Source organism: Sphaerisporangium rhizosphaerae (genome assembly GCF_042665155.1).
GTDB classification, from domain to species: Bacteria; Actinomycetota; Actinomycetes; order Streptosporangiales; family Streptosporangiaceae; genus Sphaerisporangium; species Sphaerisporangium rhizosphaerae.
Genome location: NZ_JBHTCG010000035.1, coordinates 42,717 through 89,182, shown reverse-complemented (window position 1 = coordinate 89,182; position 46,466 = coordinate 42,717). Strand labels below are relative to the sequence as shown.

At 72.7% G+C, this 46,466-nt stretch carries 37 protein-coding genes, 4 tRNA genes and 1 pseudogene; 20 read left to right on the top strand and 22 right to left on the bottom strand.

Annotated features, from left to right (window positions below; genetic code table 11):
* Window positions 1–536, top strand: a pseudogene (locus ACFQSB_RS33980) (hypothetical protein); the annotation flags it as partial.
* Between the two features lie 6 nt (window positions 537–542).
* The gene (locus tag ACFQSB_RS33975) at window positions 543–1,694 is read left to right on the top strand and encodes a polyprenyl synthetase family protein (RefSeq protein WP_380830913.1); all 1,152 of its coding nucleotides are present in this window, start codon (window positions 543–545) and stop codon (window positions 1,692–1,694) included.
* A 157-nt stretch (window positions 1,695–1,851) separates the two neighbouring features.
* Here the strand turns inward: ACFQSB_RS33975 and ACFQSB_RS33970 are convergent, their stop codons facing one another.
* The 3 genes from ACFQSB_RS33970 to ACFQSB_RS33960 all read right to left on the bottom strand — a co-directional run bounded on the left by ACFQSB_RS33970 (window position 1,852) and on the right by ACFQSB_RS33960 (window position 4,989).
* On the bottom strand, window positions 1,852–2,520 hold the full coding sequence (locus tag ACFQSB_RS33970) for a response regulator (RefSeq protein ID WP_380830912.1): 669 nt from the start codon (window positions 2,518–2,520) through the stop codon (window positions 1,852–1,854).
* Window positions 2,517–3,779: a sensor histidine kinase gene (locus tag ACFQSB_RS33965; RefSeq protein ID WP_380830911.1), complete on the bottom strand. Its 1,263-nt coding sequence runs from the start codon at window positions 3,777–3,779 to the stop codon at window positions 2,517–2,519. The genes ACFQSB_RS33970 and ACFQSB_RS33965 overlap by 4 nt, the downstream gene beginning before the upstream one ends.
* A 169-nt stretch (window positions 3,780–3,948) precedes the next feature.
* Window positions 3,949–4,989, bottom strand: a complete 1,041-nt coding sequence (locus ACFQSB_RS33960; RefSeq protein ID WP_380830910.1) for a LacI family DNA-binding transcriptional regulator — start codon at window positions 4,987–4,989, stop codon at window positions 3,949–3,951.
* Window positions 4,990–5,158: 169 nt separating this feature from the next.
* On the opposite strand from ACFQSB_RS33960, the gene ACFQSB_RS33955 reads away from it, so the two are divergent.
* From ACFQSB_RS33955 to ACFQSB_RS33945, 3 genes are all read left to right on the top strand, one after another.
* Window positions 5,159–7,462, top strand: coding sequence for a glycoside hydrolase family 9 protein (locus tag ACFQSB_RS33955; RefSeq protein WP_380830909.1), 2,304 nt, complete (start codon window positions 5,159–5,161; stop codon window positions 7,460–7,462).
* A gap of 124 nt (window positions 7,463–7,586) precedes the next feature.
* Complete coding sequence (locus ACFQSB_RS33950) at window positions 7,587–8,291, top strand: ThuA domain-containing protein (protein ID WP_380830908.1); 705 nt, start codon at window positions 7,587–7,589, stop codon at window positions 8,289–8,291.
* The gene (locus ACFQSB_RS33945; RefSeq protein WP_380830907.1) at window positions 8,276–9,364 is read left to right on the top strand and encodes a Gfo/Idh/MocA family protein; all 1,089 of its coding nucleotides are present in this window, start codon (window positions 8,276–8,278) and stop codon (window positions 9,362–9,364) included. The genes ACFQSB_RS33950 and ACFQSB_RS33945 overlap by 16 nt, the downstream gene beginning before the upstream one ends.
* 155 nt (window positions 9,365–9,519) lie before the next feature.
* Here ACFQSB_RS33945 and ACFQSB_RS33940 read toward each other — a convergent pair whose 3' ends face one another.
* From ACFQSB_RS33940 to ACFQSB_RS33930, 3 genes are all read right to left on the bottom strand, one after another.
* Entirely contained in the window at window positions 9,520–10,476 is a 957-nt protein-coding gene (locus ACFQSB_RS33940; RefSeq protein WP_380830906.1) for a pirin family protein, read from the bottom strand.
* A gap of 178 nt (window positions 10,477–10,654) precedes the next feature.
* A complete protein-coding gene (glmS, locus tag ACFQSB_RS33935; RefSeq protein WP_380830905.1) occupies window positions 10,655–12,475 on the bottom strand; it encodes a glutamine--fructose-6-phosphate transaminase (isomerizing) in 1,821 nt (606 codons plus the stop codon).
* A 16-nt stretch (window positions 12,476–12,491) separates the two neighbouring features.
* Window positions 12,492–12,770: a hypothetical protein gene (locus ACFQSB_RS33930; RefSeq protein ID WP_354849060.1), complete on the bottom strand. Its 279-nt coding sequence runs from the start codon at window positions 12,768–12,770 to the stop codon at window positions 12,492–12,494.
* Between the two features lie 234 nt (window positions 12,771–13,004).
* Between ACFQSB_RS33930 and ACFQSB_RS33925 the strand changes: the two genes are divergently transcribed.
* The 4 genes from ACFQSB_RS33925 (at window position 13,005) to ACFQSB_RS33910 (ending at window position 13,396) form a co-directional block, all read left to right on the top strand.
* A tRNA-Gly gene (locus ACFQSB_RS33925) sits at window positions 13,005–13,077 on the top strand.
* 12 nt (window positions 13,078–13,089) lie between these two features.
* Window positions 13,090–13,160: transfer RNA gene (locus ACFQSB_RS33920), tRNA-Cys, on the top strand.
* Between the two features lie 74 nt (window positions 13,161–13,234).
* Window positions 13,235–13,307: transfer RNA gene (locus ACFQSB_RS33915), tRNA-Gly, on the top strand.
* Window positions 13,308–13,321: 14 nt separating this feature from the next.
* Window positions 13,322–13,396, top strand: a tRNA-Val gene (locus ACFQSB_RS33910).
* A gap of 97 nt (window positions 13,397–13,493) precedes the next feature.
* On the opposite strand, the gene ACFQSB_RS33905 is transcribed toward ACFQSB_RS33910, so the two are convergent.
* Genes ACFQSB_RS33905 through ACFQSB_RS33895 form a run of 3 tightly spaced genes read right to left on the bottom strand, consistent with a single transcriptional unit; the run spans window position 13,494 to window position 16,921 of the window.
* Entirely contained in the window at window positions 13,494–14,570 is a 1,077-nt protein-coding gene (locus ACFQSB_RS33905; RefSeq protein ID WP_354921222.1) for a lysylphosphatidylglycerol synthase domain-containing protein, read from the bottom strand.
* Window positions 14,567–15,649, bottom strand: coding sequence for a glycosyltransferase family 2 protein (locus ACFQSB_RS33900; protein WP_380830904.1), 1,083 nt, complete (start codon window positions 15,647–15,649; stop codon window positions 14,567–14,569). The genes ACFQSB_RS33905 and ACFQSB_RS33900 overlap by 4 nt, the downstream gene beginning before the upstream one ends.
* A 48-nt stretch (window positions 15,650–15,697) precedes the next feature.
* Window positions 15,698–16,921: an endonuclease/exonuclease/phosphatase family protein gene (locus tag ACFQSB_RS33895; RefSeq protein WP_380830903.1), complete on the bottom strand. Its 1,224-nt coding sequence runs from the start codon at window positions 16,919–16,921 to the stop codon at window positions 15,698–15,700.
* 238 nt (window positions 16,922–17,159) lie between these two features.
* Here ACFQSB_RS33895 and ACFQSB_RS33890 point away from each other — a divergent pair, with 238 nt between their 5' ends.
* The 5 genes from ACFQSB_RS33890 (at window position 17,160) to ACFQSB_RS33870 (ending at window position 22,338) form a co-directional block, all read left to right on the top strand.
* Window positions 17,160–18,167, top strand: a complete 1,008-nt coding sequence (locus tag ACFQSB_RS33890) for a glycosyltransferase family A protein (RefSeq protein WP_354849072.1) — start codon at window positions 17,160–17,162, stop codon at window positions 18,165–18,167.
* A gap of 5 nt (window positions 18,168–18,172) precedes the next feature.
* Window positions 18,173–18,865 carry a sulfotransferase family protein gene (locus ACFQSB_RS33885; RefSeq protein WP_380830902.1) on the top strand — a complete coding sequence of 231 codons (693 nt, stop codon included), beginning with the start codon at window positions 18,173–18,175 and terminating at the stop codon, window positions 18,863–18,865.
* 143 nt (window positions 18,866–19,008) lie between these two features.
* Window positions 19,009–20,037: a glycosyltransferase family 2 protein gene (locus tag ACFQSB_RS33880; protein WP_380830901.1), complete on the top strand. Its 1,029-nt coding sequence runs from the start codon at window positions 19,009–19,011 to the stop codon at window positions 20,035–20,037.
* Window positions 20,038–20,039: 2 nt separating this feature from the next.
* Window positions 20,040–21,083 (top strand): glycosyltransferase family 2 protein, encoded by a 1,044-nt coding sequence (locus ACFQSB_RS33875; RefSeq protein WP_380830900.1) that lies wholly within the window; start codon window positions 20,040–20,042, stop codon window positions 21,081–21,083.
* Window positions 21,084–21,225: 142 nt separating this feature from the next.
* Window positions 21,226–22,338, top strand: coding sequence for an endonuclease/exonuclease/phosphatase family protein (locus ACFQSB_RS33870; protein WP_380830899.1), 1,113 nt, complete (start codon window positions 21,226–21,228; stop codon window positions 22,336–22,338).
* On the opposite strand, the gene ACFQSB_RS33865 is transcribed toward ACFQSB_RS33870, so the two are convergent.
* The 5 genes from ACFQSB_RS33865 to ACFQSB_RS33845 all read right to left on the bottom strand — a co-directional run bounded on the left by ACFQSB_RS33865 (window position 22,319) and on the right by ACFQSB_RS33845 (window position 28,737).
* Window positions 22,319–23,128, bottom strand: coding sequence for an AfsR/SARP family transcriptional regulator (locus ACFQSB_RS33865; RefSeq protein WP_380830898.1), 810 nt, complete (start codon window positions 23,126–23,128; stop codon window positions 22,319–22,321). The two genes, ACFQSB_RS33870 and ACFQSB_RS33865, sit on opposite strands and share 20 nt — an antisense overlap.
* A 22-nt stretch (window positions 23,129–23,150) precedes the next feature.
* Window positions 23,151–24,134, bottom strand: a complete 984-nt coding sequence (locus ACFQSB_RS33860) for a UbiA prenyltransferase family protein (RefSeq protein ID WP_380830897.1) — start codon at window positions 24,132–24,134, stop codon at window positions 23,151–23,153.
* 16 nt (window positions 24,135–24,150) lie between these two features.
* Window positions 24,151–25,200 (bottom strand): NAD-dependent epimerase/dehydratase family protein, encoded by a 1,050-nt coding sequence (locus ACFQSB_RS33855; protein ID WP_380830896.1) that lies wholly within the window; start codon window positions 25,198–25,200, stop codon window positions 24,151–24,153.
* A complete protein-coding gene (locus ACFQSB_RS33850; protein ID WP_380830895.1) occupies window positions 25,182–26,615 on the bottom strand; it encodes an aspartate aminotransferase family protein in 1,434 nt (477 codons plus the stop codon). Before ACFQSB_RS33850 ends, ACFQSB_RS33855 begins: the two co-directional genes overlap by 19 nt.
* Before the next feature lie 256 nt (window positions 26,616–26,871).
* Window positions 26,872–28,737: an AfsR/SARP family transcriptional regulator gene (locus tag ACFQSB_RS33845; protein WP_354921252.1), complete on the bottom strand. Its 1,866-nt coding sequence runs from the start codon at window positions 28,735–28,737 to the stop codon at window positions 26,872–26,874.
* Between the two features lie 616 nt (window positions 28,738–29,353).
* Here ACFQSB_RS33845 and ACFQSB_RS33840 point away from each other — a divergent pair.
* From ACFQSB_RS33840 to ACFQSB_RS33825, 4 genes are all read left to right on the top strand, one after another.
* Entirely contained in the window at window positions 29,354–30,586 is a 1,233-nt protein-coding gene (locus ACFQSB_RS33840) for a PucR family transcriptional regulator (RefSeq protein WP_380830894.1), read from the top strand.
* 245 nt (window positions 30,587–30,831) lie between these two features.
* Window positions 30,832–32,187 (top strand): extracellular solute-binding protein, encoded by a 1,356-nt coding sequence (locus tag ACFQSB_RS33835; protein ID WP_380830893.1) that lies wholly within the window; start codon window positions 30,832–30,834, stop codon window positions 32,185–32,187.
* Window positions 32,184–33,107 (top strand): carbohydrate ABC transporter permease, encoded by a 924-nt coding sequence (locus ACFQSB_RS33830; RefSeq protein ID WP_380830892.1) that lies wholly within the window; start codon window positions 32,184–32,186, stop codon window positions 33,105–33,107. The genes ACFQSB_RS33835 and ACFQSB_RS33830 overlap by 4 nt, the downstream gene beginning before the upstream one ends.
* 1 nt (window position 33,108) lies before the next feature.
* Window positions 33,109–33,999, top strand: coding sequence for a carbohydrate ABC transporter permease (locus ACFQSB_RS33825; protein ID WP_354849108.1), 891 nt, complete (start codon window positions 33,109–33,111; stop codon window positions 33,997–33,999).
* Window positions 34,000–34,106: 107 nt separating this feature from the next.
* Here the strand turns inward: ACFQSB_RS33825 and hutI are convergent, their stop codons facing one another.
* The 8 genes from hutI to ACFQSB_RS33785 form a co-directional block, all read right to left on the bottom strand.
* Entirely contained in the window at window positions 34,107–35,291 is a 1,185-nt protein-coding gene (hutI, locus tag ACFQSB_RS33820; protein WP_380830891.1) for an imidazolonepropionase, read from the bottom strand.
* 102 nt (window positions 35,292–35,393) lie between these two features.
* Entirely contained in the window at window positions 35,394–36,569 is a 1,176-nt protein-coding gene (locus tag ACFQSB_RS33815) for a TolB-like translocation protein (protein WP_380830890.1), read from the bottom strand.
* Window positions 36,566–37,096, bottom strand: a complete 531-nt coding sequence (locus ACFQSB_RS33810; protein WP_380830889.1) for an RNA polymerase sigma factor — start codon at window positions 37,094–37,096, stop codon at window positions 36,566–36,568. The genes ACFQSB_RS33815 and ACFQSB_RS33810 overlap by 4 nt, the downstream gene beginning before the upstream one ends.
* Before the next feature lie 122 nt (window positions 37,097–37,218).
* Window positions 37,219–38,550: a formimidoylglutamate deiminase gene (locus ACFQSB_RS33805; RefSeq protein WP_380830915.1), complete on the bottom strand. Its 1,332-nt coding sequence runs from the start codon at window positions 38,548–38,550 to the stop codon at window positions 37,219–37,221.
* Window positions 38,547–39,728: an allantoate amidohydrolase gene (locus ACFQSB_RS33800; protein WP_380830914.1), complete on the bottom strand. Its 1,182-nt coding sequence runs from the start codon at window positions 39,726–39,728 to the stop codon at window positions 38,547–38,549. Before ACFQSB_RS33800 ends, ACFQSB_RS33805 begins: the two co-directional genes overlap by 4 nt.
* Window positions 39,729–39,769: 41 nt before the next feature.
* Window positions 39,770–41,440 carry a urocanate hydratase gene (gene hutU / locus ACFQSB_RS33795; protein ID WP_354849123.1) on the bottom strand — a complete coding sequence of 557 codons (1,671 nt, stop codon included), beginning with the start codon at window positions 41,438–41,440 and terminating at the stop codon, window positions 39,770–39,772.
* A 328-nt stretch (window positions 41,441–41,768) separates the two neighbouring features.
* Window positions 41,769–42,749, bottom strand: a complete 981-nt coding sequence (locus tag ACFQSB_RS33790; RefSeq protein ID WP_380830888.1) for a MurR/RpiR family transcriptional regulator — start codon at window positions 42,747–42,749, stop codon at window positions 41,769–41,771.
* 364 nt (window positions 42,750–43,113) lie between these two features.
* Window positions 43,114–43,446, bottom strand: a complete 333-nt coding sequence (locus ACFQSB_RS33785; protein WP_380830887.1) for a hypothetical protein — start codon at window positions 43,444–43,446, stop codon at window positions 43,114–43,116.
* A 233-nt stretch (window positions 43,447–43,679) separates the two neighbouring features.
* Here ACFQSB_RS33785 and ACFQSB_RS33780 point away from each other — a divergent pair, with 233 nt between their 5' ends.
* Both ACFQSB_RS33780 and ACFQSB_RS33775 read left to right on the top strand, forming a co-directional pair.
* The gene (locus ACFQSB_RS33780) at window positions 43,680–45,314 is read left to right on the top strand and encodes an aromatic amino acid ammonia-lyase (protein WP_380830886.1); all 1,635 of its coding nucleotides are present in this window, start codon (window positions 43,680–43,682) and stop codon (window positions 45,312–45,314) included.
* Between the two features lie 157 nt (window positions 45,315–45,471).
* Window positions 45,472–46,236, top strand: a complete 765-nt coding sequence (locus ACFQSB_RS33775) for a DUF72 domain-containing protein (RefSeq protein WP_380830885.1) — start codon at window positions 45,472–45,474, stop codon at window positions 46,234–46,236.
* Window positions 46,237–46,466: the final 230 nt, after the last annotated feature.

Here is a 46,466-nt window from a genome sequence, read left to right as displayed (position 1 = left end):
GGTGCGGCCGCGACGGCGACGTGCCCGCCGCCGCCACGGCGCGCATCGCCGCCTGGGCGCGCCGCGCCGCCGCCGCCGCCGTCGTGATCCCGCTGCTCTACTCGGTCAGCCGCTTCGCCTGGCTGGCGGGCATCCCTCTCGGCATCGACCGGGCGATGCTGCGCGGCCTGCACGAGAGCGGCGGCGTGTGGGCGGGCGCGGGCCTGGCGACCTTCGCGGTCGTCGGGGCGGTGCTCACCCTCGGGCTCGTCCAGCGCTGGGGCGAGGTCTTCCCGCGTTGGATGCCCGGGATCGCCGGGCGCCGCGTCCCGGTCCTGCTCGCCGTGATACCGGCGGCCTACGTCTCCCCCGTGGTGTTCGCGGCGGGGCTGGGCATCGTCACCTCGCCCGCGATGTGGCACATCACCGGCTACAGCGTGGTCCTGGTGATGACGCACGCGCTGTGGCCGTTGTGGGGCGTCGCACTGGCGGTCGCCACCTATGGCTACTATCTGCGGCGGCGGACGGCGTGCCGCTCCTGCGGGCGTAAGGGCTGAGCGGCCGTGCCGGTCATCTCCGACGACGCGCTCGCCGCGTGGACCCGCCGGTCGCTCGCCGGCGTCGACGAGCTGCTGCGCTCCACGCTGCGCGACCCGCGCGATCCCTTCCTCACCACCGTGGCCACGCACCTGCTGAACGCCGGCGGCAAGCGCCTGCGCCCGACCGTCGTCCTGCTGGCCGCGCGGTTCGGCGACCCCGGCCACCCCCACGTGGTGCGCGCCGCGGCGGCGGTGGAACTCATGCACGTGGCCTCGCTGTACCACGACGACGTCATGGACGAGGCTCCGGTCCGCCGCGGCGCGCCCAGCGTCAACGCGCGGTGGGGCAACCGCGTGGCCATCCTGGCCGGTGACTACCTGGTGGCCAAGGCGGGCGAACTCGCCGCGCCGCTCGGCGCCGCCGCCCTGGAGACGCAGGCCCGCATGCTGACCCGGCTGGTCACCGGCCAGCTCCGCGAGACGCTCGGGGCCGGTCGCGGCGACGACCCGGAGCGGTACTACATGAGCGTGATCGCCGACAAGACGGCCGCCCTGTTCGCGCTCGCGGCAGGACTCGGGGCGCGCGCGTCCGGAGCGACCGACCAGGCGGCCGGCGCACTGGAAGCCTACGGGGAGGCGCTGGGCATCGCGTTCCAGCTCTCCGACGACCTGCTGGACCTGTCCGAGCCGACGGCGCGGGCCGGCAAGCCGTCGAACGCCGACCTGCGCCAGGGCGTGGCCACCCTGCCCCTCCTGCGCGCCCTCGCCTCCCGCCGCTCCCGCGGGCGGGACCGCGCCCCGGAGACGCGGGGAACCGGCAGGCGCACCTCCGGCATGCCGGAAACCGGCGGGCACACCGCCGGAACACCGGAAACACGCGAGAAAGCCGACTCGGCGCTGCTGCGGCGTCAGCGGCGAGACTCGGCGCGGTTGCGGAGCATGTTCGCCTCGGGCCGGATCACCGGCGGCCGGGACGTCGCGCGGGCCGCCGAGCTGCTGCGGCGCTCGCCCGGTTTCGCGCAGGCGCACGCGGAGGCCCGGCGCCACGCCGACGACGCCCGCCGGGCGCTGGAGCCGCTGCCGCCCGGCCCCGCCCGCGACGCCCTGCGCGACCTCTGCGACCACGTCGTCTCCCGCGCCACTCCCCTGGCCCCGCCTCCTGACACCGGCCCCTGACCCGGTCTCCCGGCGCCCGCCTCCGGATGCCGGTACGCCCGGCCGGCGTCATGGCCCCCATCGGGCATGCCGGCGAGGTCACCGTCCGGCCGGATCCCTCACCGGCCCTTCCGGCATGCCGGGCACCGTCCACCACGGGCCCGGCACACCGGCGTCCTCACGGGGCCGGCGGGGCGACGAAGCCGGACTCGTAGGCGGCGATGACCGCCTGCGTGCGGTCGCGGGCCCCGAGCTTGGCCAGCACGTTGCCGACATGGGTCTTGACCGTCTCGGCCCCGACCACCAGCCGGGCGGCGATCTCGGCGTTGGACAGGCCGGTGGCCATCAGCCGCAGCACCTCCTCCTCCCGTTCGGTGAGCCGGGCCCGCCGGAGCCGGTCGGCGGCCAGCCCGCCCGGGGCGCCGCGGCCGTGCGCGCCGGCCAGGCGGCGGATCGCGGCCGGGAACACCAGCGACTCCCCCCGCGCGACCAGCCGGACGGCCTCCACGACCTCGGCCGGGCGGGTGCGCTTGAGGACGAACCCGCTGGCCCCGGCCCGCAGGGCGTCGTACACGTGGTCGTCGTTCTCGAAGGTGGTGATGACCAGGACGCGCGGCGGGGTGCCGGACGCGGCGAGCAGCCGGCGCGTGGCCTCGATGCCGTCGATGGCGGGCATGCGCACGTCCATGAGGAGCACGTCCGGCCGGGTGCGGGCGACCATCGCCATCACCTCGGCCCCGTCGGCGGCCTCGCCCACCACCTCCAGGTCGGGCTGCGCCCCGATGATCACCCGCAGGCCGACCCGGACGAGCTCCTCGTCGTCGACGATGCCCACCCGGATGGTCACGCGCCCTCCCCCTCCTCCACCGCGCCGGCCGTCCCCTCGCCGGGACGCCTCGGCCCCCCGTCCACCGGTCGTCGTACCGCCTTGCGGCCCCGCTCCGCCGGGAGCCGGACCGAGACGTGCCAGCGGCCGGACTCCTCGCCCGCCGTCATGGCGCCGCCGAGCAGGGTGACGCGCTCGCGGATGCCCGCGAGCCCTCTGCCCCCCGCCTCCCGCGCGCGCCGCCCGGTGACCGGATTGGACACCTCGATCGCCAGCGTGCGGCCGTCGGCGGCGACGCGCAGCGTCACGGGGACCGGGCCCGCGTGCCGAAGCGCGTTGGTCAGGCATTCCTGGACGATGCGGTACCCCTCCCGCGACACCGGCTCGGGCAGGCCGGCCAGCGAGCCCTCGACCCGCGTGCTGACCGCCGCGCCGGTGCCCCGCGAATGGGCGAGCAGGCCGTCGAGGTCCGCCATCCCCGGCCACGACGGCGGCTCGGGCTCGCGCAGCATGCCGAGGACGCGGTCGAGGTCCTCGGTGGCGGCGCGCCCGGTCTCCTCGATCGCGATCAGGGCCTGCCGCGCGAAGGCCGGATCGGTGTCCAGCAGGTGGAGCGCGGCACTGGCCTGCAGCATCGTCACGGTCAGCGCGTGCCCGATGGAGTCGTGCAACTCGCGGGCCAGCCGGTTGCGCTCGGCGAGCCTCGCCGCGCGCTCCTCCAGCGCGGCGATGCGCTCGGCCGCCGACGGCCCGAGCAGAACGGGCGCCATGACCGCCGCCAGCGCCCCGAGCCCGGCCACGGCGTACACGACGCCCACCAGCAGGGCGACGCCGACCGGCAGGAGCAGGCCGCCGCCCTGCTCCTCCAGCGGCCCGAGCCACGGCGGGTCCACCGTGCCGCCGGCCGCGCCCGCCCACCGCACGACGAGGATCACCCCCGTCACCAGGGGAACCAGGATCAACGCCCCGACGAGCCCGCCCACGGCGAGGTGGACGGCGAACCACAGCGCCGCCCGCGACCGGGTCTCCCAGGCCGCTCGCCCCCGCTCGGCCGTCTCGGGCGGATCGGGCAGATCGACGCCCAGCAGCGAACGCGCGGCGACGATCTCGAGCGCCCTGGTGCCGCGCAGGAACGGCGGCACCACGCCGATCGCGACCGTCAGCGCGAGCACGAGCGCCAGCACCCCGCGCGGCACCTGGCCGACAGCGAAGGTCTGCGCGAGCATGCCCGCGACCAGCAGGTACGGCAGCAGCAGCACACCGCCGAGCAGCAGATGCACCGCCCGCCGATAGGTCCCCCCACTGACCAGCGGCCTCACCGCCGCCCGCACCCGCACCCCGTCATTCTGCCCGCCCCGCCCCGGCGTCCAGGGCACGGGGAGACCCCGCGGTGCGGCATGGCCGCCGTGCGCGGTGGCGGCCTCCGGCGCCCGTCTCACCGGGCGCCGTTCAGAGCGGTGAGGTGGTGCTGCCGCGGACGACCAGGTGGGTGGCGAGTTCGACGCGGTGATGCTCCGGAGGGTCACCGGCGGCCAAGGCCATGACGAGCTCCGCGGCGGCGGCGCCCATCTTGGCCAGCGGCTGGTGCACGGTGGTCATCGGCGGGTCGGCCCACTGAGCGAGCGGCAGGTCGTCGAACCCGACGACGCTGAGGTCGCCGGGCACCCGCAGCCCCGCGCGCAGGGCCGCCTGGTACACCCCCAGGGCCTGGAGGTCGTTGCCCGCGAAGACGGCGGTGGGACGGTCCGGCAGGGCGAGCAGCGCCTCCGCCTCGGTGCGGCCGGCCTCCACGTAGAGCGGGCAGGTCCGCAGAAACCGGGGATCGACGGGGACGCCCGCGGTGTCCATGGCGGCGCGGTAGCCGTCGAACCGGGCGCGGCAGCACATCACGGTCAGCGGCCCACTGATCACCGCGATCCTGCGGTGCCCGAGCTCCAGCAGGTGCCGGGTGGCCGACAGGCCGCCGTTCCAGTTCGTCGCGCCGACCGAGGGGACCCGGTGACCCGGCTCGCCGTACGGGTCGAGCGCGACGAGCGGGATGGACCTGCTGGCGAGCTGCGCGTGCTTGTGGTCGCTCAGCTCGGCCGAGACGGCGATCACACCGGCGGGACGCCGGGCCAGGACCTCCTCGATCCATTCGCCGTGGGGAGAGTTGTGTCCTTGCATGTCCGTGACGGCCACGGTCTGGCCGTAGGACCGGGCGACCTGGTTGACACCGCGGATGAGCTCCAGCGCCCACAAGCTGTCGACGGCCTGGAAGAGGATCTCGATGATGGCCGTGGACTCGGCCCGCTCCGGCCGGCGCTGCCAGCCGTGCTCGTGGATCAGCTCCTCGATCCGCCGCCGTGTGGCCACCGACACGCCGGAGCGTCCGTTGATCACCTTGGACACGGTCGGCGGGGACACCCCGGCCAGCGCGGCGATCTGCGCGACCGTGACCTCCTGGCGGCGCCGCGGTCCCATCTCGACGGGAGGGCCTGTGCTGGTCACAGATGGAGTCTACGGAACGAGCACGAAGCATTCGTGAAATGTTCAGAATCATTCGTGAAATCGATGCGGTGACCTGCGGCAGAGCGACCGGTTCGCCCGAGAGGTGTCCTCCGATCCCGTCTCATCCCCATGATGCGGTAACGAACCATGAAGGCCGGAGGTGTTCATCATGAAGAGACCAGGCTGGAGGGGCCGCCCCCGGGCGGCACTGTCCATGGCGCTCGCCGTCGGGGTGGCGTCGTTCGCCGTCGTGACCGCGACGAGCCCGGTGCAGGCCCTCGCCCGCCCGCCGCTCGGACAGAGCATCAAGGTCAACCAGGTGGCCTACGCGCCGGGCATGGCCAAGCAGGCGACCGTCGTCACCTCCTCCTCCTCGCCGCTGACCTGGAGCCTGCTCAACGGCTCCGACCAGGTGGTGGCGACGGGGACCACGACCGTCTTCGGGCAGGACGGCCCGTCGGGCGACACGGTTCACAAGATCGACTTCTCCTCGTACACCGGAACGGGCACCAACTTCGTGCTCACCGTGGGCAACGAGTCCAGCCGGGCCTTCGACATCGGCGCCGACGCCTGGAAGAAGCTGCCCTACGACGCGCTGGCGTTCTTCTACCACCAGCGCAGCGGCATCGCGATCGACGCGCAGTACGTGGGAAGCCAGTACGCCCGGCCCGCCGGCCACCTGAACCTCTCGCCCAACCAGGGCGACGACAACGTGCCCTGCCGCAGCGGCTGCGGATACCGGCTCGACGTGCGCGGCGGCTGGTACGACGCGGGAGACCACGGCAAGTACGTGGTCAACGGCGGCATGTCGGCCTGGCAGCTGGTCAACATCTACGAGCGGGCCAAGTACGTCTCCGGCGCGAACAGCACGGCGTTCGGCGACGGCACCATGGCGATCCCCGAGCGGGGCAACGGCGTGCCCGACATCCTCGACGAGGCGCGCTGGGAGATCGACTTCATGCTGAAGATGCAGGTCCCGGACGGGCAGCCGCTCGCCGGCATGGCACACGCCAAGATCCACGACCAGGCGTGGACCGGCCTGCCGCTGCGCCCCGACCAGGACCCCCAGCCCCGCCTGCTGTCCGCGCCCACCACCGCCGCCACGCTGAACCTGGCCGCGTCCGCCGCGCAGTGCGCCCGGGTGTGGACCTCCGTCAACTCCACCTTCTCCAGCCGCTGCCTCACCGCCGCGGAGAAGGCGTACGCGGCGGCCAAGGCCAATCCGTCCGTCATCGCCCCGAGCAACGACGACCAGGGCGGCGGCTCCTACGTCGACACCAAGGTCACCGACGAGTTCTACTGGGCGGCCGCCGAGCTGTACGTCACCACGGGCAAGCAGACCTACCGCGACGACCTCACCCGATCGTCCCTCTACTACGGCAGGAGCTTCACCAACGAGGGCGCGCAGTGGTCGGAGGTCGGCTCGCTCGGCGACATCACCCTCGCGCTCGTGCCGAACGGCCTGACCTCCGCCATCGGCCAGCAGTTACGCGACCGTTTCGTCAGCAACGGCGACACGCTGCTCGCCGCGATGCGCGGACAGGGCTACCCGGTGCCGTTCGCGCCCTCGGGCGGAGGCTACATCTGGGGCTCGAACAACCTGATACTCAACAACGCCGCCCTGCTCGCGCTCGCCTACGACTTCAGCGGGCAGGAGCGCTTTCGCACCGGCGTGTTCGAGACGATGGCCTACGAGTTCGGGCGCAACCCGCTGGGCCAGTCGTATGTGACCGGGTACGGCGACCAGCCCTCGCGCAACGTCCACCACCGATTCTGGGCACACCAGCTCGACTCCTCACTGCCCATCGCACCGCCCGGCGCGCTCGCCGGCGGCCCCAACAGCGGGCTGCAGGACCCGGTCGCCCAGGCCCGGCTCAGCGGGTGCAGGCCGCAGAAGTGCTACCTCGACGACATCGAGGCATGGTCGGTCAACGAGGTCGCGATCAACTGGAACGCGGTGCTGGCGTGGGTGAGCGCCTGGACCGCGGAGAAGGCCGGCCCGTCCCCGAGCCCGTCGCCCTCCGCGACCCCCACCCCCACTCCCACCCCGACCCCGACGCCGACGGTCTCCGCGACGCCCACCCCCAGCCCGTCGCCGTCCCCGAGCCCCAGTCCCTCGCCGTCACCTTCCCCCTCGCCGAGCCCGTCGCCGTCGGGGAACACCGGTGACGCCTGCACCGCGACGTACGCCCTCACCAACCAGTGGCCCGGCGGCTTCGGGGCGACCGTCACCGTGAAGAACACCGGGACCGCCACGATCAGCGGATGGACGGCCGCCTGGACCTTCCCCAACGGCCAGACGATCACCCAGCTCTGGAACGCCTCGTACACGGTGAGCGGATCCAACGTGAAGGCCGCGAACCTGTCCTGGAACGGCACGCTCGGGGCCGGCGCCTCCACCTCGTTCGGCTTCAACGGCTCCTGGAACGGCACCAACGCGATTCCGTCCCAGGTGACCTGCACTCCCGCCTGACGGACGCGGCCCCGCGCGACGACTTCCGGCGCGGGGCCGGCCTATGGCAAAAATGCAGTAGTGACCGATCCGGCCGGAAATGTGAGGATTGGAGTCGTTTGCCGTTGAGTGAATAGGTGAAAGCATGTCAGACGAGCACGGCCGCAGGGCGCTGGTGGTACGGGGTGGCTGGGAAGGGCACGTCCCGGTGGAGGCCACCGACCTCTTCATCCCCTTCCTGGAGAAGCAGGGATTCGAGGTACATCGAGCGGAGTCACCAGCCCCCTACGCGGATCCCGCGTTCATGTCCGGGGTCGACCTCATCGTGCAGTGCTACACCATGGGCACGATCGAGCCGGAGGAACTGCGGGGGCTGGAGGCCGCCGTCCGCGCCGGCACGGGACTCGCGGGCTGGCACGGCGGCATCGCCGACTCCTTCCGCGCCTCCTCCGACTACCTGCATCTCATCGGCGGGCAGTTCGCCTGCCATCCAGGAAAGGACCCGGCCGAGCGGGAAGGCTCCCCGGCCGACAACTTCGTCCCCTACACCGTGAACATCCTGCCCGAGGCGAGCACCCACCCCATCACGGCGGGCATCGCGGACTTCGACCTGGTGACCGAGCAGTACTGGGTGCTGGCCGACGACTACGTCGACGTGCTGGCCACCACGACGCAGAAGGTCCGCCCGTGGGACCCCTGGCACCGCGAGGTCACCTCGCCCGCGATCTGGACCCGCCTGTGGGGCGACGGGAAGATCTTCGTCGCGACCCCGGGACACAGCCTGGACGTCCTGAACGACGACAACGTGCGCACCATCATCGAGAGGGGGATGCTGTGGGCGAGCCGGTGAACGTCGGCGTCGTCGGGTGCGGCGTCATCTTCGCCCAGTACGGCCAGACCATCGAACGGCTGCCGGGGCTGCGGCTGACGGCGGTGGCCGACCTGGACCTCGAACGGGCCAGGGAGGCCGTGCGGCCCTACCCGGGCGTCGAGGTGCTGAGCGTGGCCGAGTTGATGGCCGACCCGCGCATCGACGTGGTGCTCAACCTCACCATCCCCGCCGCGCACGCCGAGGTCGCGTTGCTGGCCATCGCGGCCGGCAAGGACGTCTACTGCGAGAAGCCCCTGGCCGCGAACGCCGTGGACGCCGCCCGGGTGCTGCGCGCCGCCGCCGACGCCGGGGTGCGCGTGGGGTGCGCGCCCGACACGGTGCTCGGCGTCGGCACCCAGACGGCCCGCAAGGCCATCGACGACGGCCTGATCGGCAGGCCGGTCGCCGCGACCGCGACCATGATGACCCCCGGCCACGAGATGTGGCACCCCAACCCCGACTTCTACTACGCCCCCGGCGGCGGCCCGCTCCTGGACATGGGCCCTTACTACATCACCAGCCTGATCACCCTGCTCGGGCCGGTGACGACGGTCGTCGGCGCCGCCGGGCGCACCCGGGACAAGCGCGTCATCGCCTCGGGCCCCCGCCGCGGAGAGGAGATCCCGGTCACCATCGACACCCACGTCACCGGCGTGCTCGTCCACGCGTCGGGGGCGATGTCCACGCTGGTGATGAGCTTCGACGGGGCGGCGACCACCGCGCCCAAGATCGAGGTGCACGGCGAGCAGGGCTCGCTCTCGGTGCCCGATCCGAACCACTTCGACGGGCCGGTCATGCTGGCGAAGGTCGACGAGCGGAGCTGGGAGCCCCTTCCCGTCTCGGCCGGCTACCTCGAGGCCGGGCGCGGGGTGGGGCTGGCGGATTTCGCGGCGACCCCGGCGGGCCGGGAGCCCCGCGCGGGCGGGACGCTGGCCTACCACGTGCTGGAGGTCATGGAGTCCCTGCTGTCCGCCGCGCACTCGGGGACCGCGGTGACGCTCACCAGCACCTGCGAACGTCCTCTTCCCGTCGCCCTGCAGCCGGCCGGGTGAGCGGCCGCGCGCGCTCGCGGCAGGTGACCGGCCGCACGCGCCACAGCGGCAGGTGAGCGACCGCGCGCACCGCACCGCAGGTCCTCGTCGCGGGGCGCCCTCGCCCCGCGACGGCGACCTCGGCGTGACCTCGCGCTCCGGCCCGGCCGGTGAGGCTACCGGCGGCGGCCGCGGGGCTTCAGGCGGATGGTGGGCAGCGGCGGGGCGGGGATGCGGGCGAGGGCGGTGCCGCCGACGTCACCGAACGCGGCGCCCTGCTCCCACTCCTTGCGAAAGCGCTCGATCTCCTGCTGGTCACGGCCGACGAAGTTCCACCACATGAGGATCTCCTCCTCGAACGGCTCGCCGCCGAGCAGCAGCGCCCGGCCCTGCCCCGCAGAGGCCAGGGCGATCTCGGAGCGTCCGCTGCCCAGGTAGAGCAGCGGGCCGGGGGTCAGGCGCGTCCCGTCGGCCTCGACCTCGCCGGACAGGGTCAGCACCGCGTACTCGAAATCGGGGCGCAGGGGCAGCGTGATGGCCGACCGGTCGTCGAAGGCGACCTCGGCGCCGGTCAGCGGGCTGTGGACGCGGGCCGGCGACACCAGCCCGGCGAGCTCTCCGGCGAAGACGGTCACCTCGACGCCGGGCGCGACCAGCCGCGGCAGGTCCGCGTGGTGCTCGAAGGACGGTTCGGTATGGCGGGACGCGCCGGGGAGCGCCACCCACAGCTGCACGCCGTGGATCACCGAGTCCGGCCGCACCGACTCCTCGGAGTGGGCGATGGCGCGGCCGGCCGTCATGATGTTCAACCGGCCCGGACCGATGAGCTGCTCGCTGCCGACGCTGTCGCGGTGCAGCACCTCGCCCTCCAGCAGCCACGTCACCGTCTGCAGGCCCGTGTGCGGGTGCGGGCCGACGCTCATGGTGGCCCGCTCGGGGCCGTAGTGGTCGAGGAAGCACCAGGCGCCGACCATGCGGCGTTCGCGGCCGGGCAGCGTGCGGGTCACCTTGATGCCGCGCGTGCCGCCGAGGACGACGTCACGGCCGGCCAGCAGCTCGCGGACCGGTCCTTCTGCGGCCTCGCCCTCGCCGCCGCAGGCGGTCTCGTGCGGTTCCCGTTCCAGATTGCTCACCCGTGAACAATACGATCCGCCGACCGATGCCCGGAATGTCCCACTACCTGCGCCGCGGTCCCCTGCCCGCCCCGCCCTGGCGTCCCGGCGTCCCGCGTCTCCCAGGCACCGAAGCGTCCTGGGCGTCCCGGGGCGTCCGCCGCGGGACGGGGACGCCACGGGCCGGCGGGCGGCGCGGCTACTCGACGGTGACGCTCTTGGCGAGGTTGCGCGGCTTGTCGACGTCGCGTTCGAGGGCGACGGCGGCGTGGTAGGCGAACAGCTGCAGGGGGATGCCGAGCAGGATCGGGTCCAGCTCGACCTCGTTCTTCGGGACCACGATGACGTCCTCGGCCAGCTTGGCGTCGGGGACGCGGTGGCCGACCATGAGCACCTTGCCGCCGCGGGCGCGGATCTCGCCGAGGGTGGTGAGGTTCTTGTCGAGCAGTTCGTCGTCGGGCACGATGGCCACGGTCGGCATGTCGGGGCCGATGAGGGCCAGCGGGCCGTGCTTGAGCTCGCTCGCCGGGTAGGCCTCGGCGTGCACGTAGGAGACCTCCTTGAGCTTCTGGGCGCCCTCGCGGGCCACCGGGTAGCCGCGCACGCGGCCGACGAACATCATGCTCGGGTGCGGGGCGTACTTGCGGGCCAGGGCCTCGATGGCGTCGTTCTGCTTGACGATCTCGGCGATCTGGTCGGGCAGCCTCTGCAGGCCCTCGACGATGCGCCGCCCGTCGGCGGGCGACAGGTCGTGGACCCGGCCGAAGTGCAGGGCGATGAGCGCGAACGCCACGGCGGTGGAGGTGAAGGCCTTGGTGGAGGCCACCGAGACCTCCGGCCCCGCGTGCAGGTAGACACCGCCGTCCACCTCGCGGGCGATCGCGCTGCCGACGGCGTTGACGACGCCGAGCACCCGGCCGCCCTTGCGCTTGAGCTCCTGCACGGCGGCCAGGGTGTCGTAGGTCTCCCCCGACTGGCTGACCGCGACGTACAGGGTGTCGTGCTCGACCACGGGGCTGCGGTAGCGGAACTCCGAGGCGGGCTCGGCGTCGGCGGGGATGCGGGCGAGCTCCTCGATGAGCTGGGCGCCGATCTGGCCGGCGTAGTAGGCGGAACCGCAGCCGATGATCTTCACGCGGCGGAAGGCGCGGGTCTCGCGGGCGTCGAGGTTCAGCCCGCCCAGGTGGGCGATGTTGAACCGGCCGTCCAGGCGGCCGCTCAGCGTGCGGGCGACCGACTCGGGCTGGTCGGAGATCTCCTTGAGCAGGTAGTGCTCGTAGCCGCCGGTGTCGTAGTGGCCGGCGTCCCAGTCGACGGTCAGCGGCTCCTTGGAGGTGGCGCGGGCGTCCATGGTGAAGGTGCGGAACCCGTCGGCCTTGAGCACGGCCAGTTCGCCGTCCTCCAGGTGCACCACCTGCCGGGTGTAGCGGATGAGGGCGGCCACGTCGGAGGCGGCGAACATCTCCTTCTCGCCGATGCCGATGACGATCGGGCTGCCGTTGCGGGCGACGACGATCTCGCCGGCGCGCTGGGCGTCCAGCACGGCGATGCCGTAGGTGCCGACGATGCTCTTGAGCGCCTTGCGGACCGCCTCCTCCAGGGAGTCGGTGTCCTCGACGGTGCGGGCGATGAGGTGGGCGAGCACCTCGGTGTCGGTCTCGGAGAGGAAGACCGCGCCGTCGGCGACGAGCTTGGCCCGCAGCTCGCCGGCGTTCTCGATGATGCCGTTGTGGACGACCGCGATGCGCTGCGCCGTGTCGAGGTGGGGGTGGGCGTTGACGTCGTTGGGCACGCCGTGGGTCGCCCAGCGGGTGTGGCCGATGCCGAGGCCGCCCTTGAACCGCGCGGGCACGGCCGCCGCCAGGTCGGCCACCCTGCCCTTGACCTTGCGCATCTTCAGGCCCTTGTTGCCGACGACGAGACCGGCCGAGTCGTAGCCGCGGTACTCCAGCCGCTGCAGGCCCTCCAGCAGGATCGGCGCCGCGTCCTTCGGCCCGACGTAAGCCACGATTCCACACATATAGATCTCCTTGGCGTTAGCCGTAAACGATGCGGCGCAGTTGGCGCAACGACAGCCCGGGAGCCGCGACGGGGCGGGCGGAGAGCTCGGCGGCGATGGTGGGGAAGATCTGCTCGTTGGTCATGCCGCGCGCCTTCATCTCGCCGTGGCGGCGGCGGACGTACTCCTCCAGGGACTCCGAGAAGTACGCCACGACCTCGGCGACCACCCGTGCCGCCTCTCCCGGGCGAAGCAGGGTGGTGCGGGTCAGATGCGCGATCAGATCTTCGTGGGAATGCTGCCGTGCCGTTGACACAGGGCGAGACTTTACGCAGGAAAACGGCGGCACGCCAAGAATCCTGCCCGATTCCGGGCAACGATACGCACCCGAGCGTCTCGATCCAGCCCCATCTCGCCGCGCCGCGCCCCTGGTGCGGGTGCGATTCCGCCCTCCGGTACGCACCCCTGTTCCGCGTGGACTGTGCACGCGCGGCCCGGGGACGCGCTAGAGTCATCTGCGTACCCGGAGAGCGGTTCCCTCCGAGGTCATGCGGACGTGGCTCAGCTGGTAGAGCATCACCTTGCCAAGGTGAGGGTCGCGGGTTCGAATCCCGTCGTCCGCTCGGAAAGATCCTGGTGGAGTGGCCGAGAGGCGAGGCAGCGGCCTGCAAAGCCGCGTACACGGGTTCAAATCCCGTCTCCACCTCGACGGGATCTCGCACCGCCGGGATCCGGTAAAGTTGAAAGGCATCGCACGGGCGTCACCGCCCGGGTGATCATGCGGACGTGGCTCAGCTGGTAGAGCATCACCTTGCCAAGGTGAGGGTCGCGGGTTCGAATCCCGTCGTCCGCTCTGATCTTCATCGAGGGCGATTAGCTCAGTGGGAGAGCGCTACCTTGACACGGTAGAGGCCACTGGTTCAATCCCAGTATCGCCCACCACCTCCATCCCCAGGCCGCACGGCCTGGGGATTTTCACGTTCACGTCCTCGCCCGCTCCTCCTCGGTGGCGAGCCGTCCGGGTTCGCGAGGCGGGCGATCAGGTCGCGCCGTCGATCGAGGCCGTGGCCTGCGGGGCCGGCGGCTGGGCGGGGTGCCCGGGGGCGGCCCTCCCCCGGCGGATGAGGTACTCGGCGACGGCCAGGGCGGCGGCTCCGAGCAGCACCTCGCTGACCGTGGAGACCAGGCGGCTGGCCACCGCCACCACGGCGGCGGCCGGGGCGGGCAGGACGACGCTCAGCGCCGCCGTCAGCACCGCCTCGCGGACGCCGATGCCGTCGGGGATGAACACGGCCGCGATGCCGATCGTCGTGGCCAGGGTGAACGCCCCGACGCACAGCGCGAGCGACCGGGCCGCGGGCGCGCCCATGGCGATGGCCAGCGGCCACAGGTGCAGCCCGGTGACCACCCACGACAGGCTCTGCCAGCCGACCGCCAGCCGCACCCCGCGGACCGAGGCGGCCTTGGCCGCCGTGGGCCGGCGCAGCAGCCGCAGCAGCAGCGCGGACCCGTGGTTGATCAGTTGCGGCCGCACCAGGACGACCACGATGAGCACGGCGGCGCCCGCCAGCCATGCCGCCTGCGCGCCGAGCATCTGCACGCCCGCCAGCAGCCCGACCGTGAACCCGCTCAGCAGCACCAGGCTCATGACCACCGCCGCCGTGCTGATCAGCCGGGCGAAGGTGACGCCGTTGGCGGTGGCGACCTTGGTGATGGCGATGATGCCGGGCACCCTTCCCGGCACGTACTTCGACAGGAAGCCCACGAAGAAGATGCGCACCACGCGCGGCTCGCTGACCGGCGGGCCGATCTCCAGCAGCACCACCCGCCAGGCCAGGAACCCGAACGACAACCCGGCCATGCTGGCCACCAGCGCGCCGGCCAGCAGCAGGGTGATCTGCGCCGGGTCGCGCCGGGTGAACAGGACGCCGACCACCCCCCAGTCGAGGCGGGACAGCGTCAGCGCGATGGCGCCCGCGACGGCCAGCGCGAAGGCCGCGATCAACGCCCGCTTCAGCGGGCGGGGCAGGCGCGGCAGCCGCAGCCGCCGCAGCGGCCCCGGTATCCGGGGAGGCCGGAACCGCCGTGCCGGTGGGGGGACGCTGCTCGCGCTCACTCGCGCGCACCGGCCGTCGAGGCCGGGGACAGGCCGGTCCTGACCGGCTCGCCCTGCCGGCGGGCCAGTTCGTAGGCGACGCGTAGCAGCCCCACGCAGGCGCCGAGGAAGAACGCGGTGTGGAAGCACAGCTGCATCCAGCTCACCCACAGGGCGAAGCGGGCGCCCCGGTACCGGTAGGTGAACCCGATGAACCTGCTGTTCATTCGCAGGAACACCGCCAGCGTCGCCGCCGGCACGAGCAGCAGCCAGGGGCTGAGCAGGGCGAGCGGCAGCGTGAGGAAGGTCGCCGTCGCCGAGGCGGAGGAGACCCGCGGCGGCTTGCGGCGCCTGTGCTGGCCGGTCCCGATCATGTTGAGCTGGAAGCCGACCCGGCCCTCCCCGCGCAGCCGCCGCGCCCGCACCATGATCAGCGGAAGCGTGGTCGAGCGGACGAACCGCTCCACCAGGCACCCCCAGAACCGGTCCTCGTCGTCGGCGCGGGTGACCACCGAGGTGTCCACCACCAGCCGGTAGCGGGACGGGACCCGCGTGCCGAACTCGAAGTCCTCGCCGTCGCGCAGCCGCTCGTCCAGGCGCCCCGCCTCCTCGAAGACGTGGCGCGGGATCAGCGTGCAGGACAGGAACGTCGCGGTGGTCTGGCTGCGCTCGTAGTGCTCGCAGATGACCCGGTACCGCTCCACGGGGCCGTCGTCGTACAGCGGCTCCTTGTCGTAGATGCCCTGCACCATCCCCGCGTCGGGCGTCCGCCGGTAGGCCCTGACCGCGTTGTGGACGGCGTCCGGCGCGAGCGCGGTGTCGGAGTCCACGAAGAACAGCAGCGGGGCGGAACTGCTCGCCACGCCGAGGTTGCGCGCGCCGGCCGGGCCCTGGTTGCGCGGCGGCTCGACGATCGTGCACGGGAACTCCCGCGCGATGTCCAGTGAGCCGTCGGTGCTGACGTCGTCGACGACGATCACCTCGGCCGCCGGGTAGGTCTGCGCGTACACCGATTCCAGGCAGGCGCGGAGGGTCTTTTTCTTGTTGTAGTTGGGCACGATGACCGCGACATCACCACGCCAGGCCATCTCGTCAGGCATATCCGTTCCCTTCGTCGGTAAGGTCACCGGCCGTGCCCCGCGCGCCGGTCAGGACACCGACATGACCACGCGCTGGGCCCGATGGTCGGACAGCCCCGCCGGGCCGGGCAGCTCGTAGCGGTGCACGGCCACGTCGGGGGTGGTGTACAGCCAGTCGATCCGCCACAGCTCGGCGGTCCCGGCCAGGTAGGTCGCCGGATAGAGGGACGAGAGCGCCGGTGTCCGGTCGACCAGCCGCTCGGGGAGCAGGCGGCGGATGCCCATCGCCGGGGAGGTGTTGAGGTCGCCGGCGAGCACCACGGGGTTGCGGTTGGCCGCGATGTCCGCGCTGATCGCCCGGAAGCTCGCCTCGCGCCGCAGGGTGTGACTGTGATCGAGGTCGCGCGACTCGGCGCTCCAGAGCCGCCATTCGGTCGGCGGCTGGGAGATCTGGCCGTCGTAGAAGGAGACCACCTTCCCGCCGACCTCGATGTCGGTGCGCAGCGTCTCGACCGTGTAGCCCTCGGTCCAGGCGCGCAGCGCCTCGGGGATCGGCTTCTGGTCGGCCGGCAGCCACGGGCGCACGTCCAGGCCGCGGTGGGCGACGATGGGGAACCGCGACAGCGTGATCTGCTCGCCGGACACCGCGATGTGGTAGCCGGGGAACTCCCGGCGCAGCTCGGCCGTCTTGTCGATGCGCTCGGCCAGGTCGGCCGTCCAGCGCTGCGAGGTCATGTCGCCCGCCGCGGTGTCGACGTAGAGGTACTCCATCAGCAGGTAGACATCGGCGTTCAGGCTGTGCAGGTAGGCGTAGAACTCGGGGGAATACCGGTCGCCCTCGGCGGTGCGCCAGTCCTGGTCCCAGAACTCGGTGTTCCAGGCGGCCACGGTGATGGCCCCCGGCGGGGCGGGCGGCGGCGTGTACCACAGGGTTTCGTAGTTCACCCCGCTCCGCCCGGCGCCGAGCAGCACGGTGACCAGCAGCAGCGACATGATGCGCCAGCGGACCGGTCGGGCCAGCGGCGCCACGAGCATCAGCGCCACCGGGACCGCGAGGAACAGCAGCGGCGGGATCAGGTCGATCGGCGCCCACAGTGAGGTGCGCCCGCTGGCCAGCAGGTGGCACACCACGAACACCAGCCACGCCACGGAGGCGGTAACGACGAGCTTGGTGCCCAGGCACCATCGCCGTCGCGGGCGGATAGCACGCCCGAGGCGCGTCGCCCAGCCCGCACCGGGCTCGGACGGCGGGCTGAGGGGCTGCTCCTCGATCACGGCGTCCCGGTCGCGCATCGACACCATCCTCGGAGAGATCGACACCATTCTCGGTGCGTGGGTCGGCGTCGAACGTATTGACGCGGTCTTGTCGCATCCTTGTCAGCCGCGCATCCTTGTCAGCCGCGCCGCCGGTGGCCCGGCCCGGAGGACGGACGCGACAAGAATGGGACAAGCCCCCGTGCTTAGCGTGAAACGGACACGAGGTCGGACACCCCCGTGTCGCGACCACGGCTTCTAGCCACTGGAGCACACCATGAGTCGGGAGCACCCCGTAGTCTCCGTCATCATCCCCAGCTACAACCGGTCCGACGTGTTGCGACTCTGCCTGGATGCGCTGAAGGCACAGACCTACCCGCACATCGAGGTCATCGTGGTGGACGACTGCGGCACCGAGGACGCGGCCGAGGTCGCCGCCTCCAAGGGCGCGAAGGTGCTGCGCACGGAGGTCAACGGCGGGCCGACCCGCGCGCGCAACCTCGGCGCCGAGCACGCCACCGGCGAGATCCTGTTCTTCCTCGACGCCGACATCGCCCTGGACCCCGACGCCGTGCAGAACGCGGTGGAGATCCTCGACGCCCAGCCCTCGGTCGGCGCGCTCGGCGGGATCCTGCTCCCCGAGTCGCTGATGTCCCAGAGCCTCGCCTCCCAGTATCGCGCGCTGCAGATGTACCGCTGGTGGATGCCGGCCCACCGCCCGACCCTGGAGCTGCACGCGGCGGTGCTCGCCGTGCCGGCCAAGGTGTTCGCCGAGGTCGGCCCGTTCGACCCCGAGCTGCGCGAGACCGTCTCCTCCGACTACCGCGTGCGGGTGAACCGCGACCACGAGGTGCGGCTCACCGACACGGTGCGCGGGCGCAAGGACCACGACGCCACCGTGCGGACGATCCTGCGCAAGGTGTTCCGCCGCGCCCGCCTCAGCGCGATGGACTGGCGCCAGGGCGAGACGCCCGGCGACTCGGTGCCCCGCGCGGTCGGCGGCGTCCTGCTGCTCGCCGCGGTCCCGGCCCTGGCGCTGCCCCTGGTGGCCGGCCGCGCCGGCGCGCTGGTCCCGCCCGCGCTCGTCGCCGCCGCCGCCGCGCTGGACGGCACGACCTACCGGTTCGCCTTCGCCCAGCGGGGCGTCCCGTTCGGCGTCTACTTCTCCGGCGTCCATCTCGCCGTCACCTTCACCGGCGCCCTCGGCGGGGCGGTGGGCGTCCTGCAACGCCTGGCGCTCTCGCGCCTCACCAAGCCCGCCCAGCTGCTCGCCGCGCAGGACTAGGCGCCATGCGCGTCATCGGCACCGGGTTCGGCAGGACAGGGACGCTGTCGCTGAAGACGGCGCTGGAGCGGCTCGGCCTCGGGCCGTGTCATCACATGGTGGACGTGTTCCACCACCCCGGCCGGATCAGGCCGCTGCTGGAGGCCGGGCTCAGGCACGGACGGGACGTGAACTGGGACGACGTGCTCATCGGCTACGAGTCGTGCGTGGACGGGCCGACCTCCGCGCACTGGCGGGCACTGGCCGAGTACTACCCCAAGGCGAAGATCGTCCTTACCGTGCGCGATCCGGAGCGGTGGCTGGACAGCATGCGCGGCACGCTGTTCATGCAGCGGCAGCGGATGAACTCGCTGCCGGGCCGGGCGGCGGTCGCGCTGTCGTCGCTGCTGGGCACCGATCTCGCCGCGTTCGTGAAGATGGTGGACACCACCCTCGACGCCCGCACCTTCCGGACCCCGGCCGACCGCGCGCCGGAACGCGCCATCGAACTGTTCAGGGCGCACACGGCCGAGGTCGTCGCCACCATCCCGGCCGAGCGGCTCCTGATCTTCGACGCGCGTGAAGGCTGGGAGCCGCTCTGCGCCTTCCTGGAGGTCCCCGTTCCGGACGAGCCCTTCCCCCGGGTCAACGGCGGCTCGGAGTTCACCAGGACCGGCCGGGGCCGCGCCGCGCCGCTGCTGCTGCGCCGGAGCGGGTGACCGGCGCCGCCGGGGACCGGCCGTCGGAGTCGCCCAGCCCTCGTCTCCGCCGCGCGTCCCGCGGCGCCGCATGCCCCTCTTCCGCGAGGAAGCGGCAAGTAACCGTCATCACACTGCGGACGGCCCGAAAGGGGTCATCGATCATGGACGAACGAAGGCCGCTCGTCTCGGTCATCGTGCCGAACTACAACTACGCCCGCACGCTCGGCCTGTGCCTGGAGGCGCTCGAGCGCCAGACCTATCCCCACATCGAGGTCATCGTCGTCGACGACCGCAGCACCGACGAATCGGTGGAGATCGCCCACCGGCACGGCGTGCGCGTCGTGGTGACCGACACCAACATCGGCGCCCCCGCGGCCCGCAACCTCGGCGTGGGGTACGCGCGCGGGGAGGTGCTGTTCTTCCTGGACTCCGACCTCGCGCTCGCCGAGGACGTGGTCGAGCACGCGGTGGACCTGCTCACCGCGGACCCCTCGATCGGGGTGGTGTGCGGCACCTACGACCCCGAGCCGCTGATCGCCGACAGCATGGTGGAGCGGTACCGCAGCCTCCAGCTCCACTACTGGATCTCCGGTGACGAGGGCGACATCACCACCATCTACTCCGCGCTGTTCGCGATGCGGGCGGAGGTCTTCCGCGAGGTCGGGCCGCTCAACCCCGCGCTGCGGCACAGCGAGAACGCCGAGTACGGCCACCGCGTCACGCAGCGGTACCGCATCGTGCTGGACAACAGGATCATCGGCAGGCACGACCACGACGACCGGCTGAGCGTGGTGCTGTCGAAGTTCTTCCACCGCGCCCGCCTGCACATCCCGCTGTACCTGCGCCGCCCCGACTTCAACGGCGGCCCCGCCAACAGCAGCCGCGGGTGGGGGTCGCTGGCCGCGCTGTTCGCCGTGCTCACCGCTCCCCTGCCGGCGCTGCTCGGCCCCCTGTGGCTGGTCGCGCCGATCGCGCTGCTGCTCGGGTCGATCGCCTCCGACCTCGGCATGTACCGGTTCGTCCTGCGCTACGCGGGCCTGCCGTTCACCCTCTACTTCGCCGCGGTGCACTTCCTGGTGAACGTCACCGTCGCGGTGGCGGTGTTCGCCGGCGCCGCCCAATGCGTGCTGTCGAGCCGGTTCCGCCGCACCTACGACATTCCCGCCCGCTCGGCGTCGGTGGAGGTGTGACGATGACCGGCCACTCCCCGCTGGTGTCGGCGATCGTGCCCAACTACAACTACGCCGCCTCGCTGGAGCTGTGCCTGCGCGCGTTGCAGGAGCAGACCTACCGGCCGATCGAGCTGATCGTGGTGGACGACGGCAGCACCGACGACTCGGTCGAGGTGGCGCGGCGGCTCGGCGTGCGGGTCGTGCGCACCGAGCGCAACATGGGCGTGGCCGGCGCGCGCAACCTCGGCGTCGCCCACGCCACCGGTGAGATACTCGTGTTCGTGGACTCCGACGTCGCCGCCTACCCCGACTCGGTCGAGGTGGCGGTGCGGATGCTCGACGGCGATGCGGGGCTCGGCGCCGTGTGCAGCATCCACGACCCCGAGCCGCTGATCCGCGACAGCCTCGTCGAGGAGTACCGCGCCCTGCAGTACTACTACTGGACGGTCAGCTCCGAGGGGCCGATCTCGTTCCTGTTCCCGGCGCTGGTCGCCATGCCACGCCGCGTGTACGACGAGATCGGGCCGTTCAACACCGAGCTGCGCGAGACCGAGGAGGTCGACTACGGCCACCGCCTCACCCAGCGGTACGAGATGGTGCTCACCACCGCCGTGCGCTCGCGGCACGACCACGACGACAAGCTGTTCAAGCTGCTGCGCAAGCTGTACCGGCGGGGGCGGGCCCGGGTGCCGCTCTACGCGCAGCGGCGGCGCTTCGCCCGCGGGTTCGAGACCGGGAGCCGGGCCGGCGGCAGCCTGGCGGCCCTCGCGGCGCTCGCCGCGGTGCCGGTGGCGGTCCTGCTGGGCCCGGCCGGCGCCGCGCTCCCGGCGCTCGCCCTGGCGGTGTCGCTGCTGGCCGATCTCGGCATGTACCGCTTCGTGCTGCGCAGGCGCGGCCCGTGGTTCCTGCTGTACTTCGGCGCGGTGCACTTCCTGGTGAACGTGACCATCGCGGCCGGGGTGGCGGCCGGGGTGGTGCGGTGGCTGTGCTCGGCGAGGTTCCGCAGGCTCTACGACACCGACCTGCTCGTGCGGCCGGCGGCCGCCGGGGAGGCGGCGACGTGACGGCCCCCCGGGGTCCGCGGCGGGGGCCCGCCGCGGGCCCACGTCCGGTGCCCGGCCGGCGCCGATGACCGAGGGAACACGGGTCGCGGCGCGGCCCGGCGGCTCCCGGCGCGTCCCGCGGGCGCGCCGGAGGGTCGGTCCGGTGACGGCGGCGGCGGTGGCCTGGCTGGTCGTCGTGGCGCTGCATCGCGCGCTGTCCGGCCGGGTGTGGTGGTGGCAGGTCCCCGAGCTGGTGCCGCCGCTGACCTTCGCGCTCGTCCCGGCCCTGCTGCTGGTGGCCGTCGTGGCGGCGCGCCTGATACGGCGCCCACAACGGCCACAGCGGGCACGGCGGCCGGTCGCCGCCGTGGCGGCGCTGGCCTCCCTGGCGCTCGGCGCGGGAGTGAGCGGCATCAACCTCGCGTCCTTGTGGCACCGCGCCGTCCCGGCGCCGTCAGGCGCGATCACGGTGTTCTCCTGGAACACCTGGTACTGGGACCAGCGGGCGGACGCCGGACGGGAGATGCCCCCGCCCACCGGCACGCCGCCCCAGGACGCCGCCGGCTTCTACCGGTACCTGCGCGCCCAGCACGCCGACGTGCTGCTGCTTCAGGAGTACGTCTACTTCGGCCCGGACTCGCGGCCGATCAGGGTCGACGGCCTGGACCGGCTGCGCCGGGAGTTCCCCGGCTACCACGTCGCCGAGGCCGGGGAGCTGGTGACGCTGTCGCGCTTCCCCATCGTCCTCTCGCGCGGCATCGACCTGCGCCCGTGGGCGGAGGGCGACCGGGACGCCGTCGTCCCGGCCGGTTCGCACTGGCCCGGCTTCTACACCGTCAAGACCCTGCGCACCGACGTGCGCGCCGGCGGCGAGACCGTCTCGTTCTACAACGCCCACATCAACTCGCCCCTCGACCCGTCCACGCGCGGCCTGGACCCGCGCCGTCTGGACCGGACCCAGCACCGGGCGCGGGTGGCCAACCTCCGCGCGCTCGCGGCCGACATCGACGCGAACCCGCACCCGGCCTTCCTGGCCGGCGACTTCAACGCCTCGCCGGCGATGGGCATCCTGCGCCTGCTGCCGGACCGGATGACCGACGCCGCCCCGGCCCTCGGGTCCCTCTACCCCGTCACCTGGGACGAGCGACTGCCCTGGTGGCGCATCGACTGGGCCTTCACCACGCCCGGGCTGACCGTCCACGAGTACCGGCTGGTGCGCTCGAACGGGCAGTCCGACCACAGCGGGCAGCGCCTGGTCATCTCGCCGAGCCGGTGACCTGCGCGAACAGCAGCTCGCGGGCCCCGGCTCCGCCGGCCGCGCCGGCCGCCCGCGTCAGCGGGTCGCGGTCGCCGCGCAGGATGGTCAGGTGCAGGGCGCGCAGTTCAGGACCCGGCTCGATGCCGAGCTGCTCGGCCAGGTACCCGCGCAGCCGGGCGTACAGCGCCACCGCCTCCGCGGTGCGGCCGAGAGCGCACAGGCCGCGCATCAGCATGCTGGCGAGCGGCTCGGCGAGCGGATAGCGCGGAACCAGCGGGGTGAGCTCGGTGACCACCATGTCGGGCCGGCCGAGCCGCAGGTGCGCCTGCGCCCAGGTGACCAGGGCCCCGACGAACTGCTGCTCGATGCTGTAGCGCATCCGCGCGGCCCAGTCTCCGGGGACGCCGGTCAGCGGCGAGCCGCGCCACAGCTCCATCGCCTCGGCCAGCAGCGCGGCCCGGGTGAGGTCGTCCCCGGCGCGGGTCTGCGCCTGCTTGGCCAGCCGGCGGAACCGGTAGGCGTCCACCCGGTCGGGGTCGACCTCCAGGACGTAACCGCCGCCGCGGCGCTCGATGCCGATCCCGGTCGCCGTCAGCGCCTGGCGCAGGCGCGCGATGTGGGCGTAGAGAGAGTCCGTCGCCCGGTCCGGCGGAAGATCCCAGACACGCTCGATCAGCGTCCCCAGTGATACGGGGTGATTGGCGTCGACCGCCAGGGCGGCCAGCACCGCACGCCGCTGGGGAGGCCCCAGCGGAACGTGCCGGTCTTCGACGGTCACCTCGACCGGTCCCAGTAATCGGACGTCCATCGCCTTCCTTTCCGTGTCGCTGTCACAACGTGACCAGGGCCGCCAGGGATGGGTGGTGGACGAGCACGAGCGTCACACCCAAGGTGGCGGCCCACAACATCGAGTTCGCGACCATGACCCGGTCCCGCAGCAGGATGCGGACCGGGTCACCGCCGTCTTGGTCCACGAGCTGGATCTGCAGGTACCGGAACAGGGCGAACAGCGCGAAGGGCGTGGACAGCATCATCGCCGTCTGGCCGTGCTGCGGCCCGAACGGGCCCTCGTCGCGCAGGTACATCAGCCCCGACACCAGTGACAGCACCGAGGCGATCTGCAGCAGCCAGTTGGTCAGCTCCATCGAGTAGCCGCGAAGCGCCGGCCGGTGCACGGCGCCGGTCCGCAGCAGCTCCTGCCGCCGCTTGCCGATCAGCAGCACCAGCGACATGGAGAACACCGTGATCAGCAGCCAGGCCGGCACCCGTCCTCCGGTCACCTCATACCCCTGGACGACGCGCAGGACGAAGCCGGCCGCCACCGTGCCGACGTCGACCAGCGGGATGTGCTTCAGGACGCGGCTGTAGGCGATGTTGAGCACCAGGTACACGTAGAGCGGCCAGTAGGTGCCCGGCGCGCGGGCGACGATGACCCCGAGCAGCGTCAGCAGGACCGCGCAGCACACCGAGGCGGTGCCGACCCCCACGCGACCGGCCGCGATGGGCCGGTGGCGCTTGACGGGGTGGTGGCGGTCGCGGTGGCGGTCGGCGATGTCGTTGCCGATGTAGACGGCGGCCGAGGCGAGGATGAACGCGACCGTGGCCGCGACGATGCCGGCCACCTCGGCCAGGCTGTAGGAGGCTGCGCCGATGAGCGCCACCGGCACCAGCAGGATCGCCTTGGCCGCGTGCGAGGGACGGATCAGGCCGGCGAGATCCGCGATCAGGTGCGTCCGGGCCTGCGCGGTGCGGCCCGGCGCCGGCTCGGGCCGCTGCGGGCTTTCTGGGACGTCTGCCGATTCGACGACGTGCATGTTTACCCCGGTCAGCTCAGAAGAACACTTTCGCCAGTGAGAGTGCGCCCTGCCGCCACGCGTCGCGGCTGGTCCGTCCCGCGCCGCGCGGTGAGCCGGCCGCGCGGTGTTCCCCGCGGTGTTCCCGCCACCATGCATAGGTGCGGAGGATCGCGTCCCGGTTGGACAGCCGTGGCCGGAAGCCGAGCCGTTCGCGGGCCTTGTCGATGCTGACGTAGGAGTCGGCGAGCAGTTTGCGCACCAGCCGCCCGTACACCGGGGACAGCCGGCTGCGCTCCAGCAGCCGCAGCCCGGCCAGCGTCGGGCGGGCGGGCAGCGAGACGACGCGCCCGCCGTGCCCTGCCGCGTCGAGCACCGCCTGGAAGTCCTCCCGCAGCGTGCCGAACTCGGCCGCGGCCAGGTTGTAGGTGTCGTCGGCGACGGCGGAAGGCGCGGTCAGGACGCCGGTCACCGCCTCCACCAGGTCCTCCACGGCGAACATCTGGATGCGCTTGTCGCCGCCGATGACCGGGAAGTTGCGTCCCTCCTCGGCCCACTCGAAGAGCATCGCGAACAGGCCCATGCGGCCCGGGCCGAGGAAAGTCTTGGGACGCAGGATCGGCACGCACATCCCGCCGGAGCGGTACTTCTCGGCCAGTTCCTCGGCCTCGCTCTTGGCCCTGGTGTAGGGGTCGACCGGTTCGCGCGGGTGGTCCTCCGGTGTGGGCACCAGCTTGGGCAGCCCGTACACGGCGGTGGAGGAGATGTGGACCAGCCGCTCCACCCCGGCCCGGCGCCCGGCCTCCAGCACGGCGTGGGTGCCGTTGACGATCAGGTCGTGGATCTGCTCGGCCGGGTAGCTCGGCAACGCGCCCGCGCAGTGCACCACCGCGTCGGCCCCGGCCATCACCTCGGCCATCAGCGGCAGGTCGCGCACGTCCCCGATCCGGTGCCGGATCCCGGGAAGCGGGTCGGGCAGCGGGCGCACGTCCACGCCGAGCACGTCGTGGCCTTCGAGCACGAGCCGGCGGGCCAGGTTCCCGCCGAGCATTCCGGCGCTGCCGGTGACTACGACCCGGAGGACCATCGCGACCCCACCTTCTCCCGGACGAACCGGGCGAGCAGCCGCGGCAGGCCCTTGGCCAGGGTCTTGTCCAGGCAGTCCAGGAAGTACTCGAGGTCCTCGGGCTCGACGGCGAGGGTCGGCGCGACGACGAGGGGGTTGTCGGCGTTCGGGCTGTAGTAGGAGACGATCCCGTGCTCGCGGTAGAGCTCGGCGATGACCGACAGGGTGATCAGCTTGGTGCGGAACTGCGGGTCGCCGGAGAAGCCCGGCGCGAGCTTGGCGGCCAGGTCGAGCACCTTGGGGCCGCCGGCCAGGAACACCCCCCACAGTGAGCCCACACCGCTGACCCGGCCGACCACGTCGGGGTGGCGCTTGTGGACGTTCTCCAGGCCCGGCCGCAGGATGCGCTCGATCTGCCGCGCCCGCGCGGGGTAGTCGTCCTCGACGACCACGTTGATCGCCTCGAGCGCGGTGACGGTCTCCTCGCCGAACCCGTAGTAGGTCGTGCTGTGCAGGATGACGTCGGAGAGCCGGTCGTAGGCCTTGCGGAAGACCGGCTCGCGGGCGGTGTACCCCGAGATCGACGCCTTGCCGCCGCCGAGCGACTTGGAGTACACCAGGATGTCGGGCAGCAGGTCGGGGTAGCGCATGAAGTAGAACAGGCTGCCCGTCTTGCCCCACCCGGTGTACACCTCGTCGAAGATCAGCATGATGTCGTTGACGTCGCAGAGCCGGCGCATCTCGTACAGGTCGGCCTCCGACCACGCGCGCATGCTGGAGGCGCTGTACGGCTCGACCATGATCGCGTAGACGTCGCACGTGCCGTCGGGGGTGCGCGCGGCCTCGACGGCCTGGCGCAGGGCCGCGATGTCGCCGTAGGGGTGGACGACGATGCCCGGGAGCCCCGGGAAGCGGAAGGAGTTCTCGGCCGATCCGGTGAGGCTGCCCGCGCCGAGGGTCTTGCCGTGGAAGCTGATGTCGGAGCGCAGGATGGTGTTGCGCCGGCCCTCGTGGTACTTGTACGCCATCTTGACGGCGCCCTCGTTGGCCTCGGCGCCGGAATTGGGGAAATACGAGATGTTCAGATCCCCCGGCAGCAGTTCGGCCACGTTGTGGCTCAGCGCGGCCACGTAGGGGGAGAAGAACGCCTTGTGCACCTCCATTCGCCGGCGTTCGGCGAAGCGGCGGCGCGCCTCGAGGATCCGGGGGTGGTTGTGGCCGTGGTTGAGCACTCCGACGCCGCCCGTGACGTCGAGGACCCGGCGGCCGTCGCGCGTCCAGATCCATGCGCCCTCGGCGCGCTCGACGAGTTCACGGCCGAAGCCGAAGGAGGTCATGAGGTTGACCTGACTGCGGCTGACGTACTTTCTGTAGAGGTCCTGGACCTGTTTCACCGAGAAGTCTTCACACTCGTCGATGCCGATCAGCTCAGACACGTCTGCCCTTCCCTTACGTGTTCGCACGAATTCCGCAAGGCGCCGGCCTTCTCCTCGCCGGGCGAGAAGAGAGGAGACATGTCATCGATGGTGTTGAGTGCGGCTATACCTCGCCCCATACGAATCTGTGTAGGTCGGCGTCATGCGGGAGGCCGCGCAGGAGGAAGAATCGCCCGGAAGGGGGCCGACGCGGATTCACCTGTCAGAACTCACGGTGAATGCGGATGATTTCCGGCGCGGCCGGTCGGCGCCCGTTTCAGCCGCTCGCGGTGGCGCAGGGGACCGGCGGCACGGGCGAGGTCCAGACGGCGTGCAGCGCCCGCCGCACGGCCCGCGCCTGGTCCTCCTCGGCCTCCTCCTCCCTGGCCCTCTCGCGGGCGAACAGGCGCAGCAGGTCGTGCATGTGGTAGCGGTCGTGGTCGCAGGCCTCGAGGAGCTGGGCGTCGGCGAGGTGGTCCAGCAGGTCCGCGGCGCGCGCCTCGGAGCGGTCGGACAGGGCGGCGGCGACCGCGACGCTGATGTCGGAGCCGCCGAGCAGGCTCAGCAGGCGGAACATCCGCGAGCTCTCGGCGGAAAGGCCCCGGTAGCTCATCATGAAGCACGCCCGTACGGCCCGGTCGTCGGACTGGAGCTCCGACAGGCGGTCGTCCTCGACCGCGAGACGGTCGGCCAGGGCGCGCAGCGCGAGGCCCGGCCGGGCGACCAGCCGGGCGGCGGCGATCCTGATCGCCAGCGGCAGCCCGCCGCAGAGCCGGACGATCGCGCGCGCCGCCCGCCGGTCGGCGGCGGCGCGGTCCTCCCCGATCAGGCGGCCGAGCAGGGTGGAGGTCTCGTCCTCTCCCATGACGCCGAGGCGGAAGTGCGCCACGGCGTCCAGGGAGGTGAGCATGCGGCGGGCGGTGATCAGCACGCGGCAGGTGGGGCTGGCCGGCAGCAACGGGCGCACCTGGGCGGCGTCGCGGGCGTTGTCGAGCAGGAGCAGCAGGCGCCTGCCGTCGGTCAGCGAGCGGAACCGGGCGGCCGCCTCGTCGGTGTCGGCGCGCACGGCCGTGTGGTCGCCGAGGGAGCGCAGCAGGCGGGCCAGGACGTCGGCCGGGTCCAGCGGCGCGACGTCGGGCGTCGAGCCGTGCAGGTTCACATACAGCCGCCCGTCGGGGAACCGGTCGGCGACCTCGTGGGCGACGTGCACGGCGAGGGCGGACTTGCCGACCCCGGCGGCCCCGGTGATCGCGGAGATGGCGATCGCGCCCGGCCCCGGGGAGGTCAGCGCCGTCTGCAGGCGGGCGATCTCGGCGGCCCGCCCGGTGAAGGCGGGCGAGTCGATGGGCAGCTCGGCCGGGGCGAAGGCCCGGCGGGCGGCGGACGCCCGCGGCGGCGCGAGGGCGGGGTCGTCGGCGAGGATCCGCTGGTGCATGCGCATCAGGTCAGGGCCGGGGTCGATGCCCAGCTCCGCCACGAGCATCCCCCGCGCGCCCTGGTACACCGCGAGCGCGTCGGCCCTTCGCCCTGAGCGGTACAGGGCGAGCATGAGCTGGGCGCGCAGCCGTTCGTTCAGCGGGTCCCTGCGGGTCAGCGCCTCCAGGTCGGCGAGCATCTCGCCGTGCTGGCCCAGCGCCAGCCGGGCCTCCAGCGTGGCCTCCACGACGGTGGCCCTCAGGCGCTCCAGGCGCGCCGCCTCGCCGCGCAGCGGCGCGGGCAGGGGCAGTCCCTCCAGGACGGATTCGGCGCGCCACAGGCCGAGGGCCCGGGTCAGCCGTTCGAGGGCCACGTCGTTGCGTCGTTCCGACAGCGCCTGGTGCCCCTGCGCGGCGAGCTGCTCGAACAGGGTCACGTCGATCTCGCCGGGCGCGACGCGCAGCACGTAGCCGTTGGAGCCGGCCTCGATGCGGGACGGGGTGCCGAGCACCCTGCGCAGCGCGGAGATGTAGGTGTAGAGGTTGGACTCGGCGTTGGCGGGAGCCCGCTCGCCCCACAGCCAGTCGAGCATCCGCTGGCTGGGGATCGCCTTGCCCGCGTTGAGCAGCAGCGCGGCGAGCAGGACCCTCTGTTTGCGCCTTCCCAGCGCGATCGGCTTCCCGTGGGCGGCCCGGACCTCGATCGGCCCGAGGATCTTGAAATCCATGTCATCACCCTGCGGCGCGGTGTTCGCCAGCATGAACCGTACAAATGCTTATATATCTGATTTGACGCGACCCATGATCGACGGGGATGGCGTTCGGACGGTACTCACCGGAAAGCGAGAAGAAGATGACGCGGCCGGCATTCCCGAACGGTTCGGACTTCCACGGAGGCGGCGGGCGAAGGTTCGACATCGGGACCGGGCGAAAACAATAGGAAACAGGCGGGATACCTGGAAGGCCGCCCGCGCCGTCTCGCGAAGTGAAAGTTTCACGGCCGGACGGAAAGGCATGTCCCGGCGTTCCCGCGGCCCGCTCACGCAAAGCCTTCCCTTCCGTCGCGCGGTCGGCCCGGGCCCGTCGGTGGCGGGGTGAACCCTGGCGGAGTGGCGGTCTCGGACGCATCCACGCAGCAGCCCAACACTAGGTACGCCGCCGGAATTCTCGTACCGCGGATTGCGCTTTTCATCATTTGTCACGAAATGACCGGTATCGACGGGACGCCGCACCCACCTGGACCGCTGGACGATTCGTCATTCCGTACAACCGGACGCCATAAAACCACATTTCGGCCTATTCCGGTCAGGGTGGCATATGTCACGACTTGACCGGTAACATCCCTTGGGACCCACGTCCCTGATCGACGGAGGGGCCCGCATGGGCGACCTGTTCTGGGTGCTGCGCAACCGGCTCGACGCCAACGCCCGCCGCGCCGTGGAGGTCTACGCCCGCGAGCTGGCCGAGTACCGGATGATGTCGACGGGTTCCCAAGGACGCACCTCCCTGATGGACTTCGCGGTGGTCCTGCGCCGGCGCATGCTCACCCTGGCCGAGGACGACCGGCCCTTCGACGAGGAGGACCTCGCCTACATCGCGGCGGTCGGCAGGGAGCGCGGAGAGCGGGGCGTGTCCCTCGCCTCGCACCGCAGGGTGCTCGTCCTGCACTCCAGCCTGACCCTCGACGAGATCCAGGACGCCGCCGGGCCCAACGACCTGTCGGCCCTGATGCACACCCTGGCCTGGCTCGCGCCGCAGGGAGTGATCGCCCAGAACGCCTACACCCGCGGGTACATGGAAGGGCAGGAGCACCGTCTGCCCCTGGCCACCCGCGTGCAGTTGCTCGCCAAGCTGCTGCTCGCCGACGACCCCGCCGCCCCCGACCTGGCCGGCAACGTCGGCATGGACGTCCCCGAGCGCTATCTGGTGACCGTGGTCCGCGTCGCCGGGCGGCCGTTCGGCTGGGCCGAGCGGGTGCGCGACGACATCATCGAGACCCTGGTCGGCGGCCACCGGGTCCCCATGACCTGGCCCACGCGGGAGGAGTTCGTGGCACTGGTGCCGGAGACCGGGGACGGACGGGCGACGGCGGGCGAACGCGCGCTGTCCCTGGCCCGCGAGTTCGCCGCCGCCGTCGGCCGGCCCTGCTCGGCCGGCTCGGCCCCGGGCCGGCCGCACGCGCTGGCCGGAGCGCTGACCATGGCCCGGCAGGTCAGCCAGGTGGCGCCCGTCCACGCCGTCCCCACCCGCGTCCACGGCATGGCCGATGTGTTCGTCGAGCTCGGCGCCGCGCAGCTTCCCCAGGTGGAGGAGTGGCTGCGCGGGGTGGCGCGGCGGCTGTCGGGCGGTCCCGACCTGCTGGCCACGCTGGAGGTGTACTACCGCTGCGACATGAACCGCCTGCTCGCGGCGACCGCGCTGCACATCCATCCCCGCACGCTGGACTACCGCCTGCAGCGGGTGCGCGAGCTGACCGGCCTGAACCCCGGCTCCACCCGCGGCGTCCGCGTGCTCAACACCGCCGTCGCCCGGGTGCTCGCCGGAGCCTGGCCAGAACTGGATTCCGGGGGCGCCTGACACGCCGTCAGCGCTCTCGAAAGTTTCGACACGACGGAAAGCGGGTCTTGACAGGTAGGGTCCCAAAATTTACATTGACGGCTTGTTCGGAAATGTCGCATACGTTACCGAAACATTTCGGCGAGCCACCTCGACACCTGTGACGAGCGGCATCAGCGCGTGCTGATCCAGGCTCGCCGGGCATCGCAATCGACGACCAATGAGCCGCGGCCACCCCCCGCCGGCGTTCGAGTACGGAGATCAGCGTGGAGCCCAGGACGACATCCCGCCGCACCTTCCTCAGCCTGTCGCTCGGCCTGCCCCTGGGAGCCGCGCTCGCCGCGTGCGGCACCTCCGGGCCGGGCACGAGCGGTGGCGGCAGCGGCAGCGGCGGCAGCGGCAGCGGCGCGAAGGCCACTTACTGGTACCTGTCCACGCAGCCCGCGGAGGGCATCCGCAAGGCGGCCGTGGACCGGTTCAACCAGGCCAACCCCAACGGCCAGATCACCGCCACGCCCTTCCAGAACGACGCCTACAAGACCAAGGTCAAGACGGCGATCGGCGCCGGCCAGGCTCCCACGCTGATCTTCGGCTGGGGCGGCGGCACCCTGCGCAGCTACGCGCAGGCCGGCCAGGTCGACGACCTGACCCCGTGGTTGCAGCAGAACGCCGCCGTCAAGGACCGGTTGTTCGACTCCGCCTTCCCCGCCGCGACGATCGACGGCAAGATCTACGCGCTCCCCATCGAGCGCGTGCAGCCGATCGTCCTGTTCTACAACAAGAAGGTGTTCGAGCAGGTCGGCGCCAAGCCCCCGGAGAGCTGGGGCGACATCATGGACCTGGTGCCCAAGTTCAACGCCAAGGGCATCGCCCCGTTCTCCCTGGCCGGGCAGTCGCGCTGGACCAACATGATGTGGCTGGAGTTCCTGTACGACCGCATCGGCGGTTCGGAGGTCTTCCAGGCCGTGTTCGACGGCGAGAAGGACGCCTGGAACAACCCGGCCTCCCTGGAGGCCCTGGGCAAGGTGCAGGAGCTGGTCAAGGCCGGCGGCTTCATCAAGGGCTTCTCCTCCATCACCGCCGACTCCAACGCCGACCAGGCGCTGCTGTACACCGGCAAGGCCGCGATGATGCTCCACGGAACCTGGTCCTACGGCGTCCAGAAGGACCAGGGCGGCGACTTCGTGCCGAGCGGCGGCCTGGGCTACATGAACTTCCCGCCGATCGACGGCGGCAAGGGCGACATCAGCGACACCGTCGGCAACCCCGCCCAGTACCTGTCCATCTCCTCCAAGGCCACCCCGGAGGAGAAGGAGATCGCCAAGAAGTTCCTCTCCACCGGGCTGTCCACCGACCAGGAGGTCAAGGACTGGATCGACAAGGCGGGGTCGGTGCCGATCGTCAAGGGCACCGACAGCCTGCTGGCCGCCTCCAAGGACGCCGAGTGGCTGAAGTTCCAGTACGACATCGCCAGCAAGGCCAAGGTCTTCGCGCAGTCGTGGGACCAGGCGCTCAGCCCGACGGCGGCCGAGGTGCTGCTGGACAACATCTCCAAGCTCTTCCAGCTCTCCATCTCGCCCCAGCAGTTCGCGACCAACATGAACGCGGTCATCGGCAAGTGAGCACGCTCGCGGCCCCCGCCCCGCGAGGGAACTCCCCTGCCGCCACGCGCGGCGGGGAGCGCTCCCTCGCGTGGCTGGCCCTTCCCGCCCTGCTCATCTTCATCGCCTTCGCCGTGATCCCGCTGATCGGCGTCGTCGCGCTCAGCTTCACCACCTGGGACCAGGTCGGCGTGATCCAGCCGTCCGGCCTGACGAGCTGGCGCGCCGTCCTGTCCGACCCCGGGCTCCCGCACGCGCTCTGGGTGACCTTCCTGGTGGTGGCCGTCTCCTGGGCCGTCCAGACGCCGATGAGCCTGCTGCTCGGGGTGTTCCTGGCCGGCCGTCAGCGCTACCGCGCGGTGCTGTCCGTGCTGTACTTCATCCCGCTCCTGCTCAGCTCGGCGGCCATCGCCGTCGCCTACAAGGCGCTGCTCGACCCGAACTTCGGCCTGGGCGCCGGGCTCGGGATCGAACTGCTCCGCCAGGACTGGCTGGGAGAGGGCCATCTGGCCTTCGCCGTGGTGATCTTCGTGGTGTCGTGGCAGTACATCCCGTTCCACTCGCTGATCTACCAGGGCGGGGTGCGGCAGATCCCGCGGTCGATGTTCGAGGCGGCCGAACTGGACGGCGCCGGGCGCGTCCGCACCTTCTTCAACATCATCCTGCCGCAGCTGAAGTACACGATCATCACCTCCTCGACGCTCATGGTGGTGGGGTCGCTGACCTTCTTCGACCTGATCTTCGTGCTGACCGCCGGCGGCCCGGGGGACGCGACCCGCGTGCTCGCCCTGGACATGTACAAGCGGGGCTTCCAGGCCAACCTGATGGGTCCGGCCAGCGCGATCGCGGTCATCCTCGTCCTGGTCGGCCTCGCCCTGTCGCTGCTGCTGCGCCGGCTCGGCGGGGGAAACGACAGCACCAGCCAGATGGACGGAGCCTGACATGGGGACGACCGTCATCGAGGCCCCCGAGCGGACGGCCGAGCGCCGCACCCCGGGCCGCGCCGGCACGCCGACCCGCCGGCCCAACTGGCTGGGCGCCGCGGCCGGGTGGGTGTGGCTGGCCATCGTCATCGTGCCGATCTACTGGATCGTCATCACCAGCTTCAAGGCCCAGTCGAGCTACTACGCGGCCAACCCCCTCGCGCCCCCGCTCGAGCCGACGCTGCAGAACTACCGGGACGTCATCGCGGCGGACTTCGTCCAGTACTTCATCAACAGCGTCATCGTCACCGTCGGCGCGATCGTCCCCGCGGTGGTCTTCTCGTTCATGGCCGCCTTCGCCATCGTGCGCAGCGGCGGCGGCCGCTTCCTGACCGGGGTCAGGTGGCTGTTCCTCATGGGCCTGGCCATCCCGCTGCAGGCGGTGATCATCCCGATCTACCTGATCATCATCCGGCTCCACCTGTACGATTCCCTGCTGGCGATGATCCTGCCGTCGATCGCCTTCGCCATCCCGCTGTCGGTGCTGGTGCTGGCCAACTTCATCCGCGACGTGCCGAAGGAACTGTTCGAGTCGATGCGGATGGACGGCGCGAGCACCTGGGTGATCCTCTGGCGCCTGGCCTTCCCGCTCACCCGCCCGGCGGTGGTGACGGTGACCATCTACAACGGGCTGCACACCTGGAACAACTTCCTGCTGCCCCTGATCCTCACCCAGGACCCGACCAAGCGGACGCTGCCGCTGGCCCTGTGGACCTTCCAGGGCGACCACGGCGTCAACATCCCGGGCGTCCTGGCCTCCGTCGTCCTGACCACCCTGCCCATCCTCGTCCTGTACGTCGTCGGCCGCCGCCAGCTCCTCAGCGGCCTCACCGCCGGCTTCAGCAAGTAACCACGCGCCACCCGGCCGGCCGAGCCCGCGCCCGCGCCCGCGACGAAGCCACGGCAGCCCGGCTGCCGTGGCTTCGTCCATGCCCGGGGAGCGAGAGCTCGCCGCGCTCACCCCGAGGATGACGCCGGTCGGCCGTCCTTCCAGACGCGTGTCACGAGGGGGACGCCCGGACGGTAGGAGAGGTGGACGTGCGAGGGGGCGTCCAGCACCACGATGTCGGCGCGGGCGCCCGGGGACAGCCGTCCCACGTCGGTGCGGCGCAGCGCGTGGGCGCCGCCCATGGTCGCCGCCCACACGGCCTCGTCGGGCGTCATGCCCATGTCCCGCACGGCCAGCGCCACGCAGAACGGGATGTTGGTGGTGTAACTCGACCCCGGGTTGCAGTCGGCGGCCAGCGCCACCGTGGCTCCCGCGTCGATCAGGCGGCGCGCGTCGGGGTAGGGCGAGCGGGTGGAGAACTCGGCGCCCGGCAGCAGCGTGGCCACCGTGTCGCCGCCCGCCAGCGCCTCGACGTCGGCGTCGTCCAGGTGCGTCAGGTGGTCGGCGGAGGCGGCGCCCAGCTCGACCGCGATGCGCACGCCGGGGCCGCGTCCGAGCTGCCCGGCGTGCACGCGCGGCACCAGTCCCCGCCGCTTGCCGGCGGTCAGGATCGCCCGGGTCTGGTCGCCGTCGAACGCCCCCCGGTCGCAGAACACGTCGATCCACCGTGCGTGCGGGGCGCACGCGTCGAGCATCTCCCCCGCGACCAGCGCGGCGTAGGCGTCGGGGTCGCCCGCGTACTCGGGCGGCACGACGTGGGCGCCCAGATAGGTCACCTCATCGGTGTGCTCGGCGGCCAGGCGCAGACCGCGCGCCTCGTCCGCCACGGTGAGGCCGTACCCGGACTTGCACTCGATCGTGGTCGTCCCCGACCGCAGCGCCTCGGCGACCAGGCGGCGCACGTTGGCGCGCAGCGCGTCGTCGCTCGCCTGGCGGGTGGCCGCGACCGTGGTGCGGATGCCGCCGGCGGTGTAGGGACGGCCGGACATCCGCGCCTCGAACTCGGCGGTGCGGTCCCCGGCGAAGACCAGGTGGGCGTGGCTGTCCACGAATCCGGGGATGACCGCCCGGCCGCCCGCGTCGTACCGCTCGCCTCCCGCGCCCTCGGGAATGCGCGTCCGCGGACCGGCCCACGCCACCCGCCCGTCCTGGACGACGATCGCCGCGTCCTCCACCACGCCCAGCGGCCCATGCCCCAGCTCCGGGTCATTGGTCACCAGCGACCCGATGCCGTCGACCACAAGCCCACTCATTCCCGCCCCGCCTCCGCCCCGCGGCCCGGTCCCGCCGCACCCGAAGACGGTACCGGTGGCTCACGGGTCCCGCCGACTCGGCGCCGCCCGCGGCGGGAAGCCTCACCGGCCGGCGGCGACCAGGTCGAGGACGATCTGCGTGCCTCGCCCGGTCTCGTACCGGATCATGTCCCCGGACAGGTAGAGGGTGGGGGGAGGCTTTTCTCCGCTCGACGGGGGGATGGGGTACAGCAGGCCGGTACGTCCCGTGGCGATGTCGTGCACGGTGCTCGCATGCCTCCCGGCGCGATCCTGCTGGGCGAGCATGACGAAACGGCCCGAGTACAGGTTCCCGCGGGCGCTGCCCGGCAGCTTGCGCAGACCGGCTCCGTCGCGTCGCCATGCCTCGGTACGGGTGTAGCACCACCTCACCCCGCACTCTTCCCACGTTGATCGCCCGGGGGGAGGCGTCACGTCGCTCAGCGCACCGGTGAGGACGTTCTTCAGGTGCTCCATGGGGCGAGGGAGAGGGTGGTCGGCCGCCACCACGCGAGGCCATCCGGCCCACGGCCATTCGACCAGGTGGAAGCCTCTCGTGCCGCTGACCAGGGTGGCCTTCCCGCCCTTCAGCGGGGCCCGGTAGACGCCGCCGTCGTACGGCGACCACACCGCCATGCCGTCCGCGATGGCGAGGTCGATGCCGTAGTAGGAGTCGTCGCTGGTCATCAGGGCCGTGACCGAGGCGATCCTGCGCGGGACGCCGCCGGTGACCGGCACCGCCCAGATCTCGGTCCTGCGACCGGCCAGCGCCGACCAGGCCAGATACCCGTCACCGTGGACCAGGGGGGCCTTCATGACGTTGCGATCCCTGAGCGGCGCCACGCGGGTGAAGGTACGCCGGTCCAGGTCGTACGACCAGATCCCGTCGAGCCGCTTCTCGGTGAACCCCCGGCCCGCGACGACCCGGTCGCTGACGAACACGTCAGGTGTGAACGTCCTGCCGCCCGGCCCCTTGACGGGGATCTCGTGCACCGCGCGGGGCCAGACCTTCTCCATCGGCGGCGTGACGGGGCCCGTGGACGGCGTCGGTTTGGCCGCAGGGGCGGGCGGTGCGACCGTACGCGTCCCCACGACGGTGCCCACCACCACGGCCGCGATCGCGGCCGCCACCGCCACCGGCGCCCACCACAGGCGCGCTCGCGCGCGCGGCGCGGGCAGGGCGCGGGGCCACCCGTCGTCCTGTACGGTCTCGGCCTCGGCGGCCAGAGCGTCTCTGAGCCGGTCCTCGATGCTGCTCACGCCTTGCCTCCCAGTTCACGCTCGAGCCGGTCCAGGCCCCGTGAGACGTTGGACCGCACGGTGCTCTCCCTGACGCGCGTCGCCCGGGCGATGTCGGCGTCGGACAGGTCGAGGTAGTAGCGCAGGATGAGGACCTCGCGCTGCCGCCTGGGCAGCCGGTCCAGGGCGGCCAGCATCTCCTGCCGCGACTCTCCCAGCAGTGCGGCCGTCTCCGCAGAATCCACCGGCTCGTCCGCCGTCCGCCCCACCGCCGCCCTTACCGCCACCCCGCGCCTGCGCAGGACCGAGCGCGAGGCGTTCAGCACGCAGACGCGGACGTACGCCAAGGTCAGGGCCTGCGGCCCCTTGGCGTGCAGCCGGGAGAACACGTCCTGCACGATGTCCTCGGCGCTCTCCAGGTCGCCGACGAGCAGCATGGCCAGGCGCACCAGGGCGAGCCGGTGCTCGCCGTACATGCCGGCCAGCACGGTGCCGGCCGGTACGGTGCCGGCCGGCGCCGGCGCGCGGGCGACCGTCTCGTTGTTCATGTCTTAGGAACGCCCGCCCGCCCCGATCCGCTGCACCGCCGCGCGGCGCGGCCGGTGGCCGGCCCGGCGCCGGCGGGCCGGGCACGACCGCGAGGTCACCTGAGCGGGGTCAACTGAGCGGGTCATCGCAGCGTGGCGATGGCCGCGGACAGGGCGGCCGGGACGTCGCCGACGGCGAGGTGGCGGCCGTCGGTGACGACGCGGCGGCCGGCGACGACGACGTCGCGGACGTCTGCCGCCGTGGCGGCGAACACGACCGTCTCGACCAGGCCGTCCGGCGACCAGCCGGCCGTCCGCACGGTGTCCAGGGCGATCGTGACGAAGTCGGCCGGGGCTCCCGCCTCGATGCGGCCGACCTGCGGCCAGCCGAGCGAGGCGTGCCCGCCTCGGGTGGCGGCGTCCAGCAGGTCGGCGGCGCGCCAGTGGCCCCGGCGCCGGGTGGCCAGGCGCTCGTCCAGCTCGACGCCGCGCGCCTCCTCCAGCAGGTCCACGACCGCGTTGCTGTCGCTGCCCAGCGAGAGCGGCGCCCCGGCGTCCGCCAGGGCGCGGGCCGGGCCGATGCCGTCGGCGAGGTCGCGTTCGGTGGTCGGGCACATGCACACCCCTGTGCCGGACGCTCCGAGCCGTTCGACGTCGGCGGGGGTCAGGTGGGTGGCGTGCACCGCCGTGGACAGCGGGCCGAGGGCGCCGTTCTCGTCGAGCAGTTCCGCCGGAGTGCGGCCATAGGCGGACATGCACGCCTCGTTCTCGGCGACCTGCTCCGACAGGTGGAAGTGCAGCGGCGCTCCGCGCTCGCGCGCCCAGGCCGCCACGACCCGCATCTCCTCGGGCGGGACGGCCCGCACCGAGTGGACGGCGGCGCCGATGCGAACGTGCGGCCCGGACGGAAGGGACGAGACGCGCCGCGCCCAGGCCGCGGCGTCGCCGTCGTCGAAGCGGAGCTGCGGCCCTTCGAGCGGCATCCCGAAGCCGCCGCGCAGATAGCAGGCGTCCAGCAGCGTGATCCGGATGCCCGCGTCGGCGGCCGCGGCGATCAGCGCCTCGCCCATCGCGTTGGGCGAGGCGTAGGGCCGTCCTCCGGTGTCGTGGTGGACGTAGTGGAACTCGCCGACACAGGTGACCCCGGCCAGCGCCATCTCGGCGTAGACGGCCCTGGCCAGGGCGTGGTAGCCGTCGGGGGTGAGGCGGGCGGCGGCCCGGTACATCCGCTCGCGCCAGGTCCAGAACGTGCCGCGCTCGCGCTGGGTGTGCCCGCGCAGCGCCCGGTGGAAGGCGTGCGAGTGGGCGTTGGCCAGGCCGGGGACGGTGACGCCGCGCAGGTGCTCGGCGCCGGGCGGCGGCCCGTCCTGTCCGGGCAGTACGCGTGTGACGTGCTCCCCCTGGACCTCGATGACCACGCCGGCGACCGTGGCGTCCCCGCCGAGCCAGGCGTGGTCGGCGTAGAAGACGCTCATCGGCATGCCAGGTCCGCGAGGGCGGTGGCCAGGGCGCGGACGCCGGCCAGGCAGTCGTCGGTGGTGGCGTGCTCGGCGGGGCTGTGGCTGACGCCGGTCGGATTGCGGACGAACAGCATCGCGGCGGGCACCAGCGCCGACAGGATGCCCGCGTCGTGGCCCGCCCCCGTGGGCAGGGCGGGGACGCCGCCGAGGGCGGCCGAGAGCCGGTCGCGCAGCCCGCCGGGGAACTCCACGACCGGGGTCCAGGACTCCTGCGCCACCTCCACCCGCACGCCGTGCACGGCGGCGGCGTCCCGCGCCGCCCCGGTCACCTCCTCGACCAGCTTGCGCACGGTCCCGGCCTCCGGGGCGCGGGCGTCGAGCCAGGCGTCGACCCGGGAGGCGATCGCGTTGGTGCCGTTGGGATCGACCCTGACCTTGCCGAACGTCGCCAGGGCGCCCAGCCGCCCCGCCGCCTCCCGCGCGGCCAGGACGGTCGAGGCGAACGGCGGCACGGGGTCGTGCCGGTCGGCCAGCCGGGTCGTCCCCGCGTGGTCGGCCCGGCCGTGGAAGGTGCAGCGCCACCGTCCGTGCGGCCAGATCGCGGCGGCCACGCCGATCGGGGCGTCGAGGTCGACCAGCCCGCGTCCCTGCTCGATGTGCAGCTCCACGAAGGCGCCGATGCGGCCGAGGGCCTGCTCGTCGCGGCCGATCGCGCCGGGGTCGGCTCCGGCGGCCCGCATGGCCTCCGCGAGCGTCACCCCGTCGGCGTCGCGCAGGGCGCGCGCGTCGCCGGGGTCGAGGATGCCGGTCATCAGGCGGCTGCCGACGCACGCGACGCCGAAGCGGGCGCCCTCCTCGTCGGCGAAGTTGACTACGGCGACGGGGCGCTCCGGAGCGAAGCCCCGCTCGCGCAGCAGGTCCACGGCGAGGAAGGCCGACACCACGCCGAGCGGCCCGTCGAAGGCCCCGCCGCCCGGGACGCTGTCCAGGTGGCTGCCGGTGACCACCGCCCCCGGGCCGGGGGTGCCCCACCAGGCCCACTCGTTGCCGTTGCGGTCACGTTCCCAGGTCATGTCCCTGGCCTCGGCCTGCGCGCGGAACCAGTCGCGCAGCGCGAGGTCCACCGGCGTCCAGGCGAACCGCCGGTAGCCGCGTTCCCCTTCGTCTCCGATGGCGGCCAGGTCGCCCCACATCCGCTCGAAGCCGGGGCGGAGTCCGGCGGCGCCGGATGCGGTCACCGGGACTCCCCGGACGCCATGGGGACGGCGACCCCGCGCTCCGCCGCGACCTCGGCGGCGCGGTCGTATCCGGCGTCCACGTGGCGGATGACGCCCATGCCGGGGTCGTTGGTGAGGACCCGCTCCAGCTTCTGGGCGGCGAGGGGGGTGCCGTCGGCGACGGCGACCTGCCCGGCGTGGATGGAGCGGCCGATGCCGACGCCGCCCCCGTGGTGGATGGACACCCAGGACGCGCCGGAGGCGACGTTGACCATGGCGTTGAGCAGCGGCCAGTCGGCGATCGCGTCGGAGCCGTCGAGCATGCCCTCGGTCTCCCGGTACGGCGAGGCGACCGACCCGGCGTCCAGGTGGTCGCGGCCGATGACGACGGGGGCCCGCAGCTCGCCGGAGGCGACCATCTCGTTGAACCGCAGGCCCGCCTTGTCGCGCTCGCCGTAGCCGAGCCAGCAGATGCGGGCCGGCAGCCCCTGGAACGCGACCCGCTCACCGGCCAGCTTGATCCAGCGGGCCAGCGACTCGTTCTCCGGGAACAGTTCGAGGATCGCCCGGTCGGTGGCCGCGATGTCGCGCGGGTCGCCCGACAGCGCCGCCCAGCGGAACGGGCCCTTGCCCTCGCAGAACAGCGGCCGGATGTAGGCGGGCACGAAGCCGGGGAAGTCGAACGCGCGGGTGTACCCGGCCAGCTTGGCCTCGCCGCGGATGGAGTTGCCGTAGTCGAACACCTCCGCGCCGCTGTCCATGAACCCGACCATGGCCTCGACGTGCCTGGCCATCGACTCACGGGCGCGCAGGGTGAAGGCGGCGGGGTCCTTGGCCGCCTGCTCGCGCATGTCCTCGAACGCCACGCCGACCGGCAGGTAGGCCAGCGGGTCGTGCGCGGAGGTCTGGTCGGTGACGATGTCGATCGGGGCGCCCATGGCGAGCATCTCGGGCAGCACCTCGGCGGCGTTGCCGAGCAGGCCGATGGACAGCGGACGCCGGGCGTCGCGGGCCTCGGTGGCCAGGCGCACCGCCTCCGCCAGGTCGCCGGCCTGGACGTCGAGGTAGCGGTGCTCGATGCGCCGGGCGATGCGCGAGGGGTCGCAGTCGACGCAGATGGCGACGCCGTCGTTCATCGTGACCGCCAGCGGCTGGGCGCCGCCCATCCCGCCGAGCCCGGCGGTGAGCGTCACCGTCCCGGCGAGGGTGCCGCCGAACCGCTTGGCGGCCACGGCGGCGAAGGTCTCGTAGGTGCCCTGCAGGATGCCCTGCGTGCCGATGTAGATCCACGACCCGGCCGTCATCTGGCCGTACATGGTCAGGCCGAGCGCCTCCAGCCGGCGGAACTCCTCCCAGGTCGCCCAGTCGCCGACGAGGTTGGAGTTGGCCAGCAGCACGCGCGGCGCCCATTCGTGGGTGCGCATGACGCCGACCGGACGGCCCGACTGGATCAGCAGCGTCTCGTCCTGCTTGAGGCCCTGGAGGGTGCGCGCGATGGCGTCGAAGGACCGCCAGTCGCGGGCCGCCTTGCCGGTGCCGCCGTACACGACCAGTTCGTCGGGGTGCTCGGCGACCTCGGGGTCCAGGTTGTTGTGCAGCATCCGGTACGCGGCCTCCTGCTGCCATCCCTGGCAGGACAGCTCGGTGCCACGTGGGGAGCGGATCACCCGCCTCGCCTGCTCGCTCATCGCCGCTCATCTCCTCGCTGGATCGTCATCCTCGATGTTCCCTGGTCGTCCCGGTCGTCCCGGTCGTCCTGGTCATGCCGGTCGTCCTGGTCATGCTGGTCGTTCTCGCCACCCTGTGGGATCTCGCGGCCGTCCCTGGCCCTTCCGGGGGGCCGCGCCGCCGGGTCCGCGGTCTCGTCTGCGCAGGTCCGGCGGTCGCGTCAGCCGGATCGATCCCCGTGTCCTCGCCGGTGACGCCACCCGGGCCGTCCCTGCGGCGCGCGTCCGCCTGGTGCGGGACGGCCGGGGCGTGCGGTCCGCCTGGTGCGGGGACGGCCGGGGCGTGCGGTCAGCCGGGTAAGAAGAGGCGGCGCTCGGCGGCGCTGTTCTCGAACTCCTCGATCGACGACTGTTCCGGCGTCGGCAGCGCCCCGAGCATCGCGTGGACCAGAGCGGCGCACAGCACGCTCGGCGCGGCCTGCGAGTCGAAGGCGAACCGCGAGCTCACCGGCGCCGCCAGCACCGCGTCCGCGTGCTCGGTCAGCGGGCCCAGGGCGTGGTCGGTCACCAGTGCCACTCGCAGCCCTGCCCGCCTGGCCCACACGAGCCCGTCGCGCAGCTCACGCGGGTAGCGGGGCAGGCCGAAGGCGAGCACCCACGCGGCCCCGGCGTCCGCCGCGCGGCTCAGCCGGTCCTCCATGGTGGACCCGGGGGCATCGATGACCCGGACGTCGGGGTGCGCCTTGGAGGCCAGGTAGCCGAACAGGTGCGCCAGCGGCGCCGACACCCGCAACCCGAGCACGGGGAGCGGCCGGGAGGCCGCCAGTGCACCCGCCACCTCGATGAGGCGGGTGGGGTCGGCGAGGCCGTCGCGCAACTGCTCCAGGTTGCGCAGCTCCGACTCGACCATGGCCTGTACCGGGTTCAGCGCGGCGGGCGCGGCCGGGACGTCCTGGCCGTCGCGCAGCGCGGCCCGCAGGTGGTCGCGGAACTCGGGAAAGCCGGCGAAGCCGAGGGCGAAGGCGAAGCGGGTGACCGACGGCTGGCTGATGCCGACCGCCTCGGCGATGTCGTTGCCGGTGAGGAACACCGCCTCGTGCGGGCGTTCCATGAGGTGACGGGCGATCCGCCGCTGAGAGGGCGACAGCCGGTGTCCCTCGACGAGCTCCTGCAGCCGCGCGGCCACCCGCGAAGCATCTTCGGCGCCCACCGCCGCGGCCCCCGGAGCAGCCGACATCACCGGATCGACCGTCTCCGGAGCAGCCGTCGCCGGGTCGACCGTGCCTGGGGCGGCCGTCCCCGGAGCAGCCGCACTCGGGGTCCCGCTCATCCACGCCTCCCTGCGCCCGCCGCCGGCCGCCACCGCGCGTCCAGCCCCTTGCCACGCTATGGCCCGCGTCACACACCTATGCGCACGCGCCACCGAATGCAAACTTTCATGCACGATCGCCGATGCATGTTCCTATGTCAAGAGGCGAAGACCACCGCCACGGCAGCCCGATCTCGCCCTGTATAGACCGCAGGGCCCTTAACGGCCGAGGACGACGCACTCCGCCGGCTTGCCCGGCGAAGGCCCAGTCCGCCCTGGAAAGGCTTAGTTCGCCCCGGGGAGGCGTGGTTCGTCCGGGAAGACCTTCGCGCCCTCCCGGGAAGACTCAGTGCGTCCCTGAAGGCTCAGTGCGTCCCGGTAAAGCTCAGTCGCTTTCTCGCTCCTGGGTGACCGACATCTCAGGGATGTCCCCCTTGCAGGCGACGCTCACCTTCACCGTCCGGGTGTCCGACTCGAATTCCAGCGAGGCGGCTGTCTCGGGGCCGGCGGTCACGTCGTCCACGGCGTACCCCTGGGCCGGGCTCCACGAGAGCAGCACCGCCCGACCGCCGTAGCAGGCCGCCACGACGGAGCCTCCGTCGGTGGTGAACGCGCGGGCCCGGGCCGGCGGGGTGCCGCCGGGCGTCGCGGACCAGCGCGGGGCGGCGGTGGCGGTGGCCAGAGCGCGCGCCACGTCGGCGCGGCTCACCGGCGACACGACCCGGTCATCATGTAGGTGAGCGCCTCCTGGTCGGCGTCTGACCCGACGACCGACGACGACCCACCGCGGGAGCCGGCCTCCGGGGGACCGCCGCCTGGCTCCGGCACCGGCGCGGGTGAGCGAGCATGACCGTCCAGCCGCCGTCCGTCGCCCGTCGCCCGTCGCCCGTCGCCTTCTGATCGTCCTCTGGTCCGGAAAGGGCCAGTAATGTGGGTCTCGAGGGCTCATATATGACATTACGGACGATCACCCTGGGCGGCTCCCGGACCGGCCCGGCGGACATCGCGCGCATCGCGCGTGACGGCGCGCCGGTCCACCTGGCCGCGGACGGCCTGGAGCGGGCCATGGCGGCCTTCGAGGCGGCCGGGGAGATCGCGCGCCACCGGCCCGTCTACGGGCGGACCACCGGCGTGGGCGCGAACCGCACCCAGCAGGTCGCGGCGGCCGAGGGGGACGCGCACGGGTTGCGCCTGCTGCGCAGCCACGCGGGCGGCGCCGGCGCACTCGTACCCGCCGAACAGGCACGCGCGATGATGGCCGTCCGGGCGAACCAGATCATGGCCGGCGGAGCCGGGCTGCGCCCCGCCTTCGCCGAGGCGCTGGGCGCCGCCCTGAACTCCGGGCATCTGCCGCAGGTCCACGAGATCGGCGCCATCGGCACCGGCGACCTGACCGCCCTGGCCGAGACCGGCCTCACCCTGATCGGCGAGCGCCCCTGGAGCGGCGGGCGGGGCGAGCCTCCCGCACCGATCGCCCTGGCGGCCGGCGACGCGCTCGCCTTCTGCAGCAGCAGCGCGCTGACCATCGGGCAGGCGACGCTCGCCTGGGCGGACGTCGCGCCGCTGCTCCGCGCCACCCAGGTCGTCGCCGCCCTGTCCCTGCTCGCGGTGGACGGCAACATCGAGCCGTACGACGAGCGCGTGCACGCCGCCCGCCCGCACCCCGGCTCCGTCGAGGTGGCCGCCGCGATGCGCCGCCTCCTCTCCCCGGCGCCCCCTCCAGCCCGCGAGAACGCGCCCTCCCGGACCCCGCGCACCGGACAAGACGAAGGCGCGCCGCCCTCGCCCTCCTCCCCCGCACCACCGACCGCACCAGACGAAAGCGCGCCGTCCCCGCCCTCCTCCCCCGCACCGCCGACCGGACCAGACGAAGGCGCAGCGTCACCGGCACCGGCACCGGCGGCGCGGATCCAGGATCCGTTCGGGTACCGCTGCCTGCCGCAGGTGCACGGACCGGCTGTCGAGGCCGTGGCCGCGCTCGAGCGCGTCCTCGGTGTCGAGATCAACGCCGCGGCCGAGAACCCGCTGATCTCCGCGGCCGGCGGCACCGTCCACCACCACGGCGGCTTCCACCAGGCGCCCCTCGGTCTCGCCCTGGACCACCTGCGGGTCGCGCTCCTGCACACGGCGCACCTGTCCACCGCCCGGCTGGCCACGCTGGTCGAGCCCGCGTTCACCGGCCTGCGCCCCTTTCTCGCCGACGCCGCGGCCGGAAGCTCGGGCGTGATGATCCTTGAGTACACCGCGAGCTCCGCGCTGGCCGAGTTGCGCAACGCGGCCCTGCCGGCGGCGCTGGGCCACGCCGTGCTGTCCCGTGGCGTCGAGGACCACGCCGCCTTCGCCTCCCAGTCGGCCAGGCAGACGCTCCGGGCCGCCTCGTCCTACCGCCTGGTGCTGGCCTGCGAACTGGTGGCGGCCGTCCGGGCGCTGCGCGAGCGCGGCCTCGGCCCGGCCATCGCCGCCACCCCCGCCGGCGCCGCGTACACCCTCGCCACGGCACACCTCGACCCCCGCGACGAGGACCGCCCCCTCACCACCGACACCGAGACCGCCGCCGCCCTCCTGGACACCTTCGCCACGATCTGATGACGGTCACGAAGAAGACCCGGCCGTACGGCGATTCGCTAGATGGGCGGGGCCGAGATGAGACGCGCCGAGGAGGAGTGACCATCCGAGGTCACATGGGGCCGGGCGGCCGGGGAAGGACGAGGGAGGAAGCGGAGGCGCTGAAGCGGAGGTTCTGATGCTGCTGGTGGGAACCTCGGGGTGGCAGTACAAGCACTGGCGCGACGTGCTGTACCCCGCCGGGCTGCCGCAGCGGGTGTGGCTGGAGCGGTACGCCGAGTGCTTCGGCACGGTGGAGAACAACAACGCCTTCTACCGGCTGCCGGCGCGCGAGACGTTCGAGAGCTGGCGCGACCGCACCCCGGACGGTTTCGTGATGGCGGTCAAGGCCAGCCGGTTCCTCACCCACATCAAGCGGCTGAAGGACCCCGAGGAGCCGGTCCAGCGACTGATGGACGCCGCCGAGGGCCTCGGCCCCAAGCTCGGCCCCGTCCTGGTCCAGCTCCCGCCGAACCTCAAGGCCGACCCCGAGCGGCTCGACGCCTGCCTGGCCCGCTTCCCGCGCCATGTGCGCGTGGCCGTCGAGCCGCGCCACGACTCCTGGTGGACCGGCGCGGTGCGCGAGGTGCTGACCGCCCACGACGCCGCCCTGTGCTGGGCCGACGTCCTGGGCCGCCCCGTGACCCCGCTGTGGCGTACCGCCGGGTGGGGATACCTGCGGCTCCACCAGGGCCGCGCTCACCCCTGGCCCTCCTACGGCGATGCGTCGCTGCGGTCGTGGCTGCACCGGCTGGGCGAGCGGTGGACTCCCGGGGACGACGTCTACGTGTACTTCAACAACGACCCCGGCGGCGCCGCCGTCCGCAACGCCGTCCGCTTCGCCGACCTGGCCCGCGCCGAGGGGCTCCCCGTCACCCCCACCCCGCCGGCACCGCCCTCCTGACCCACCCCAGCGCCGCCGGTGCGGTGAGCCACCACGTTCACCGCGTGCGGCTCTCCACCTTCGCCAGGCACCGCCAGTGCCGTGACCGACCACCTTCACCGCATGCGGCTCTCCACCTTCGCCAGGCACCGCCAGTGCCGTGACCGACCACCTTCACCGCATGCGGCTCTCCACCTTCGCCAGGCACCGCCAGTGCCGTGACCGACCACCTTCACCGCATGCGGCTCTCC

What these genes read in the sequence shown, in the direction of transcription:
- ACFQSB_RS33955 (WP_380830909.1), top strand. Translation starts at nt 5,159, where the DNA reads ATGAAGAGACCAGGCTGGAGGGGCCGCCCCCGGGCGGCACTGTCCATG.
- ACFQSB_RS33855 (WP_380830896.1), bottom strand. Translation starts at nt 25,200, where the DNA reads ATGGTCCTCCGGGTCGTAGTCACCGGCAGCGCCGGAATGCTCGGCGGG.
- ACFQSB_RS33880 (WP_380830901.1), top strand. Translation starts at nt 19,009, where the DNA reads ATGGACGAACGAAGGCCGCTCGTCTCGGTCATCGTGCCGAACTACAAC.
- ACFQSB_RS33950 (WP_380830908.1), top strand. Translation starts at nt 7,587, where the DNA reads ATGTCAGACGAGCACGGCCGCAGGGCGCTGGTGGTACGGGGTGGCTGG.
- ACFQSB_RS33780 (WP_380830886.1), top strand. Translation starts at nt 43,680, where the DNA reads ATGACATTACGGACGATCACCCTGGGCGGCTCCCGGACCGGCCCGGCG.
- ACFQSB_RS33895 (WP_380830903.1), bottom strand. Translation starts at nt 16,921, where the DNA reads ATGCGCGACCGGGACGCCGTGATCGAGGAGCAGCCCCTCAGCCCGCCG.
- ACFQSB_RS33775 (WP_380830885.1), top strand. Translation starts at nt 45,472, where the DNA reads ATGCTGCTGGTGGGAACCTCGGGGTGGCAGTACAAGCACTGGCGCGAC.
- glmS (WP_380830905.1), bottom strand. Translation starts at nt 12,475, where the DNA reads ATGTGTGGAATCGTGGCTTACGTCGGGCCGAAGGACGCGGCGCCGATC.
- ACFQSB_RS33805 (WP_380830915.1), bottom strand. Translation starts at nt 38,550, where the DNA reads ATGAGCGTCTTCTACGCCGACCACGCCTGGCTCGGCGGGGACGCCACG.
- ACFQSB_RS33800 (WP_380830914.1), bottom strand. Translation starts at nt 39,728, where the DNA reads ATGTGGGGCGACCTGGCCGCCATCGGAGACGAAGGGGAACGCGGCTAC.
- hutU (WP_354849123.1), bottom strand. Translation starts at nt 41,440, where the DNA reads ATGAGCGAGCAGGCGAGGCGGGTGATCCGCTCCCCACGTGGCACCGAG.
- ACFQSB_RS33810 (WP_380830889.1), bottom strand. Translation starts at nt 37,096, where the DNA reads ATGAACAACGAGACGGTCGCCCGCGCGCCGGCGCCGGCCGGCACCGTA.
- ACFQSB_RS33865 (WP_380830898.1), bottom strand. Translation starts at nt 23,128, where the DNA reads ATGGACGTCCGATTACTGGGACCGGTCGAGGTGACCGTCGAAGACCGG.
- hutI (WP_380830891.1), bottom strand. Translation starts at nt 35,291, where the DNA reads ATGAGTGGGCTTGTGGTCGACGGCATCGGGTCGCTGGTGACCAATGAC.
- ACFQSB_RS33890 (WP_354849072.1), top strand. Translation starts at nt 17,160, where the DNA reads ATGAGTCGGGAGCACCCCGTAGTCTCCGTCATCATCCCCAGCTACAAC.
- ACFQSB_RS33885 (WP_380830902.1), top strand. Translation starts at nt 18,173, where the DNA reads ATGCGCGTCATCGGCACCGGGTTCGGCAGGACAGGGACGCTGTCGCTG.
- ACFQSB_RS33875 (WP_380830900.1), top strand. Translation starts at nt 20,040, where the DNA reads ATGACCGGCCACTCCCCGCTGGTGTCGGCGATCGTGCCCAACTACAAC.
- ACFQSB_RS33845 (WP_354921252.1), bottom strand. Translation starts at nt 28,737, where the DNA reads ATGGATTTCAAGATCCTCGGGCCGATCGAGGTCCGGGCCGCCCACGGG.
- ACFQSB_RS33825 (WP_354849108.1), top strand. Translation starts at nt 33,109, where the DNA reads ATGGGGACGACCGTCATCGAGGCCCCCGAGCGGACGGCCGAGCGCCGC.
- ACFQSB_RS33860 (WP_380830897.1), bottom strand. Translation starts at nt 24,134, where the DNA reads ATGCACGTCGTCGAATCGGCAGACGTCCCAGAAAGCCCGCAGCGGCCC.
- ACFQSB_RS33900 (WP_380830904.1), bottom strand. Translation starts at nt 15,649, where the DNA reads ATGCCTGACGAGATGGCCTGGCGTGGTGATGTCGCGGTCATCGTGCCC.
- ACFQSB_RS33790 (WP_380830888.1), bottom strand. Translation starts at nt 42,749, where the DNA reads ATGAGCGGGACCCCGAGTGCGGCTGCTCCGGGGACGGCCGCCCCAGGC.